This window comes from Streptomyces sp. NPDC020898 (assembly GCF_044333925.1).
GTDB lineage: Bacteria > Actinomycetota > Actinomycetes > Streptomycetales > Streptomycetaceae > Streptomyces.
In genome coordinates, this window is record NZ_JBIRRV010000015.1 from 1 (window position 1) to 57508 (window position 57508).

47 protein-coding genes, 1 tRNA gene and 1 rRNA gene (1 of these 49 cut by a window edge) are annotated in these 57508 nt (G+C 69.8%); 33 read left to right on the plus strand and 16 right to left on the minus strand.

What is annotated here, in order from left to right:
* From rrf to ACH4TV_RS35735, 3 genes are all read left to right on the plus strand, one after another.
* Nucleotides 1-87, plus strand: a 5S ribosomal RNA gene (rrf, locus tag ACH4TV_RS35725); the annotation flags it as partial.
* Nucleotides 88-201: 114 nt separating this feature from the next.
* On the plus strand, nt 202-864 hold the full coding sequence (locus tag ACH4TV_RS35730) for a DegT/DnrJ/EryC1/StrS family aminotransferase (protein ID WP_398405627.1): 663 nt from the start codon (nt 202-204) through the stop codon (nt 862-864).
* Nucleotides 865-958: 94 nt separating this feature from the next.
* Nucleotides 959-1034 (plus strand) — tRNA-Thr (locus ACH4TV_RS35735).
* 55 nt (nt 1035-1089) lie between these two features.
* Here the strand turns inward: ACH4TV_RS35735 and ACH4TV_RS35740 are convergent.
* Nucleotides 1090-3837: a SpoIIE family protein phosphatase gene (locus tag ACH4TV_RS35740; protein WP_398405628.1), complete on the minus strand. Its 2748-nt coding sequence runs from the start codon at nt 3835-3837 to the stop codon at nt 1090-1092.
* 316 nt (nt 3838-4153) lie between these two features.
* Between ACH4TV_RS35740 and ACH4TV_RS35745 the strand changes: the two genes are divergently transcribed.
* The 9 genes from ACH4TV_RS35745 to ACH4TV_RS35785 all read left to right on the plus strand — a co-directional run bounded on the left by ACH4TV_RS35745 (nt 4154) and on the right by ACH4TV_RS35785 (nt 18721).
* A complete protein-coding gene (locus tag ACH4TV_RS35745; RefSeq protein ID WP_398405433.1) occupies nt 4154-9631 on the plus strand; it encodes a HAMP domain-containing protein in 5478 nt (1825 codons plus the stop codon).
* A gap of 307 nt (nt 9632-9938) precedes the next feature.
* Nucleotides 9939-10622, plus strand: a complete 684-nt coding sequence (locus tag ACH4TV_RS35750) for a two-component system response regulator (RefSeq protein WP_398405434.1) — start codon at nt 9939-9941, stop codon at nt 10620-10622.
* Nucleotides 10623-10791: 169 nt separating this feature from the next.
* Nucleotides 10792-13521: a DNA translocase FtsK gene (locus ACH4TV_RS35755; protein WP_398405435.1), complete on the plus strand. Its 2730-nt coding sequence runs from the start codon at nt 10792-10794 to the stop codon at nt 13519-13521.
* 270 nt (nt 13522-13791) lie between these two features.
* Nucleotides 13792-14634 carry a RodZ domain-containing protein gene (locus tag ACH4TV_RS35760; protein ID WP_398405436.1) on the plus strand — a complete coding sequence of 281 codons (843 nt, stop codon included), beginning with the start codon at nt 13792-13794 and terminating at the stop codon, nt 14632-14634.
* 98 nt (nt 14635-14732) lie between these two features.
* Complete coding sequence (gene rimO / locus ACH4TV_RS35765) at nt 14733-16292, plus strand: 30S ribosomal protein S12 methylthiotransferase RimO (protein WP_398405437.1); 1560 nt, start codon at nt 14733-14735, stop codon at nt 16290-16292.
* Nucleotides 16289-17122: a CDP-diacylglycerol--glycerol-3-phosphate 3-phosphatidyltransferase gene (gene pgsA, locus ACH4TV_RS35770; protein WP_398405438.1), complete on the plus strand. Its 834-nt coding sequence runs from the start codon at nt 16289-16291 to the stop codon at nt 17120-17122. The genes rimO and pgsA overlap by 4 nt, the downstream gene beginning before the upstream one ends.
* Nucleotides 17119-17664, plus strand: coding sequence for a CinA family protein (locus ACH4TV_RS35775; protein ID WP_398405439.1), 546 nt, complete (start codon nt 17119-17121; stop codon nt 17662-17664). Before pgsA ends, ACH4TV_RS35775 begins: the two co-directional genes overlap by 4 nt.
* A gap of 109 nt (nt 17665-17773) precedes the next feature.
* Nucleotides 17774-18148 carry a helix-turn-helix domain-containing protein gene (locus ACH4TV_RS35780; protein ID WP_006379734.1) on the plus strand — a complete coding sequence of 125 codons (375 nt, stop codon included), beginning with the start codon at nt 17774-17776 and terminating at the stop codon, nt 18146-18148.
* Nucleotides 18149-18439: 291 nt separating this feature from the next.
* On the plus strand, nt 18440-18721 hold the full coding sequence (locus tag ACH4TV_RS35785; RefSeq protein ID WP_398405440.1) for a hypothetical protein: 282 nt from the start codon (nt 18440-18442) through the stop codon (nt 18719-18721).
* Here ACH4TV_RS35785 and ACH4TV_RS35790 read toward each other — a convergent pair.
* The 3 genes from ACH4TV_RS35790 to ACH4TV_RS35800 all read right to left on the minus strand — a co-directional run bounded on the left by ACH4TV_RS35790 (nt 18672) and on the right by ACH4TV_RS35800 (nt 25288).
* Nucleotides 18672-19436, minus strand: coding sequence for an SDR family NAD(P)-dependent oxidoreductase (locus tag ACH4TV_RS35790; protein WP_398405441.1), 765 nt, complete (start codon nt 19434-19436; stop codon nt 18672-18674). The two genes, ACH4TV_RS35785 and ACH4TV_RS35790, sit on opposite strands and share 50 nt — an antisense overlap.
* Nucleotides 19437-19468: 32 nt before the next feature.
* On the minus strand, nt 19469-20311 hold the full coding sequence (locus ACH4TV_RS35795; RefSeq protein WP_398405442.1) for a DNA-formamidopyrimidine glycosylase family protein: 843 nt from the start codon (nt 20309-20311) through the stop codon (nt 19469-19471).
* 78 nt (nt 20312-20389) lie between these two features.
* A complete protein-coding gene (locus ACH4TV_RS35800; protein ID WP_398405443.1) occupies nt 20390-25288 on the minus strand; it encodes an ATP-dependent helicase in 4899 nt (1632 codons plus the stop codon).
* Between the two features lie 327 nt (nt 25289-25615).
* Here ACH4TV_RS35800 and ACH4TV_RS35805 point away from each other — a divergent pair, with 327 nt between their 5' ends.
* The 3 genes from ACH4TV_RS35805 to ACH4TV_RS35815 are packed head-to-tail and all read left to right on the plus strand — an operon-like array spanning nt 25616 to nt 27521.
* Nucleotides 25616-26605 (plus strand): AraC family transcriptional regulator, encoded by a 990-nt coding sequence (locus tag ACH4TV_RS35805; RefSeq protein WP_398405444.1) that lies wholly within the window; start codon nt 25616-25618, stop codon nt 26603-26605.
* Nucleotides 26506-27216 carry an AzlC family ABC transporter permease gene (locus tag ACH4TV_RS35810; RefSeq protein WP_398405629.1) on the plus strand — a complete coding sequence of 237 codons (711 nt, stop codon included), beginning with the start codon at nt 26506-26508 and terminating at the stop codon, nt 27214-27216. The genes ACH4TV_RS35805 and ACH4TV_RS35810 overlap by 100 nt, the downstream gene beginning before the upstream one ends.
* On the plus strand, nt 27213-27521 hold the full coding sequence (locus ACH4TV_RS35815; RefSeq protein WP_398405445.1) for an AzlD domain-containing protein: 309 nt from the start codon (nt 27213-27215) through the stop codon (nt 27519-27521). The genes ACH4TV_RS35810 and ACH4TV_RS35815 overlap by 4 nt, the downstream gene beginning before the upstream one ends.
* A gap of 23 nt (nt 27522-27544) precedes the next feature.
* On the opposite strand, the gene ACH4TV_RS35820 is transcribed toward ACH4TV_RS35815, so the two are convergent.
* A complete protein-coding gene (locus ACH4TV_RS35820; RefSeq protein WP_398405446.1) occupies nt 27545-28501 on the minus strand; it encodes a hypothetical protein in 957 nt (318 codons plus the stop codon).
* A gap of 80 nt (nt 28502-28581) precedes the next feature.
* Between ACH4TV_RS35820 and ACH4TV_RS35825 the strand changes: the two genes are divergently transcribed.
* The 5 genes from ACH4TV_RS35825 (at nt 28582) to ACH4TV_RS35845 (ending at nt 33349) form a co-directional block, all read left to right on the plus strand.
* Complete coding sequence (locus tag ACH4TV_RS35825; RefSeq protein WP_398405447.1) at nt 28582-28776, plus strand: DUF3046 domain-containing protein; 195 nt, start codon at nt 28582-28584, stop codon at nt 28774-28776.
* 82 nt (nt 28777-28858) lie between these two features.
* Complete coding sequence (locus ACH4TV_RS35830) at nt 28859-30160, plus strand: AI-2E family transporter (RefSeq protein ID WP_398405449.1); 1302 nt, start codon at nt 28859-28861, stop codon at nt 30158-30160.
* A gap of 344 nt (nt 30161-30504) precedes the next feature.
* On the plus strand, nt 30505-31629 hold the full coding sequence (gene recA / locus ACH4TV_RS35835; RefSeq protein WP_398405450.1) for a recombinase RecA: 1125 nt from the start codon (nt 30505-30507) through the stop codon (nt 31627-31629).
* Between the two features lie 3 nt (nt 31630-31632).
* Nucleotides 31633-32523, plus strand: a complete 891-nt coding sequence (gene recX / locus ACH4TV_RS35840) for a recombination regulator RecX (protein ID WP_398405451.1) — start codon at nt 31633-31635, stop codon at nt 32521-32523.
* 223 nt (nt 32524-32746) lie between these two features.
* A complete protein-coding gene (locus ACH4TV_RS35845) occupies nt 32747-33349 on the plus strand; it encodes an ArsR/SmtB family transcription factor (RefSeq protein WP_398405452.1) in 603 nt (200 codons plus the stop codon).
* Between the two features lie 70 nt (nt 33350-33419).
* Here the strand turns inward: ACH4TV_RS35845 and ACH4TV_RS35850 are convergent, their stop codons facing one another.
* The 7 genes from ACH4TV_RS35850 to ACH4TV_RS35880 all read right to left on the minus strand — a co-directional run bounded on the left by ACH4TV_RS35850 (nt 33420) and on the right by ACH4TV_RS35880 (nt 39619).
* The gene (locus ACH4TV_RS35850) at nt 33420-33965 is read right to left on the minus strand and encodes a cysteine dioxygenase (protein ID WP_398405453.1); all 546 of its coding nucleotides are present in this window, start codon (nt 33963-33965) and stop codon (nt 33420-33422) included.
* 81 nt (nt 33966-34046) lie between these two features.
* Nucleotides 34047-34094, minus strand: a complete 48-nt coding sequence (locus tag ACH4TV_RS35855) for a hypothetical protein (protein WP_309506048.1) — start codon at nt 34092-34094, stop codon at nt 34047-34049.
* A gap of 147 nt (nt 34095-34241) precedes the next feature.
* Complete coding sequence (locus ACH4TV_RS35860) at nt 34242-35969, minus strand: FAD-dependent monooxygenase (RefSeq protein WP_398405454.1); 1728 nt, start codon at nt 35967-35969, stop codon at nt 34242-34244.
* 276 nt (nt 35970-36245) lie between these two features.
* The gene (locus ACH4TV_RS35865; RefSeq protein ID WP_398405455.1) at nt 36246-37136 is read right to left on the minus strand and encodes an amino acid ABC transporter permease; all 891 of its coding nucleotides are present in this window, start codon (nt 37134-37136) and stop codon (nt 36246-36248) included.
* Nucleotides 37133-37807 carry an amino acid ABC transporter permease gene (locus ACH4TV_RS35870; protein ID WP_398405630.1) on the minus strand — a complete coding sequence of 225 codons (675 nt, stop codon included), beginning with the start codon at nt 37805-37807 and terminating at the stop codon, nt 37133-37135. Before ACH4TV_RS35870 ends, ACH4TV_RS35865 begins: the two co-directional genes overlap by 4 nt.
* A 96-nt stretch (nt 37808-37903) precedes the next feature.
* On the minus strand, nt 37904-38752 hold the full coding sequence (locus ACH4TV_RS35875; protein ID WP_398405456.1) for a glutamate ABC transporter substrate-binding protein: 849 nt from the start codon (nt 38750-38752) through the stop codon (nt 37904-37906).
* A 90-nt stretch (nt 38753-38842) separates the two neighbouring features.
* Nucleotides 38843-39619, minus strand: coding sequence for an amino acid ABC transporter ATP-binding protein (locus ACH4TV_RS35880; protein WP_398405457.1), 777 nt, complete (start codon nt 39617-39619; stop codon nt 38843-38845).
* Nucleotides 39620-39896: 277 nt separating this feature from the next.
* Here ACH4TV_RS35880 and ACH4TV_RS35885 point away from each other — a divergent pair, with 277 nt between their 5' ends.
* Together ACH4TV_RS35885 and ACH4TV_RS35890 are read left to right on the plus strand one after the other, a co-directional pair.
* Entirely contained in the window at nt 39897-40583 is a 687-nt protein-coding gene (locus ACH4TV_RS35885) for a response regulator transcription factor (RefSeq protein WP_398405458.1), read from the plus strand.
* Between the two features lie 9 nt (nt 40584-40592).
* The gene (locus tag ACH4TV_RS35890) at nt 40593-42005 is read left to right on the plus strand and encodes an ATP-binding protein (protein ID WP_398405459.1); all 1413 of its coding nucleotides are present in this window, start codon (nt 40593-40595) and stop codon (nt 42003-42005) included.
* Between the two features lie 10 nt (nt 42006-42015).
* Here the strand turns inward: ACH4TV_RS35890 and ACH4TV_RS35895 are convergent, their stop codons facing one another.
* Nucleotides 42016-43014 carry a TAXI family TRAP transporter solute-binding subunit gene (locus ACH4TV_RS35895; protein ID WP_398405460.1) on the minus strand — a complete coding sequence of 333 codons (999 nt, stop codon included), beginning with the start codon at nt 43012-43014 and terminating at the stop codon, nt 42016-42018.
* Nucleotides 43015-43142: 128 nt separating this feature from the next.
* On the opposite strand from ACH4TV_RS35895, the gene ACH4TV_RS35900 reads away from it, so the two are divergent.
* From ACH4TV_RS35900 to ACH4TV_RS35915, 4 genes are read left to right on the plus strand one after another with little or no spacing between them, the layout of a single operon-like run.
* Nucleotides 43143-43574, plus strand: coding sequence for a MazG nucleotide pyrophosphohydrolase domain-containing protein (locus ACH4TV_RS35900; protein ID WP_398405461.1), 432 nt, complete (start codon nt 43143-43145; stop codon nt 43572-43574).
* Between the two features lie 40 nt (nt 43575-43614).
* Nucleotides 43615-45132, plus strand: a complete 1518-nt coding sequence (gene miaB / locus ACH4TV_RS35905) for a tRNA (N6-isopentenyl adenosine(37)-C2)-methylthiotransferase MiaB (RefSeq protein ID WP_398405462.1) — start codon at nt 43615-43617, stop codon at nt 45130-45132.
* Between the two features lie 40 nt (nt 45133-45172).
* Nucleotides 45173-45442 carry a hypothetical protein gene (locus ACH4TV_RS35910; RefSeq protein ID WP_398405463.1) on the plus strand — a complete coding sequence of 90 codons (270 nt, stop codon included), beginning with the start codon at nt 45173-45175 and terminating at the stop codon, nt 45440-45442.
* 34 nt (nt 45443-45476) lie between these two features.
* Complete coding sequence (locus ACH4TV_RS35915) at nt 45477-46196, plus strand: class III extradiol dioxygenase subunit B-like domain-containing protein (RefSeq protein WP_398405464.1); 720 nt, start codon at nt 45477-45479, stop codon at nt 46194-46196.
* Between the two features lie 75 nt (nt 46197-46271).
* Here ACH4TV_RS35915 and ACH4TV_RS35920 read toward each other — a convergent pair whose 3' ends face one another.
* A complete protein-coding gene (locus ACH4TV_RS35920; protein WP_398405465.1) occupies nt 46272-46541 on the minus strand; it encodes an antitoxin in 270 nt (89 codons plus the stop codon).
* A 23-nt stretch (nt 46542-46564) separates the two neighbouring features.
* The gene (locus ACH4TV_RS35925; protein ID WP_398405466.1) at nt 46565-46840 is read right to left on the minus strand and encodes a hypothetical protein; all 276 of its coding nucleotides are present in this window, start codon (nt 46838-46840) and stop codon (nt 46565-46567) included.
* Between the two features lie 181 nt (nt 46841-47021).
* Here ACH4TV_RS35925 and miaA point away from each other — a divergent pair, with 181 nt between their 5' ends.
* From miaA to hflX, 6 genes are all read left to right on the plus strand, one after another.
* On the plus strand, nt 47022-47960 hold the full coding sequence (gene miaA / locus ACH4TV_RS35930; protein WP_398405467.1) for a tRNA (adenosine(37)-N6)-dimethylallyltransferase MiaA: 939 nt from the start codon (nt 47022-47024) through the stop codon (nt 47958-47960).
* Nucleotides 47961-48068: 108 nt separating this feature from the next.
* A complete protein-coding gene (locus ACH4TV_RS35935) occupies nt 48069-48560 on the plus strand; it encodes a hypothetical protein (protein ID WP_398405631.1) in 492 nt (163 codons plus the stop codon).
* Nucleotides 48561-48610: 50 nt separating this feature from the next.
* Nucleotides 48611-49480 carry a diaminopimelate epimerase gene (dapF, locus tag ACH4TV_RS35940; RefSeq protein WP_398405468.1) on the plus strand — a complete coding sequence of 290 codons (870 nt, stop codon included), beginning with the start codon at nt 48611-48613 and terminating at the stop codon, nt 49478-49480.
* 298 nt (nt 49481-49778) lie between these two features.
* Nucleotides 49779-51989, plus strand: coding sequence for a RelA/SpoT family protein (locus ACH4TV_RS35945; RefSeq protein ID WP_398405469.1), 2211 nt, complete (start codon nt 49779-49781; stop codon nt 51987-51989).
* A gap of 69 nt (nt 51990-52058) precedes the next feature.
* Nucleotides 52059-53513, plus strand: coding sequence for a M1 family metallopeptidase (locus tag ACH4TV_RS35950; protein ID WP_398405470.1), 1455 nt, complete (start codon nt 52059-52061; stop codon nt 53511-53513).
* A gap of 179 nt (nt 53514-53692) precedes the next feature.
* On the plus strand, nt 53693-55189 hold the full coding sequence (hflX, locus tag ACH4TV_RS35955) for a GTPase HflX (RefSeq protein WP_398405471.1): 1497 nt from the start codon (nt 53693-53695) through the stop codon (nt 55187-55189).
* A 108-nt stretch (nt 55190-55297) separates the two neighbouring features.
* Here hflX and ACH4TV_RS35960 read toward each other — a convergent pair whose 3' ends face one another.
* Entirely contained in the window at nt 55298-56533 is a 1236-nt protein-coding gene (locus ACH4TV_RS35960; RefSeq protein WP_398405472.1) for a trypsin-like serine peptidase, read from the minus strand.
* Between the two features lie 479 nt (nt 56534-57012).
* Between ACH4TV_RS35960 and ACH4TV_RS35965 the strand changes: the two genes are divergently transcribed.
* Nucleotides 57013-57508: the 5' portion of a diaminobutyrate--2-oxoglutarate transaminase family protein gene (locus ACH4TV_RS35965; RefSeq protein WP_398405473.1), read on the plus strand. Its footprint extends 1016 nt past the window's final position; the window shows 496 of its 1512 coding nt (coding positions 1-496); the start codon lies at nt 57013-57015; its stop codon lies off the right edge, out of view.

Genomic DNA, 57508 nt, shown 5'->3' on the forward strand with positions numbered 1-57508 from the left:
GGTTACATTCCGAACCCGGAAGCTAAGCCTCACAGCGCCGATGGTACTGCAGGGGGGACCCTGTGGGAGAGTAGGACACCGCCGAACAAATATTGAAAGGGTTGGATCCTGAACTTCGGTTCGGGGTCCAACCCTTTTTTGTTTTGTGTCACTTGACGTTCACGTCGCGCGACCAACATCCAGGGCATGGGAACTGCTGCAATGCTCAGGGCCGCCGGCGTCGGAGTCGGTGACGAGGTCGTCGTGCCTGCCTTCGGGAACGTGGAAGTCGCCGAGGCCGTGGTCCTGACCGGTGGGCTGCCGGTGTTCGCCGATATAGATCCGGTGACGTACTGCCTTGACGCGTCCGCTGTAGAGGCGGCCACAACTCCGCGGACAGCGGCCGTCGTTGTCGTCCACCGTTTTGGGCGGCCGGCCGACATGGGGCGGTTGCTCGGGGTCGGGCAGAGGCACGGGCTTCTGGTGTTGCAGCACGGGGAGTCCGAGGCGCCGTACGACGAGATCGCTCAGCGGCGGCAGCGCGCGGCGTTTCTCGACCTCAAGTTGAGGGGTGTGCGGACGCCCGACGACGGGGACGGGCACACCTATCAGCAGTACGTCGTGCGGGTGCCCGGCAACGGGCGGCCCGATCGGGATGCCTTCGCTCGGGCCTTGCGGGCCAGGGGAGTTGACTGCCGGGTGCCGGTCAAGGCGCCGGTGCATCGCATGCCCGCGTTCCGGCGTTGCGTCTCGCTGCCCGAGACCGAGCTGGCTGCTTTTGAGACGCTGGCGCTGCCGGTGGACGCCTCATTGACCAAGCGGGACATGCAGCGGATCGTGTCCGCGTGCAACGCGCTCGGCGGGCTGTTGCAGCCGGCGTTCTGATCGTTCGGGCGTTGAGCGGGCGTAGTTGGGAGCATGGGTCTGTTCGGGGTATGATCTATTTCGTTGCCGCGAGGGAGACCTCGAAAGGTAGCTGGCCCCCCTAGCTCAGTCGGTAGAGCGTCTCCATGGTAAGGAGAAGGTCAACGGTTCGATTCCGTTGGGGGGCTCCACACAGAAGGCCCCGCCCAGTTGGGCGGGGCCTTCTGCATGCCTGTCGTCAGCCCGTCAGTCCTTCAGCAGGCCCGGTACGCGCATCGCCAGGATCGCCATGTCGTCGGACGGGGCGTCGGAGGCGAACCGTTCGACCGCGCGCATGATGCGGGCGGCCACCGCGCCGGCCGTCAGGCCCGTGCACGTCTTCAGGACGTCCGTGAGGCCGTCGTCGCCCAGCATGCGGGTTCCCTCGCGGCGTTCCGTGACGCCGTCCGTGACGCAGAGGAGGACGTCGCCGGGGTCGAGAGTGATCGTCTGCTCGTACAGCTCCAGGTCCTCCAGGACGCCCAGGAGGGGCTGGGGTTCGGCTGCCGGTTCCACCGTGCCGTCCTGGCGGAGGCGGAGCGGGAGGGGGTGGCCGGCGCAGACCACCTTCAGTACGGCGCTGCCGTCCTCCTGCGGCCACAACTCCCCGTACAGGAGGGTGAGGAAGCGGCTGCGGGCGCCCTCGTCGAGGATCGCCGAGTTGAGGCGCTCCAGGACCGCCGGGCCGCCGAAGCCCTCCCTGGCCAGCAGGCGGAGGGCGTGGCGGGCCAGGCCCGTCACGGCCGCCGCCTCCGGGCCCGTACCGCAGACGTCGCCGATGGCGAAGCCGTAGGCGCCGTCCCGGATGGGGAAGAGGTCGTAGAAGTCGCCGCCGACCTCGTTGCCCTCGCCGGCCGCGCGGTAGATGACCTCGACCTCCACGCCTTCGATATCGGGCAACTCCGGGGGCAGGAGGCTGCGTTGGAGGGACTGGCTGATTGCTGTGCGTTCGGAGTAGAGGCGGGCGTTGTCCAGGGCCAGGGCGGCTCGGCGGCTCAGGTCCTCGGCCAGTTCCAGGATTTCCTGGCGGAAGTGTTCGTCCGTCGGCTTGCCGAGGGTCAGCATGCCGATCACGCGGTTGCGGGCGACCAGGGGGAGGACGACCGTCTCGCCGCCGACCGCCGCCGCCGTGGCGAGAGTGGTACCGATGCCCGAGCTGACCGTGGCGGGCTCACCGAGGCCCAGGCTGCGCATGGAGGTACGCAGAGCAGCCTGGTGGGCCGCATCCGCGGGGGCCGACCAGACGCGAGCGCCGGGTGCGGGTACCGGGTCCGGCGGGGCGATCTTCGACAGGAGGGCCTTGAGGCCGTCGATGCGGTCCTCGTCCTCGTGCAGGACGTACGAGAGGTAGGGATCCGAGGCCTGGTCGGCGATCGTGTAGACCGCGCACCAGGTGGCCAGGGTCGGGACCGTCATCTGGGCCATCAGGGCCAGGGTTTGATCGCGGTCGAGCGTTCCCGCGAGGAGATCGGAAGCCTCCACCAGGAAGCTCAGTGAGCCTCGGCGCAGGCGTTCCAGTTCGCCGAGGCGGGCCGACTCCACCGCCAAGGCGATGCGGTCGGCGGCGAATTGGAGACGTAGGGCCTCTTCGTTCGTGTAGCGGCCCGGGGACTCGGCCGCGACGCCCAGGGCGCCGGTGAGGCGGCCCTCCACCTTCAGGGGGACGGTGACGACCGAGCGCATGCCCGTGCCGCTCAGGAGGGGGACGGCGCCGGGGACGGCCGAGAGGTCGTCGTGGACGGCCGGCATACGGGCCGAGCCGTAGCGGCCGGGGCCCGCCTCGACGGGGACGCGGGCGAAGCGCTGGCGGGCGGAGGGGAGGCCCGTGGAGGCCCGTACTTCCAACTCCGTCTCGTCGTCCGTGGCCAGGAGCAGGAAGGCGGCGTCGGCGTCGAGCATGTCGCGCGCGCGCTCCACCGTGCGCTGGAGCAGGCCGTCGAGGTCGTCCGGGGCCGGGGAGCCGATGAACACCTCGAAGGGGTCCGTGTTCTGGCCCTCCGAGGACGATGTCGTGTCGGTCGAGCTGCCGCGCAACGGGGTCTGAAGGACCGCCCGTTCGTGGTCGCGGACAAGGAGGCAGACCGTCGAGGGCTCGCCGCCCGTGTCGCGGACGCGGAGGTGAGAGGCGTACACCGGGCTGACGCGGCCGTTGGCGCCCCTTATGCCGTAGCTGCCTTCCCAGCGCGAGAGTTGGAGTGCCTCGACGATGCCGGTGCTCGTGCCGGGGGTGTGCGGCCAGGCGGCGAGGTCGGTGAGGGGTTTGCCGATGACCGACTCGGGCGCGTAGCCGAAGAGTTCCTCGGCGTCCTCGTTCCAGGCCGAGATGGATCCGGAGCGGTCGATCTGGATGACCGCGACCCGGACGCGGCCGTCGGCCAGCGGGAGAAGGGCGGCGGGGAGGGCCGGGCCCGCGGAGCGGGTGCCCACCGCGCGGTGGGGGAGGTCCAGTTGGAACCAGACCTGTTTCTTGGTGGGCGTGTACTCGACGCCCCAGCGGCCGGCCAGCGCCGCGCACAGCTGGAGGCCGCGGCCTCCCTCCCGGTCGGGGCTGCCCATGCTGGCGAGCGAGCCCTGAAGGGGGATCTCGCGTTCCGGGTAGAGGTCGGCCACCTCGATACGTACGCCGTCGTCACTGCGTAGGCACAGGACGTCCGCGGAGGTGCCGGCGTGGATGACGGCGTTGGTCACCAGTTCGCTCGTGAGGACCACGGCGTCGTCGACGATGTCCGCGAAGCCCCAGCCCTGGAGGGTGTCGCGGACGAAGGACCGGGCGGTCGCGACCGATCGTCCGACGGGGTCGAAGGTGGCGGCCGCGCGCGCGGTGATCACAGAACTCCTCGTCCGGTTGTCGGCGTGCAACGTGCCGGGGCCGACCCGCTCCTGCCGGGGCAGAGGCTGGTTCCCCGTCGGCCGGGGATCCTGGGGTGCTTCCCCGGGATGCAGTCCGGTGGTCATGGTGCGGTGCCCCTCCGATGCCTGCCCGCTCGTGGTCGTGCCACCGCCCAGGCCGGACGGACCGGTGTGGCTGGACAGCCGCATGCAAGGTTACTTACCTTCGCGGTCCATGCGGATGCAGGTCTGCAGTGTTTACGTCCCCAGAGTGTGCGGACGGTGTGCGAAGCTGCCGAACTGTTATGGCCTGGTTCAGACAGGGTGAAACACTGGGCAGGCTCCAGGAGAAGGTCTACGCACGGCTGGCAGTATCCGGGTACGCCCGAGTGATAGCAGAGCACGCAGAGCACGAACGGTCGACCCCTGCGGGAGGGACACAGTGGAGTCTGGCGCAGCGACGCGGGGCACTAAGACGCGCGCGAAAGGCGGACAGTCCCTGAGTAACCGGCGTAAACCACGCAACGGAACGATCGAGGTGGACGCGGCTTCCCTTGACCGGCTGCTGTCGGCTCTGGAGTCGATGCGTGACGGAAACTTCCGGAAACGGCTCACGGTGTCCGGCGGCGACGGCGTCATGTCGGAGGTCGCGGCGGTTTTCAACGAGGTGGCCGACCGTAATCTCCACTTGACGGGTGAATTGTCGCGCGTGCGGCGCATGGTGGGGCGCGAGGGGAAGCTGACCGAGCGGCTTGAGGCGGGTGCCAGTGAGGGCTCGTGGGCTGCGGCGATCGACGCGTCGAACGCGCTCGTCGACGATCTCGTACGTCCTGTCTCCGAGGTCGGCCGGGTGCTCAGCGCGGTCGCGGAGGGCGATCTGTCGCCCCGGATGGAGCTGCGGACGCAGGCCGCCGACGGCAACGGACATCCGCTGCGCGGGGAGTTCCTCAAGGTCGGGCGCACGGTCAACAACCTGGTCGACCAGCTGTCGACGTTCACCGACGAGGTCACGCGTGTGGCCAGCGAGGTCGGTACGGAGGGCAAGCTGGGCGGTCAGGCCCAGGTGCGTGGGATGTCCGGTTCGTGGCGGGATCTCACGGACTCGGTCAACACCATGGCGTACCGGCTGACGGCGCAGGTGCGGGACATCGCGCTGGTGACGACGGCGGTCGCGAAGGGTGACTTGTCCCGGAAGGTCACGGTTCACGTGGCCGGCGAGATGCTGGAGCTGAAGAACACCGTCAACACGATGGTCGATCAGCTGTCGTCCTTCTCCTCCGAGGTGACGCGAGTCGCGCGTGAGGTGGGGACAGAGGGTGAACTCGGCGGGCAGGCGCAGGTGCCTGGTGTGGCGGGTGTGTGGAAGGACCTCACCGATTCGGTGAATCTTATGGCCGGCAACCTGACGGCCCAGGTGCGCGGGATCGCGCAGGTGACGACGGCGGTCGCCAACGGTGATCTGTCACAGAAGGTGACGGTTTCGGCGCGCGGCGAGGTCGCGCAGCTCGCCGAGACGATCAACCAGATGACCGAGACGCTCCGGACGTTCGCGGACGAGGTCACCCGGGTCGCCAACGAGGTCGGTGGCGAGGGGCGGCTCGGCGGGCAGGCGAACGTGCCGGGTGCGGCGGGTACGTGGAAGGACCTGACGGACTCCGTCAACACGGTCTTCCGGAATCTCACCACCCAGGTGCGGGACATCGCCGCCGTGACGACCGCTGTGGCCAGCGGTGATCTGTCGCAGAAAGTCAGCGTCGAGGTCGCCGGCGAGATGCTGGAGCTGAAGAACACCGTCAACGGGATGGTCGACCAGCTGTCCGCGTTCGGTGCCGAGGTCACGCGTGTGGCGCGGGAGATCGGTGTCGAGGGTGAGCTGGGCGGCCAGGCGGAGGTGCCGGGTGCGGCGGGTACGTGGAAGGACCTGACGGACTCCGTCAACACGGCGTTCCGGAATCTCACCGGACAGGTGAGGAACATCGCCCAGGTCACGACCGCGGTGGCCAACGGTGACCTGTCCCAGAAGGTCACTGTCGACGTCTCCGGCGAGATGCTCCAGCTGAAGAACACCGTGAACACGATGGTGGATCAGCTGTCTAGTTTCGCCGATCAGGTGACGCGGATGGCCCGTGACGTGGGTACGGAGGGCCGCCTCGGCGGTCAGGCGCGGGTGGACGGCGTTTCCGGTACGTGGAAGGAACTCACCGACTCCGTCAACTTCATGGGTGGCAACCTCACCTCGCAGGTGCGGCAGATCGCCCAGGTGACGACGGCGGTGGCCCGGGGTGACCTGTCCCAGAAGATCGATGTCGACGCTCGCGGCGAGATCCTTGAGCTGAAGAACACGATCAACACCATGGTTGATCAACTCTCGGCCTTCGCCGACCAGGTGACCCGGGTCGCCCGTGACGTGGGTACGGAGGGCAGGCTCGGCGGCCAGGCGCAGGTGCCCGGCGTCGCCGGTGTGTGGCGCGACCTCACCGATTCCGTGAACGGCATGGCCTCCAACCTGACCGGCCAGGTGCGCAACATCGCGCAGGTCGCGACGGCGGTGGCCCGCGGTGACCTCTCCCAGAAGATCACCGTGGATGCGCGCGGTGAGATCCTCGAGCTGAAGAACACGCTGAACACGATGGTTGATCAACTGTCGTCGTTCGCCGAAGAGGTCACGCGCGTGGCCCGCGAGGTGGGTACGGAGGGCATCCTCGGCGGGCAGGCCGAGGTGCAGGGTGTCTCCGGCACCTGGAAGGACCTCACCCAGTCCGTGAACTTCATGGCGAACAACCTGACGATCCAGGTGCGCAACATCGCCGAGGTCACGACGGCTGTCGCCAAGGGCGATCTGTCGAAGAAGATCACTGTTGACGCGAAGGGCGAGATCCTTGAACTCGTCACGACGGTCAACACCATGGTTGATCAACTGTCGTCGTTCGCCGAGCAGGTGACCCGGGTGGCCCGCGAGGTGGGCACCGAGGGCATCCTGGGCGGCCAGGCGCACGCGTCGGGCGTCACGGGTATCTGGAAGGACCTCACCGACAACGTCAACCTGATGGCCAACAACCTGACCGTGCAGGTGCGGAACATCTCCCAGGTCGCCGCCGCCGTCGCCAACGGTGACCTGACCCGGACGGTGACGATCGAGGCGCGCGGCGAGGTCGCGCAGCTCGCCGACACCTTCAACACCATGGTCAAGACGCTGAGTTCGTTCGCGGACCAGGTCACCAAGGTGGCCCGTGAAGTGGGTACGGACGGCATCCTGGGCGGTCAGGCGCGGGTGCAGGGTGTGGCCGGTACGTGGAAGGACCTCACCGAGTCGGTGAACGGGATGGCCTCCAACCTGACCGGTCAGGTGCGCAACATCGCGATGGTCACGACGGCCATCGCCAAGGGTGACTTGACGAAGAAGATCGACATTGACGCTCGCGGTGAGATCCTCGAGCTCAAGACGACGATCAACACGATGGTCGATCAGCTGTCGTCCTTCGCCGAGGAGGTCACCCGAGTCGCCCGCGAGGTGGGTACCGAAGGCCAGCTGGGCGGTCAGGCACGCGTGCGCGATGTCGACGGCACCTGGCGCGACCTCACCGAGTCGGTGAACGAGATGGCCGGGAACCTGACCCGGCAGGTCCGCGCCATCGCGCGCGTGGCGACCGCGGTGACCCGCGGTGACCTCAACCTGAAGATCGACGTGGACGCCTCCGGCGAGATCCAGGAACTTCAGGACTACATCAACAAGATGATCGCCAACCTGCGCGACACCACGATCGCCAACAAGGAACAGGACTGGCTCAAGGGCAACCTCGCCCGTATCTCCGCCCTGATGCAGGGCCGTCGGGACCTGGACGACGTGGCCTCGCTGATCATGAGCGAGCTGACGCCGGTGGTCACCGCCCAACACGGCGCGTTCTTCCTGGCGATGCAGACGGTCGACGGCAAGGACCCGGCGAGCGCCCCGGAGAACGCGTACGAACTACGCATGCTCGGGTCGTACGGCTACTCCATGGGCTCCATGCCGACCTCGTTCCGGCCCGGTGAGGCGCTGGTCGGGACGGCCGCCCAGGAGAAGCGCACGATCCTGGTGGAGAACGCGCCGAGCGGCTATCTCAAGATCTCCTCGGGGCTCGGTGAGGCGCCGCCCGCGCAGGTGATCGTGCTGCCGCTGCAGTTCGAGGGCAAGGTGCTCGGGGTCATCGAACTGGCGTCGTTCACGCAGTTCACGCAGATCCAGAAGGACTTCCTCAACCAGATCGCCGAGATGATCGCGACCAGCGTCAACACCATCTCCGTCAACACCAAGACGGAGGTGCTGCTGAAGCAGTCGCAGGAGTTGACCGAGCAGTTGAGGGAGCGCTCGGCCGAGCTGGAGAACCGGCAGAAGGCCCTCCAGTCGTCCAACGCGGAGCTGGAGGAGAAGGCGGAGCTGCTGGCCCAGCAGAACCGCGACATCGAGGTCAAGAACACGGAGATCGAGGAGGCGAGGCAGGTCCTGGAGGAGCGCGCCGAGCAACTCGCCGTGTCGATGCGCTACAAGAGCGAGTTCCTCGCCAACATGTCGCACGAGCTGCGTACGCCGCTCAACTCGCTGCTGATCCTGGCCAAGCTGCTCGCAGACAACGCGGACACCAACCTCACCCCGAAGCAGGTCGAGTTCGCGGAGACGATCCACGGGGCGGGCTCCGACCTGCTCCAGCTGATCAACGACATCCTCGACCTGTCGAAGGTCGAGGCGGGCAAGATGGACGTCTCCCCGACGCGCATCGCTCTCGTACAGCTCGTCGACTACGTGGAGGCCACCTTCCGTCCGCTGACCGCGGAGAAGCGTCTCGACTTCTCCGTACGGGTCTCGCCGGACCTGCCCGCGACGCTGCACACCGACGAGCAGCGGCTGCTCCAGGTGCTGCGCAACCTGCTGTCCAACGCGGTGAAGTTCACCGACTCGGGAGCGGTCGAGCTGGTCATCCGGCCGGCGGGCGCGGAGGTCCCGGTGGCCATCCGGGAGCAGTTGCTGGAGGCGGGCTCCCTGCGGGACGCGGACGCCGACATGATCGCGTTCTCGGTGACCGACACCGGTATCGGTATCGCGGCCAGCAAGATGCGGGTGATCTTCGAGGCGTTCAAGCAGGCGGACGGCACGACCAGCCGCAAGTACGGCGGTACGGGTCTGGGGCTGTCCATCTCGCGGGAGATCGCGCGGCTGCTGGGCGGCGAGATCCACGCGCAGAGCGAGCCGGGCCGAGGCTCGACGTTCACGCTGTATTTGCCGCTGCACCCGAGTGAACTGCCCCCGCAGGGCTACGCGCAGCTCGCGCCGTCCCTGGAGGTCGGTGAACTGCTCGCCTCAGAGGCCGAGTTGGCCGGTGTGGACGTCGAGACGCCGGCCGAGGTGAAGTCGTACCACGAGACGCAGAACGGGCCCGCAGCGCTCTTCAGGCGGCGCCGCAGGGCCGTGTCGGTGGCCGAACTGAACGCCTCCTCCCGGGCGAACGGCCATTGGGCGGCGACCGGGGAGCCGGAGCCGGCACAGCAGCCGCGCCGGGGTATCCGGTTCGACGGCGAGAAGGTGCTGATCGTCGACGACGACATCCGCAACGTGTTCGCGCTGACGAGCGTCCTGGAGCAGCACGGGCTGTCGGTGCTGTACGCCGAGAACGGCCGGGAGGGCATCGAAGTCCTGGAACAGCACGACGATGTGACAGTCGTACTGATGGACATCATGATGCCCGAGATGGATGGGTACGCGACGACCACGGCGATCCGCAGGATGCCGCAGTTCGCCGGACTCCCGATCATCGCGTTGACCGCCAAGGCGATGAAGGGCGACCGGGAGAAAGCGATCGAGTCGGGCGCCTCGGACTACGTGACCAAGCCCGTCGACCCTGATCACCTGCTGTCGGTGATGGAGCAGTGGATGCGAGAAGAGTGATGGTTGAGCTGGGTGTTTCCGTCGAGAGGACGGGAACCTTCGGTGTGCGCACGGAGTTGCTGACTCAGGGTGGCCGAAGCCGTGTAGAAGTACGGGATTCGGGGAACCTTCTGGTCTCCCGCTGCGTTTCTGCTACGTGCACAGTGACATCGCGGTGACAGGGTGTGGCGACAGGCAGGGTGCGGCTACCATGACCGGCACGAGGACGGGCGGCGCAAGGGAGTCGTCCCCTGGGGCGGCGCTCGGTGGCGCTGCCCCAAGTCCTGAGGACAGGGGAGGCCCCAAGCCGGGGCGAGGAGGGCGGGCCATGGTGCAGAAGGCCAAGATCCTCCTGGTCGATGACCGGCCGGAGAATCTGCTGGCGCTGGAGGCGATCCTCTCTGCGTTGGACCAGACACTGGTGCGGGCATCGTCCGGGGAGGAAGCGCTCAAGGCACTTCTGACGGACGACTTCGCGGTCATTCTGCTGGACGTCCAGATGCCGGGTATGGACGGCTTCGAAACGGCCGCGCACATCAAGCGGCGGGAGCGGACCCGGGACATCCCGATCATCTTCCTCACCGCGATCAACCACGGTCCGCACCACACCTTCCGGGGATACGCGGCGGGTGCGGTGGACTACATCTCCAAGCCGTTCGACCCGTGGGTGCTGCGCGCGAAGGTCTCGGTGTTCGTCGAGCTGTACATGAAGAACTGCCAACTCCGCGAGCAGGCGGCCCTGTTGCGGCTCCAGTTGGAGGGCGGTGGCGGCAAGGCGGCGGTCGGTGCGCACAAGGAGCCGGCGGGCCTGCTCGCCGAACTCTCCGCTCGGCTCGCGGCCGTCGAGGAGCAGGCCGAGGCGCTGTCCAAACAGCTGGACGACGAGTCGGCGGACGCCGCGGCGGTGGCCACGGCGGCGCACCTCGAACGCAAACTCACCGGCCTGCGCCGGGCTCTGGACGCGCTCGAACCGGGCACCGGGAGCGCACCTCCGCTGCCGTCGCAGAACTGAGCCGTACTGACGCGTGCACGGGTGTCGCTTCGGTCGCACAACCCACCCGCGCATCGACCGTAGTTGCGCGTGAGCGCGCGTCAGTTCCGTGCTCACGCAAGGGCGACACGAACGGGTGAAGCAGTAGGCACACGTGTCCGCTGTCGTCTCCACCGGTAACCTCACACCCATGGCCTCACGTCCTTCCGCAGCCAAGAAGCCGCCCGCGAAGAAGGCAGCCGTGCCCGCGAAGGCTCCGGCGAGGAAGGCCGCGGCGAAAAAAGCCCCCGCGAAGAAGGCGCCCGCCAAGAAGGCCGCGGCGAAGAAGGCCCCGCCGGCTCCGGCGCCCAGCCCCACGGGGGGCATCTACCGTCTCGTACGGGCCCTGTGGCTCGGCATCGCGCACGCCGTCGGTGCCGTGTTCCGCGGCATAGGGCAGGGCGCGAAGAACCTCGACCCGGCACACCGGAAGGACGGCGTGGCACTGCTGCTGCTCGCCCTCGCGCTGATCGTCGCCGCGGGCACCTGGTCCAACCTGCGCGGCCCCGTCGGCGACCTCGTCGAGATGCTGGTCACCGGTGCGTTCGGCCGCCTTGACCTGCTCGTGCCGATACTGCTGGCGGTCATCGCCGTACGGTTCATCCGGCACCCCGAGAAGCCCGACGCCAACGGCCGGATCGTGATCGGGCTGTCCGCGCTCGTCATCGGTGTGCTCGGACAGGTCCACATCGCGTGCGGCGCCCCCGCGCGCAGCGACGGAATGCAGGCCATAAGGGACGCCGGCGGGCTCATCGGCTGGGGAGCGGCGACGCCGCTGACGTACACGATGGGCGAGGTTCTCGCCGTACCGCTGCTGGTGCTGCTCACCGTCTTCGGGCTGCTCGTGGTGACCGCGACGCCCGTCAACGCGATTCCGCAGCGGCTGCGGCAGCTCGGGATCCGGCTCGGCATCCTCCGTGACCCGGAGGAGGAGGACGGCTTCGCCGAGGACGACGAGCGGTACGACGACCAGTGGCGCGAGTCGCTGCCAGCGCGCTCCCGTAAGCGCGGGTCCGCCCCCGAGGCGTACGACCCGGACAGCGCGGAGCACGAGGCGCTCTCCAAGCGCCGGAGCCGCCCCAGGCGCTCCGCGGTACGGCAGCCCGACCCCGGGCGGCCCATGGACGCCGTGGACGTCGCAGCGGCCGCCGCTGCCGCGCTCGACGGGGCCGTTCTGCACGGGATGCCGCCCTCGCCGATCGTCGCCGACCTCACCCAGGGGGTGAGTACGGGCGGCGACCGCGAGGAGACGACGCCGACGCGCACTCCGGTCCCGGGGGCACGCCCCAAGCAGGAGAAGCTCAAGGCGGACCCGGTCAAGGCCGGGGTCCCGGACCTCACGAAGGCGCCCCCGGAGCAGATGCGCGACCTGCCGCCGCGCGCCGAACAGCTCCAGCTCTCCGGGGACATCACGTACGCGCTCCCGTCCCTCGACCTCCTGGAGCGCGGCGGCCCAGGCAAGACCCGCAGCGCGGCGAACGACGCGGTGGTCGCCTCCCTCTCGAACGTCTTCATGGAGTTCAAGGTCGACGCCGCGGTCACCGGCTTCACCCGCGGTCCCACGGTCACGCGGTACGAGGTCGAACTGGGCCCCGCGGTGAAGGTCGAGCGGATCACCGCCCTCACCAAGAACATCGCGTACGCCGTCGCCAGCCCCGACGTGCGGATCATCAGCCCGATCCCCGGCAAGTCGGCGGTCGGCATCGAGATCCCCAACACCGACCGCGAGATGGTCAATCTGGGGGACGTGCTCCGGCTGGCCGACGCGGCCGAGGACGATCACCCGATGCTGGTCGCGCTCGGCAAGGACGTCGAGGGCGGCTATGTGATGGCCAACCTCGCGAAGATGCCGCACCTGCTCGTCGCAGGTGCGACCGGCTCCGGTAAATCGTCCTGCATCAACTGCCTGATCACGTCGGTGATGGTCCGGGCGACACCTGAGGACGTCCGCATGGTCCTCGTCGACCCCAAGCGCGTCGAGCTGACCGCGTACGAGGGCATCCCGCACCTGATCACGCCGATCATCACCAACCCGAAGCGGGCCGCGGAGGCGCTCCAGTGGGTCGTACGGGAGATGGATCTGCGGTACGACGATCTGGCCGCGTTCGGATTCCGGCACATCGACGACTTCAACGAGGCCATCAGGAACGGCAAGGTCAAGCTGCCCGAGGGCAGTGAGCGCGAGCTCCAGCCGTATCCGTACCTGCTGGTGATCGTCGACGAGCTGGCCGACCTGATGATGGTGGCCCCCAGGGACGTCGAGGATGCCATCGTGCGCATCACGCAGCTCGCGCGCGCGGCCGGCATCCACCTGGTCCTCGCCACGCAGCGGCCGTCCGTTGATGTGGTGACCGGGTTGATCAAGGCGAACGTGCCGTCAAGGCTCGCCTTCGCCACCTCCTCTCTGGCCGACTCTCGGGTCATCCTGGACCAGCCCGGCGCCGAGAAGCTGATCGGCAAGGGCGACGGGCTGTTCCTGCCGATGGGCGCCAACAAGCCCACCCGTATGCAGGGCGCCTTCGTGACCGAGGACGAGGTCGCCGTGATCGTCCAGCACTGCAAGGACCAGATGGCGCCGGTCTTCAGGGACGACGTCACCGTGGGCACCAAGCAGAAGAGGGAGATCGACGAAGAGATCGGTGACGATCTCGAACTGCTGTGCGCGGCGGCCGAACTCGTCGTCAGCAGTCAGTTCGGGTCGACGTCGATGCTCCAGCGGAAGCTGAGGGTGGGGTTCGCCAAGGCGGGGCGGCTGATGGACCTCATGGAGACGCGGGGGATCGTCGGGCCGAGCGAGGGGTCCAAGGCGCGTGACGTTCTTGTGAAGGCGGACGGACTGGACGAGATGCTCGCGGTGATTCGTGGGCAGACTGAGGCGTAGGGAGCCGCCCGGTGCACGGGTGCCCATGTGTGTGGCACCCGGGTGGTCGAAAGTGACTCACTCGTAAGGGATCATTGAGCAACCGTTTCCCTTCGGCGTACGTCAAGTTGAGGGAGGCGACAGATCCTTGCCTCATCATGACCTCACCATCGGCGTGTCCTGGCCATTCCGATGGCGTACAAAGTCCCTCCGCCCGGTTGCCCCACCCTTTCTGAACCCCCCTAAACTGAACCTCCAGCACAGGTGGCTACACGCTCGAAAGGCGCCCCCGTGTCCATCGGCAACTCTCCACAAGACGAGCGTCCGTTCGAAGAAGACCGCGACGATCGCGAGGAAGCAGCCCGCCCTTCGATCGGTCGCGCCCTCCAGCAGGCGCGTATCGCGGCCGGGCTGACCGTCGACGACGTCAGTTCCGCCACCCGGGTCCGGAACGCCATCGTGCACGCGATCGAAGACGACGACTTCGCCGCCTGCGGCGGAGACGTCTACGCGCGCGGGCACATCCGGACCCTCGCCCGTGCCGTCCACCTCGATCCCGAGCCGCTTCTCGCGCAGTTCGCCGCCGCCAACGGCGGGCGTCCGGCGCCGACCCCGGCCGCGCCCATGTTCGAGGCGGAACGCATCCGTCCCGAGCGGCGCGGGCCGAACTGGACCGCGGCAATGGTCGCCGCCATCGTCGCCGTGATCGGCTTCGTCGGCTTCACCCTCGTAAAGGGCGGCGACGAGGGCACGCAGGCGTCCGAGGGCACCGCGCCCACGGCCAGCCAGCCGCCCTCGCCCACACCCAAGAAGGACAAGCCCACCGACCCGAAGCCCGACCCGTCGGACAGCGCGATCGCGGCGGCGCCGCGTGACAAGGTGACGGTCCAGGTGAGCGCCACGGACGGGCGCAGCTGGATCTCCGCCAAGGACCACAACGGCCGCCTGCTCTTCGACGGTCTGCTCAAGCAGGGCCAGTCCCAGACCTTCCAGGACAACGAGGAGGTCAACCTCGTCCTGGGCGACGCGGGCGCGATCCAGCTGTACGTGAACGGCAAGAAGATCGAGGACGAGTTCCAGCCCGGATCCGTCGAACGGCTCACGTACACGAAGGGCGACCCCGAGGTCGGCTGAGCGGTACCGCGCTTTTGGGATTCACAGGGACGGGGTTGGCCGATCACGGCCAACCCCGTCGACGTGGGGTGTCAGTGGGACGAAGTAGTCTTGAGCCCATGCCTGAACGCCGTACCGTCGCACTCGTCACCCTTGGCTGCGCCCGTAACGAGGTGGACTCGGAGGAGCTCGCAGGCCGCTTGGAGGCGGACGGCTGGCAACTCGTGAAGGACGCCGAGGACGCGGACGTCGCTGTCGTCAACACCTGTGGCTTCGTCGAGGCCGCCAAGAAGGACTCCGTCGACGCCCTCCTGGAGGCCAACGACCTCAAGGGGCACGGCAGAACCCAGGCCGTCGTGGCGGTGGGCTGCATGGCCGAGCGGTACGGCAAGGAACTCGCCGAGGCGCTGCCCGAGGCCGACGGCGTGCTCGGCTTCGACGACTACGCCGACATCTCCGACCGCCTGCGGACCATCCTCAACGGCGGCATCCACGCCTCGCACACCCCGCGCGACCGGCGCAAGCTGCTGCCGATCAGCCCGGCGGAACGGCAGAGCGCGGGCGGTGGGGTCGCTCTTCCGGGCCACGGGGCTGCCACCGAACCCGACGCCGCCCCGGTGGAACCTGCCGAGGCCCCCGCCGATCTCCCCGAGGGCGTCGCCCCGGTCTCCGGCCCCCGTGCGCCGCTGCGCCGGCGGCTCGACGGTGCGCCCGTCGCCTCGGTGAAGCTCGCCTCCGGCTGCGACCGGCGCTGCACCTTCTGCGCCATCCCGTCCTTCCGTGGCTCCTTCATCTCGCGCCGCCCGAGCGACGTGCTCAACGAGACCAGGTGGCTCGCCGAGCAGGGCGTCAAGGAGGTCATGCTGGTCTCCGAGAACAACACCTCGTACGGCAAGGACCTGGGCGACATCCGTCTGCTGGAGTCGCTGCTGCCCGAGCTCGCGGACGTCGACGGCATCGAGCGCGTGCGCGTGAGCTACCTCCAGCCCGCCGAGATGCGCCCGGGGCTCATCGACGTACTGACCTCGACCCCGAAGGTCGCCCCCTACTTCGACCTCTCCTTCCAGCACTCCGCGCCCGACGTGCTGCGTGCGATGCGGCGCTTCGGGGACACCGACCGGTTCCTGGAACTGCTCGACACCATCCGGAGCAAGGCCCCGCAGGCCGGCGTGCGGTCCAACTTCATCGTGGGCTTCCCCGGTGAGACCGAGGCCGACCTGGCGGAGCTGGAGCGGTTCCTGAACAACGCGCGCCTGGACGCCATCGGTGTCTTCGGGTACTCCGACGAGGACGGCACGGAAGCGGCGACGTACGAGAACAAGCTGGACGAGGACGTTGTCGCGGCCCGGCTCGCCCGCGTCTCCCGGCTGGCCGAGGAGCTGGTCTCGCAGCGCGCGGAGGAGCGTGTCGGCGAGACCGTGCACGTGCTGGTCGAGTCGGTCGGCGGCGAGGACGGCGCGTACGGCCGCGGCGCCCACCAGGCGCCGGAGACCGACGGGCAGGTGCTGTTCACCAACTTCGAGGACTTCGCGGGCCTCACGGGCGGCGAAGGTCTGAGCGTCGGTCGTATGGTCGAGGCGAAGGTGGTCGGCACGGAAGGTGTCGACCTCGTGGCCGAGCTGCTCCCCGGCTCGCTCGGCTCCCTTGCGTGTACGGAGTCAGAGGAGGCGGCCAGATGACCGGAGTCCCGGCATCCGCGGCGGGCGGCTCCTCCGGCGCGCGGAACACCAAGAGCGTGCCGGGTGCGGTGGGTGTGCCGGGCGTGATGGGTGCCACCGCGGCCTCCTCGGTTTCGCCTGGCCCCTCTGGGGCTTCCGTCGGCTCCGGGGCTTCAGTGTCTCCTGTCAGCGCCGGGATTTCCGGTGATGAGGGGGGTGCGAAGGCGGTTCGCGGCGGGAAGCTGGGGGCTGCGGCCGTCAATCAGGCCAGCCTCTGGAACATCGCGAACATTCTTACGATGATCCGGTTGTTGCTGGTGCCGGGCTTCGTGGCTCTGATGCTGGCCGAGGGCGGGTACGACCCGGCGTGGCGCTCGTTCGCCTGGGCGGCCTTCGCCGTCGCCATGATCACCGACATCTTCGACGGCCATCTGGCACGTACGTACGACCTCGTCACCGACTTCGGGAAGATCGCCGACCCCATCGCCGACAAGGCGATCATGGGAGCGGCGCTGATCTGTCTCTCCTCGCTCGGTGACCTGCCGTGGTGGGTGACCGGTGTGATCCTCGGGCGTGAACTCGGGATCACGCTGCTGCGCTTCGTCGTGATCCGCTATGGCGTGATCCCCGCGAGCCGCGGCGGCAAGGTGAAGACGCTGACGCAGGGCGTGGCAGTCGGGATGTACGTCCTGGCGCTGACGGGCCCGCTGGCGACGCTGAGGTTCTGGGTGATGGCCGCGGCGGTCGTTCTGACCGTGGTGACCGGGCTCGACTATGTAAGACAGGCCATTGTGCTGCGCAGGCAGGGAATCGCCGAGCGCGCGGCCGCGTCGGTGGAGGCGGAACGGTGAGTTCCGCAGCCGCCGACGTGGTGAGACTACTGACAGTGAGGGGCGAGACGCTTGCTGTCGCGGAGTCCCTCACCGGCGGTCTGGTTGCGGCGGAGATCACATCGATGCCCGGAGCCTCCAGGATGTTCCGTGGTGCGGTGACGGCGTACGCGACCGAACTGAAGCATCAGGTGCTCGGTGTCGACGCCACCCTGCTGGCTACCCGGGGAGCGGTGGATCCGCAGGTCGCGGCCCAGATGGCGGCCGGAGTCCGCAGGGTTCTCGGCGCAGACTGGGGCATCGCGACGACCGGTGTCGCCGGCCCCGAACCGCAGGACGGGCAGCCCGTCGGGACGGTTTTCGTGGCCGTCCAGGGACCTTGCGAAACGGATTCCGGTGCCGAAGGTGGCGGAAAAGTGGCGGCGCTGCGGTTGAACGGCCCCCGGGCGGAAATTCGTATGGAGAGTGTACGGAGCGTGCTCGCACTCCTCCTGGAGGGGATTGCGGGCGAACAGACCGGGAACGAGCGGGCACAGGATACGGAACAGAACGGGGGGACCTGATGTTTGCAGCCCTGAGTGAACACGACATCGCTCCCCGCACGGCCGCAGCGCAAGGCGGTACGGTGGGGCGTGAAGGATGCGGTTACACGGTCCGAGGAGGGAGCCACCGATGATTCTGCTCCGTCGCCTGCTGGGTGACGTGCTGCGTCGGCAGCGCCAGCGCCAGGGCCGTACTCTGCGCGAAGTCTCCTCGTCCGCCCGAGTCTCACTCGGCTATCTCTCCGAGGTGGAGCGGGGGCAGAAAGAGGCTTCCTCCGAGCTGCTCTCCGCGATCTGCGACGCGTTGGACGTACGGATGTCCGAACTCATGCGAGAAGTGAGCGACGATCTCGCCCTCGCCGAGCTGGCCCAGTCTGCTGCGGCCAACGAGCCTGTACCCACACCAGTGCGTCCCATGCTTGGTTCCGTATCGGTGGCCGGTGTGCCACCGGAACGGGTGACCATCAAGGCGCCCGCCGAAGCGGTGGACGTCGTCGCCGCCTGAGGTTCACGACTGTGAGCGTGTGAGAGCCCCGGCCGGGGCTTCTCCGGGGAGATCCGGAGAAGAGCGGTCGGGGCTTTCGCGCTGTGCGCCCGCTTATTGGTCCGGCTACGGGGTCGGGGTCGGTCAGGGGTCCGTTTGCCGGTGTGTCTCGTGGCGGTCATGGTGGGGAGGAGGCGGGCGCGTGTGGGTTTCCTGGGTGGCTGTCCCTGGGTGAACGGTGCGCCCCTGTGCCTGTGATGCGCCCTGTTTACGGGTGAGCGTGGCGTTCTAGCGTGGGGCTGGAGGTGGGCCATGGTGGTGCGGATAGTTCGCTGGGGGGTGCTGCTGGGGCTCGGGGCAGTGTGGTGGTGGGCCGTTCTGCGGCTTGCGCTGGCGCCCGGTGCGGGGGTGCTGGAGGGGGCGGTCGCGGCGGGGGGGTGGGGACTGAGCCTGTTGCCGGTGCACTGTGTACCGAAGGCCCGTGCGCTGCGGGTCGCGGGGGCCGCGGGCGCGGTGCGGGGGCGGGCCGGTGGGGCCGGCGGTCCTACCAGGGCATGGCCACGCCGCCGTTCGGGCGGAGGATCTGGCCCGTAGTGAACGCCGACGCGTCGGACGCCAGGTGCAGCACCGCGTGAGCCACCTCCTCCGGTTCGCCGACCCGGCCCAGCGGAGCCATCCGGGACATCAGCGCCTCGGTGCGCGTCTGCGCCTCGCCGTCGTGGCGGTCGGTCATCGGCGTACGGATCCAGCCCGGGGCGACGGCGTTGACGCGGATGCCGTGGCGCCCGATCTCGGCGGCCAGCGTCTTCGTCAGCTGGACGACCGCCGCCTTCGCCACGCCGTAGCAGAGCAGCCCGGGGCTGCCGGTGTCGACGGCGCCCGAGGCCATGGTGACGATGCTGCCCCTGGTGTTCCGGGAGATCATCAGACGGGCCGCCTCCTGACAGGCGTAGAGCACGCCCTTGAAGTTGACGCTCAGCACCCGGTCGAGATCCTCGTCCCGGGTCTCCAGTACCGGGCTGCTGTGCATGATCCCGGCGACGGCCGCCATGACGTCCAGTCGCTCGCAGGCAGCGATGGCCTGCCGGACCTGGGCCCGGTCGGTGACGTCGAGGTGGTGGGTACGGGCCGCGCCGCCCATCCCCTTGATCAGCGTCGCCGTCTCGTGCAGCCCCTGCGCGTCCCGGTCCGCGCAGTGCACGACGGCGCCCGCTTCGGCGAGCAGTACGGCGGATGCGCGTCCGATGCCACTGGCGGCCCCGGTGACGAATGCGGTGCGTCCGGTGAGGTCGTACGCCTGTACGGGCATGCTGGGACGGTACGAGGGTTTCTGACGGGTCGTCAATTGGTGTACGGGGATGACTTCCGCCGGGCTCTGGTGGCGACCGGTGCCGGGGCGGGGCCCCGTTGGCAGGTCGGGCACCAGTAGGTGGGGCGTTCGCGGGAGCCGTCGCCCTGGTCGGCGATGCGGATCGGGGTCTGGCAGCGCAGACAGGGGCGGGGTGCACGGCCGTACGCGAACAGGTCCTGGCCGCGTCGGCCCGTCGTACTGCGGACCGGGCGGTCGCGGTTGGCTTCGAGGAGTTTCTTCGCGAGCGCGGGCAGCTGCGCGGTGCGGTCGGCGGGCAGGTCACCGAGGGGGAGCCATGGGGTGGCGCCCAGGAGGAAGCACAGCTCGCTCTTGTACACGTTGCCGATGCCGGCGAGATTGCGCTGGTCGAGCAGGGCTTCGCCGAGGGGGCGGGCGGGGTCCGCGAGGAGGTTGGCGAGGGCTTGGCCGGGGTCCCAGTCCGGGCCCAGGAGGTCGGGGCCGAGATGGCCGACAGCCCGGTGTTCGTCGGCGGTGCGGAGGAGTTCGAGCACGGGGAGGCGGTATCCGACGGCGGTGCGGTCCGGGGTGCCGAGGATCGCCCGGATCTGGTGCGACGGGCCGCCGCTCCAGCGCCGGCCGTTCTCGTACACCCTCCAGGAGCCGTCCATCCGCAGATGCGAGTGGAGGGTCAGGCCGCCCTCGATCCGGGTGAGGAGGTGCTTGCCGCGCGGTGTGACCTCCAGGACGGTGCGGCCGGTGAGGTCGGCCGTGGCGTACTTGGGCACGCGGAGGTCGGAACGCGTCAGCACCTTCCCCGCGAGCGCGTCGTGCAGCCGCCTCGCGGCCTGCCAGACCGTGTCACCTTCGGGCATGGGTCCAGGGTGACATGCCGGTGGGCGGCGGGGAGTGGGGAAGCGGGTGTCGCGGGCCGGGGTGACGGCTGTACGGGGTCACGCTCGTAGGCGCAGTCCGCGAGGGGTCGCGATGAATCCTGCTTCTTCCAGGAGGGTGCCGAAGGGGGAGGTCAGGGCCGAGGCGCCGTTGACCCTCTCCACGGTGACCGTACCGAGGGAACCTGCGCGGGCTGCCGCGGCGAGGGACTCGGCCGCCGTGCGCAGACGGGGGTCTTCGCTGGCCTTGCCGTCGGGTTCGGAGGGCCAGGCCAGCAGTGTCTTGCCGCCGCGTTCCATGTAGAGCGTCAGCTCTCCGTCGACCAGGACCACGAGCGAACCGGCCTTGCGGCCTGGTTTGTGACCGGCGCCGGTCGGTGGCTCGGGCCAGGGGAGCGCGGCGCCGTACGCGTTCGCCGGATCGGCGGCGGCGAGGACGATGGCACGGGTGGCGCCGGAGGAGGAAGCGGAGGAGGCGCGGGACAGGGCGCTCCCGGCGAAACCGTGGGTGGAGGTAGAGGTGGAGCTGCGGGTGTTCGGGGCGGTGGAGGCGTGGGGGGAATCGGCGACGAGGTCGAAGTCGACGTCGAAGTCCTCGACGTAGCCGTGGTCCGAGGGGGAGACGACGGCGGGTGCGGGGGACGTGTGGGTATCGCCCGGCGGGCGGAAGTCCTCGAAGGTGCCGGTGCCGAAAGCCGGAGTGGGGCGGGAGTCGCCGCGTTCGCGGGCGTTCGCTGTCGCCCGTAGGCGGTCCACCGCGCCGTCCATGGCGAACTGGGCGGCGCCCAGTCCTTCCACCACGTAGCCGCGACGGGCCTGACCGCTGTCCTCGAAGACGGAGAGGATGCGGTACACCGCCGAGAAGCCGCCCTCGACACCCTCCGCGGCGACGGCTCCCCGGGTCACCACCCCGTGCCGGTCGAGGAGGGTGCGGGCCAGGGCATGGGCGCGGACGGTGGGGTCGGGTTCGTGCTCGGGCAGGCAGGACCAGCGGCCGGCCACTGTCGGCGGGCCGCTGCGCGAGGCGGGGCGTGCGGCGGCCGTCAGTGAGCCGTACCGGCCGCGCGGCACGGTGCGTTTCGCCCGGTGCGCTGTCGAGCCTGCTGTTCGGCCCGAGCCGAGGAGGGAGCGCATCGGGGCGAGTGTGTCGTTCGTGAGGCGGCCCGTCCAGGCCAGGTCCCAGATGGCGTCGGCCAGTTGGGGATCCGTGGCCTCCGGGTGGGTGGTGGCGCGGATCTGGTCGGCGATCTGGCGGAAGAAGAGTCCGTAGCCCCCGGCGAGGGTGTCGAGGACGGACTGGTGGAGCGCGGTGAGTTCCTGGAGGTGGGGCGGGGGCAGGAGCAGCGGGGCCGCGTCCGCGAGGTACAGGGACACCCAGCCGTCCTTGCCGGGGAGGGCGCCCGCCCCGGCCCAGACGACCTCTCCGGCGGCGGTGAGCTCGTCGAGCATCGCGGGGGCGTAGTTCGCCACCCGGGACGGCAGGACCAGCTTCTCCAGGGCGGACGCCGGCACGGAGGCGCCCTGCAACTGCTCGACCGCGCGCACGAGTCCGTCGATGCCACGCAGCCCGTGGCCCTTGCCGACGTGCTGCCACTGCGGCAGGAACTGCGCGAGCGCCGCGGGCGGCACCGGCTCCAACTCGTGCCGCAGCGCGGCCAGGGAGCGGCGTCGGAGGCGGCGCAGGACCGCCGCGTCGCACCACTCCTGGCCGATGCCCGCCGGGTGGAACTCTCCTTGTACGACGCGGCTGTTCGCCGCCAGACGGTGCAGTGCGCCCTCGGTGACCGCCACGCCCAGGCCGAAACGGGCTGCCGCGGTGGCCGAGGTGAAGGGGCCGTGGGTGCGGGCGTGGCGGGCGAGGAGGTCGCCGAGCGGGTCCTTGACCGGCTCGGTGAAGGCCTCCGGGACACCGACCGGCAGTGCGGTACCGAGCGCGTCCCGCAGACGACCCGCGTCCTCGATCGCCGCCCAGTGGTCCGTGCCGCCGATGCGGACCCGGATCGCGCGGCGGGCGGCGGCCAGCTCCTGGGCCCACTGGGGATCGGCGCCGCGTTCGGCCAGTTCGGCGTCGGTGAGCGGGCCGAGCAGGCGCAGCAGGTCCGCGACGCTTTCAGCGTCCTTCGCGCGTCGGTCCTCGGTGAGCCACTGGAGTTCCCGCTCCAGCTCGGTCAGTACCTCGGCGTCCAGAAGTTCGCGCAGTTCCGCCTGGCCCAGTAGCTCGGCCAGCAGCCGTGAGTCCAGCGACAGGGCGGCGGCGCGCCGCTCGGCCAGCGGTGAGTCGCCCTCGTACAGGAACTGTGCGACGTAACCGAAGAGGAGAGAGCGGGCGAACGGGGAGGGCTCGGGGGTGGTGACCTCGACCAGGCGCACCTTGCGGGACTCGATGTCGCCCATCAGTTCCGCGAGCCCGGGAACGTCGAAGACGTCCTGGAGGCACTCGCGGACCGCTTCGAGGACGATGGGGAACGAACCGAACTCGCTCGCCACCTGGAGCAGTTGGGCGGCCCGCTGACGCTGCTGCCACAGGGGGGTGCGCTTGCCGGGGCTGCGGCGCGGGAGCAGCAGGGCGCGCGCGGCGCACTCGCGGAACCGGGCCGCGAACAGGGCCGAGCCGCCCACCTGGTCGGTGACGATCTGGTTGACCTCGCCCTTGTCGAAGGCCACGTCAGCTGCGCCCACTGGGGCCTGCTCGGCGTCGTATTCGGTACCGGACTTCAGGGGCTCCTGGTCGAGCAGGTCCAGGCTCATCAGGTCGGCGTCCGGGAGACGCAGCACGATGCCGTCGTCGGCGTGCATGACCTGGGCGTCCATGCCGTACCGATCGGAGAGGCGGGCACCGAGGGCGAGTGCCCACGGGGCGTGGACCTGGGCGCCGAAGGGGGAGTGCACGACGACCCGCCAGTCGCCGAGTTCGTCGCGGAACCGCTCCACGACGATGGTCCGGTCGTCCGGGATGTGGCCGCAGGCCTCGCGCTGTTCGGCCAGGTAGGAAAGGACGTTGCCCGCGGCCCAGGTGTCGAGTCCGGCGGCGAGGAGGCGGAGGCGGGCGTCCTCCTCGGACAGCGAGCCGACCTCGCGCAGGAACGCGCCCACAGCGCGGCCCAGTTCGAGCGGGCGGCCCAGCTGGTCGCCCTTCCAGAAGGGGAGGCGGCCGGGGACCCCGGGAGCGGGGGACACCAGGACGCGGTCGCGGGTGATGTCCTCGATGCGCCAGGAGCTCGTACCGAGGGTGAAGACGTCGCCCACGCGGGATTCGTACACCATCTCCTCGTCCAGCTCACCGACCCGGCCGCCGCCCTTCTTGGGATCGGCGCCGGCGAGGAAGACCCCGAAGAGTCCGCGGTCGGGAATCGTGCCCCCGGAGGTGACGGCGAGGCGCTGCGCGCCGGGGCGGCCGGTCACGGTGCCGGCGACGCGGTCCCACACCACGCGCGGGCGCAACTCCGCGAACGCGTCGGACGGATAGCGGCCGGCGAGCATGTCCAGGACCGCGGTGAACGCCGACTCCGGGAGGGAGGCGAAGGGCGCCGCGCGGCGGACCGTGGTGAGCAGGTCGTCGACCTGCCAGGTGTCCAGTGCCACCATCGCGACGAGCTGCTGGGCGAGAACGTCCAGAGGGTTGGCGGGGACCCTCAGGGCCTCGATGGAGCCGGTGCGCATGCGCTCGGTGACCACGGCCGCCTGGACGAGGTCTCCCCGGTACTTGGGGAAGACGACGCCGGTGGAGACCGCGCCCACCTGGTGTCCGGCGCGGCCGACGCGCTGGAGCCCCGAGGCCACCGACGGGGGTGACTCGACCTGGACGACGAGGTCCACGGCGCCCATGTCGATGCCCAGTTCGAGACTGGAGGTGGCGACCACGGCAGGCAGGCGGCCTGCCTTGAGGTCCTCCTCGACCAGAGCGCGCTGTTCCTTGGAGACCGAACCGTGGTGAGCCCGGGCGATGACCGGAGGCGCGCCCTGGGCCGCCCCCGAGCCGCCCATCAGCTCGGCGGGCGCGTGGTGTTCGGCGAGGGGCTCGCCGGTGGCGCGCTCGTACGCGATCTCGTTGAGCCGGTTGCACAGGCGCTCCGCGAGGCGGCGGGAGTTGGCGAACACGATCGTCGAGCGGTGCGACTGGACGAGATCGGCGATCCGCTCCTCCACATGCGGCCAGATGGACGGCCGCTCGGCCCCCTCGTTCGCGTCGGCGACCGGGGAGCCGCCCAGTTCGCCCAGGTCCTCCACCGGGACGACGACCGAGAGGTCGAACACCTTGTCCGACTTGGGCTGGACGATCTCCGCCTTGCGGCGGGGGGAGAGATAGCGCGCGACCTCGTCGACCGGGCGGACGGTCGCGGAGAGGCCGATACGGCGGGCGGGCCTCGGCAGCAGCTCGTCCAGCCGCTCCAGGGAGAGTGCGAGATGCGCGCCGCGCTTGGTGCCGGCGACCGCGTGCACCTCGTCCAGGATCACCGTCTCCACGCCCGTCAGCGCGTCGCGCGTGGCTGACGTGAGCATCAGGAACAGCGACTCCGGGGTGGTGATCAGGATGTCCGGCGGGCGGGTGGCCAGCGCACGGCGCTCGGCGGGCGGGGTGTCGCCGGAGCGGATGCCGACCTTGACCTCGGGTTCGGGCAGGCCCAGGCGGACGGATTCCTGGCGGATGCCCGTGAGCGGGCTGCGCAGATTCCGCTCCACGTCGACCGCGAGGGCCTTGAGCGGTGATACGTACAGCACGCGGCAGCGTTTGTGGGGGTCGGCCGGCGGGGGTGTCGAGGCGAGCTGGTCGAGTGCGGCGAGGAACGCGGCCAGGGTTTTGCCGGAGCCGGTCGGGGCGACCACCAGCACGTCCGAACCCTTGCCGATGGCCTGCCACGCGCCGGCCTGGGCCGCAGTGGGCGCGGAGAAGGCCCCCGTGAACCAGTTGCGGGTCGCGGGGGAGAAGCCGTCGAGGGCTCGGTGTGTGGAGCTGACCATGCGTCCATCCTGCACCTCGGCACTGACAATTGCGCTGACCTGCGCGTTTGCCTCCGGCGGTGGGGCGAAGGCGGTGTGGTGCGGTGTGGTTGTGTTTCGGCTTCCCCGCCGGTGATTGCGCATTCGGTCGAGTGGTGGGTCGGGGCCGCGCCGGGGGGTGTCCGTCCTCGGTCGGGCGCGGAATCGGGTTCTTACCGACTTGCCGGTGTTGACGCGCCAGCCGCTGCGGGCGGACACCCCCCGACACGTCCCCTTTCCGCCGTACGCGACTGCGGGTGCGTGGGGGCGCGCCTCGGCAGGCTGGTCGCCTTCGCGGAGAATGGGGGTATGGGAGGTTCGGAAGAGCGGGCTCGGCATTGGCGGTATGCGGAGTTGCCCGGGGTTGATCTTCTGCGCGCCCGGTACATCCACAAGGCCTTTGTCCGGCACACCCATGAGAACTTCGTCATTGCCGCCATCACGGAAGGGGTCGAGGTCTTTCATCATCGAGGGGCCGATCAGTACGCGGGGCCGGGGGCGCTCGCGCTGGTCAATCCCGATACGCCGCACACCGGGCGGGCGGGGGTTCCCGACGGGTGGCGGTACGGGGCTGTCTACCCGGCGCCCGAGGTGGTGGCCGAGATCGCCGCGGAGACCACGGTGATTCGGGGGAACCCGGGTTTTGTCGCGCCCGTGTTCGACGATTCGTACTCGGTTGCTCTGGTCCATGAGGTGCTGCGTGCGGCAGAGGAAGGCAACGCGTTGGCCGCCGACACGCTGCTGAGGGTGGCGGTGACCCGGTTGCTCCGGCTCAACGGCGGGACCCTTCAGGAACGGGTGGTGCGTACGGCGGGCGGGCGGATCGCGGCACGCGCGCGTGCTGTGCTGGAGGAGACGATGGCTGAGCCGCCGACGCTGGAGAGGCTCGCCAAGGACCTGGGCACCAGCCCCTTCGCGCTGCTGCGGGCGTTCCGCGACACGTACGGTCTACCCCCGCACGCCTGGCTGACGGACGCGCGCGTGCGTCGGGCGCGGCGGCTGCTGGACGCGGGTACCGCGCCCGCTGCGGCGGCCGTCGCCGTCGGCTTCACCGACCAGCCGCATCTCAACCGGCACTTCACCCGGATCGTGGGCGTGCCCCCAGGGGCGTACCAGCGCGAGCGCAAGAACGTACAAGACCCGTCGGGGCACCTGCTCCTACCGTCGGACGGGTGGCAGAACAGACAGCTCTCGCAGACATATGTGCCGACGACGGAGGCAAACCGGACGCCGCCGTCGTACGAGACGCCCTCGGAGTCGGGGTCGCCGTCGGATTGTCCGGATTCGCCTTCGGGGTGACCTCGGTGGGCAGTGGACTCACGCTGCTGCAGACCTGTGCGCTCAGCCTCCTGGTGTTCACCGGGGCCTCCCAGTTCGCGCTCGTGGGCGCGCTCGCGGCCGGGGGCAATCCGCTCGCCGCGGCAGCGGGTGCCTTCTTCCTGGGGGTGCGCAACGCCTTCTACGGGCTGCGCCTGTCGCAGTTGCTGGCACTCCCGCGCGCGGTGCGGCCGTTCGCCGCCCAATGGGTCATCGACGAGACCACGGTGGTCGCCCTGGCACAGCCCACGAGGCGCAGTGCCCGGATCGGATTCGCCGTCACCGGGCTCACTCTGTACGTGCTGTGGAACCTCACGACGCTGCTCGGCGGGCTCGGGGCCGAGGCCATCGGGGACACCGACGCGTGGGGCCTGGACGCCGCCGGGCCGGCTGTCTTCCTGGCACTGCTCGCGCCGATGCTGAAGACCGGCGTGGAGCGCGCGGTCGCGGGTCTCGCCGTGATGCTGGGGCTCGGGCTGCTGCCCGTACTGCCGTCCGGTGTGCCGGTTCTGGTGGCCGCGCTCGCCGCGCCCGCCGTTCTGTACGTACAGGGCCGCCGTGGGGCGAAGGACGGGAAGGGGGTGGACCGTTGAACGTCTGGATCGCGATCGGCGTGACCGCCCTGGGCTGTTACGTCGTCAAGCTCGCCGGGCTGCTCGTGCCCGCAGGTGTCCTGGAACGTCCGCTCGTCAGGAAGCTGGCAGCGCTGCTGCCCGTCGCCCTCCTCGCCGCTCTCACGGCCCAGCAGGCCTTCGCCGACGGGCGGGTGCTCGTCCTGGACGCGAAGGCCGCAGGGCTCGCCGCAGCCGCCGTGGCGCTGGTGCTGCGTGCTCCCTTCCTGCTCGTCGTCGCGGCGGCCGTGGTGGTGACGGCGGGGGTCCGGGCGATGACCGGCTGAGTGCCGTGCCCGCGCTCCTGGAGTCAGCCGACGGGGCGGCCGTACGCCTTCAGGGTGCGCAGAGCCTCGACCGTCACCATGGGGCGTGCCTCCAGGGCGGTTCCCGGTGCCCAGGCGCGCCGGCGGACGGGCCAGCCACCGTCCTCCCGCTGCTCGCTCGCGAGGAAGTCCAGGGAGCGTGTCATCTCCTCCTCGGTGAACCACGCGCGCGCGAGTGAACCGGGCGTCCTCGCGTAGTCGTACGGGAAGTGATGCTCACCGGGGGCGTAACCGGCTGCTACCGGGTGGGCGTCGAGGCGCTCCGGGTCGAGTGCCACGAGCCGGTGCTCGCGCACCAGGCGCCCCAGCCGGTCGGCCGCCGCCTGCGCGCGCGAGCGGTCCGGAACCGAGTCCAGGAAGGCCACGGCGGCCTCGGCCTCGTAAGGATGGGACTTCTCCAGGGAGTCGACCGCCTGCCAGCAGAAGTCCGTGGCCCGGAACAGCCAGGCGTGCCACACCTCGTTGCGGTGCAGCAGGCCCACCACCGGGCCGGTGGCGAGGAGGGAGCCATGGGGTGCCGGGAGAGAGTCGGACACCATCGGCATGAACGGTGCCGCCGGATAGCCGTGCCGGCTGGGACGGATCACCGGAAGCGCGCCGTCCGGTGCGGAGACGGAGGTCAGATAGCGGCACACGCGCTCCACCCGCTGCCCGCCGCAGCGCCCGATGGCCTCCAGGACGCGCAGCGCGTGCCCGGTGTGCAGGGGCTGGCTGACCGGGCCGCGCAGATCGGGTTCCAGCGCGTGGCCGTATCCGCCGTCCTCGTTGCGATAGGCGTCCAGCGCGGTCTCGACCGCGTCGGCGCCTCCGTCGAGGAAGTGGTAGGCGAAGCGGCGCTGCTCCAGCACGCGCGCGGTGAGCCACACGAAGTGCTCGGCACGGAAGAGCGGGGAACGCGCCGGGGGCGTCGGGGGGAGTGGGGATGCTCCTGTTTCGGCCATGCGTCAGACGGTAGGGCGGAAAGCGGTCCCGGAAAGCGGTCCCGGCGCGGGCCCACTCTCAGGGGCGGGATACTGAAGTCATGCGGTTGACGGTCTTCTGGCAGCGGATGGCGGATCACTTCGGTACGGAGTACGCCGACACCTTCGCGCGCGATCACGTGATGACGGAACTCGGCGGACGAACCGTGCACGAGGCCCTGGACACGGGCTGGGAGGCCAAGGACGTGTGGCGCGTGGTGTGTACGGCCATGAACGTTCCATCGGAAAACCGGTGAAATCACGCTGAAGCGACGTCGGTCGGCCGCGAAGATCGAAGGGCGGCGACTGATTGCCGGTGGCGTGGGCGAGACTTGCTCCGTGGCATCCACAGACGAGACCGGGCAGCTCGGACAGCAGGCATCACCCTTCGGCACGACGCCGCCCACACCCCCGGCCGGGTACACCGCCGGGCAGGGCGCGCGCATGCCGCGCTGGCTGCCGCGCGCGATGATGCTGGCGCTCGCCCTCGTCGGCCTGTTCCAGCTGGGCAGTTGGGCCTTCCACCAGCTCACGGGCCTGTTGATCAACATCCTCATCGCGTTCTTCGCCGCGCTCGCGATCGAACCCGCGGTGAGCCGCATGGCGTCGCGCGGTATGCGCCGGGGTCTGGCCACCTTCCTGGTGTTCATCGGCCTGGTCATCGCGATCGCCGGATTCATCACCCTGCTCGGCTCCATGCTCGCGGGTCAGATCATCAAGATCGTTGAGGATTTCCCGGCCTATCTCGACTCCGTGATCAGCTGGATCAACGCGCACTTCAACACCGACCTGAAGCGGGTGGACGTCCAGGAGGGCCTGCTCCGCTCCGACTGGCTGCGCAGTTATGTCCAGAACAGCGCCACCGGTGTCCTGGACGTCTCCGCCCAGGTGCTGGGCGGCCTCTTCCAGCTGCTGATGGTCACACTGTTCGCGTTCTACTTCGCCGCTGACGGGCCGAGACTGCGCCGCACCCTGTGCTCCGTACTGCCGCCCGCCCGGCAGGCCGAGGTACTGCGCGCGTGGGAGATCGCCGTCGACAAGACCGGCGGCTACTTGTACTCGCGCGGCCTGATGGCGCTCATCTCCGGGGTCGCCCACTACATCCTGCTGGAATTCCTGGACGTGCCCTACGCGCCCGTGCTCGCCGTCTGGGTGGGTCTGGTCTCGCAGTTCCTCCCCACCATCGGCACCTATCTCGCGGGCGCCCTGCCGATGCTGATCGCCTTCACCGTCGATCCCTGGTACGCGCTGTGGGTGCTGGTCTTCGTCGTGGTCTACCAGCAGTTCGAGAACTACGTGCTGCAGCCCAAGCTGACCGCCAAGACCGTCGACATCCACCCTGCGGTCGCCTTCGGCTCGGTCGTCGCCGGCACCGCGCTCCTCGGTGCTGTCGGCGCGCTGATCGCCATCCCGGCGGTCGCCACGCTCCAGGCGTTCCTGGGGGCGTACGTGAAGCGGTACGACGTCACGGACGACCCCCGTGTCCACGGACACCGTGGACGAGGGCGGGGCGCGGGGGTCGTCACGCGCGTACGGAGCCTGTGGGGGCGTGGGTCGGCTGTCGACTCCAGGGGGACGCCGGAACCGGGGTCTGGGTCTGGGTCTGGGTCTGGGTCTGGGGAAGGCTCTACGCCCGCTTGAGTGGCTGCCGGTCCGGGGCGTGGGAGTCGGACGCCGCGTCAGGCGTCGCCCGCGGGCGGAGCGGCTGGGTGTGCGGCCGTGTGGGGGCGCCGAGCCCGGCCTCCGGGCCGTTGCCGGACCGCGAACGTAGTCTCGGAGGAGCCGCGTGGTGCGCTTGACACGAAAATCGAACATCCATTCTCATGGAGGCTCCGGCGAGGCTCTTGACGGGGATTTCGTCAGGGTTTTCATGGAGATGTACCCGAGTTATCCACAGGGTGGACGGACGTCGGAGCGCATTGTCAGTGGCAGGCGTTAGCGTCTTTGACGTGAAGCGATCGACTCAAGCAAATCGGGTGGAACCCATGGCAGGAACCGACCGCGACAAGGCGTTGGACGCCGCGCTCGCACAAATTGAACGGCAGTTCGGCAAGGGCGCGGTGATGCGCCTGGGCGAACGGCCGAATGAGCCCATCGAGGTCATCCCCACCGGGTCGACCGCACTCGACGTCGCCCTCGGTGTCGGCGGCCTGCCGCGCGGCCGAGTAGTGGAGGTGTACGGCCCGGAGTCCTCCGGCAAGACGACGCTTACCCTGCACGCGGTGGCGAACGCGCAGAAGGCCGGCGGCCAGGTCGCGTTCATCGACGCGGAGCACGCCCTCGACCCCGAGTACGCGAAGAAGCTCGGCGTCGACATCGACAACCTGATCCTGTCCCAGCCGGACAACGGCGAGCAGGCCCTGGAGATCGTGGACATGCTGGTCCGCTCCGGTGCCCTCGACCTCATCGTCATCGACTCCGTCGCCGCGCTCGTCCCGCGTGCGGAGATCGAGGGCGAGATGGGTGACTCGCACGTGGGTCTGCAGGCCCGCCTGATGAGCCAGGCGCTCCGCAAGATCACCGGTGCGCTGAGCCAGTCCCAGACCACCGCGATCTTCATCAACCAGCTCCGCGAGAAGATCGGCGTGATGTTCGGCTCCCCGGAGACCACGACCGGTGGCCGGGCGCTCAAGTTCTACGCCTCGGTGCGGCTCGACATCCGGCGCATCGAGACGCTGAAGGACGGCACCGACGCGGTCGGCAACCGCACCCGCGTCAAGGTCGTCAAGAACAAGGTCGCGCCGCCCTTCAAGCAGGCCGAGTTCGACATCCTCTACGGGCAGGGCATCAGCCGCGAGGGCGGCCTGATCGACATGGGCGTGGAGAACGGCTTCGTCCGCAAGGCCGGCGCCTGGTACACGTACGAGGGTGACCAGCTCGGCCAGGGCAAGGAGAACGCGCGCAACTTCCTCAAGGACAACCCCGATCTCGCCAACGAGATCGAGAAGAAGATCCTGGAGAAGCTGGGGGTCGGTGTGAAGCCGGAGAAGCCCACTGCGGAGCCGGGTGCGGACGCGGCGGTCACGGTCGTCTCGGACGAGGCCGCGAAGACGGTGCCCGCTCCGGCGGCCAAGGCCACCAAGCCCAAGGCCACGGCGGCCAAGAGCTAGCCCGTGACACGACGAACCGACTGGGCCGAGTACGCCTACCCCGGTGCCTCGGAAGGCCGGGGCGGTGGGAGTCACAGGGGCCCCACCGAGGGCGGTGACGGCGCCCTTGGGGATGACGGGTCGAACGGGGGTGGCCGCGGGACTCATGAGAGCGACGGGTTGTACGAGGGTGACGGAGGCCTCGGGGCCGGATCTCGTCGCGGTGACGGTTCGCCGGGAGGCAGACGGCGCCGCGGTGACGGTGCCCTGAGCGGCGAGAGCGGTCCGTATGGCGAGGGCGGCTCACGCGGTGGGCGTGGTCGCCGTCGGCAGCGTGGCTTTGGCGAGCCGGGCGGCGACCCACAGGACGGAGGTTCCGTTTCCTCGTCGAGGGCCGAGAAGGCGGAGTCGCCGGCGGACCCGGCTGAGCGGGCGCGGGCGATCTGCCTGCGCCTGCTCACCGGGACCCCGCGTACGCGAAAACAGCTCGCGGACGCCCTGCGCAAGCGGGAGATCCCGGACGACGTCGCGGAGAAGGTGCTGTCGCGGTTCGAGGAGGTCGGACTGATCAACGACAGCGCGTTCGCGGACGCCTGGGTCGAGTCCCGCCACCACGGCCGGGGACTGGCCCGGCGGGCGCTCGTGCAGGAGCTGCGCACCAAGGGCGTGGACTCGACGCTCATCGACGAGGCTGTCGGGCAGCTCGACTCCGAGCAGGAGGAGACGACCGCGCGTGAACTCGTCGCCCGCAAGCTGCGTGCGACACGCGGCCTCGACCGCGACAAGCGGCTGCGGCGCCTGGCGGGCATGCTCGCCCGCAAGGGCTACCCCCAGGGCATGGCCCTGCGGGTGGTCCGGCAGGCACTGGAGGAGGAGGGCGAGGACACCGAGTTCCTCGCGGACGACGGGTTCTGAACCCGGTTGTACCGGAGGTTTGGCCGTCCCGAGAGGCTGTTGTCCGCTCGGGAGGTCTGCGTCCCCGGCCCTGGACACGGTAGACGCGCGGGGGCGCCGACCGCGTTCAGGGCCCGGCGGACAGCAGAAGGACTTCGGGGCGGGGGTGGGGACAACCCCCCCCCGTTGAAAACGCCGGATCACCGCAGTGCACAGGTATGTGTGCACAGACGACTGTGTACGCATGGCACAGGAACCCGGCGCCCCGCAGGCACAAGCGCTCTCGGAGCCCATGGAGAGGGAACACCGACCGACCGCCGTAGAGCCGTCGGAAGCGGCCCCCTTTCCCAGCGAGCTATCCGACCTCGCCACGCTGAAGGCGCTTGCCCAGCCCCGGCGCCAGAGCGTGCTGCAGCACCTCACCGTGCACGGTCCCGCCACCTCCGCCACGCTTGCCCGGGCACTAGGCCTGAACACCGGTTCCACCAGCTACCACCTGCGCGAACTCGCCCGGTACGGCTTCGTGGAAGAGGTTCGGGAGACCGCCGGGCACGGTCGTGAACGCTGGTGGCGGGCTGTCCCCGGTGACCGTCGCTTTCCGCCGCGCAGCCGTCAGAGTCCCGAAATGCGGCACGTGATGGACGAGTTGAACCACCACGCCTACGCCGCCGACCTGGAGCTCTTCGAGCAGGTGCAGCGTGCCGCGGGCGAGCTCTCCACCGACCTCTGGGCGGACGCCTTCCCGTACTCGCGCGGCACCATCCGGCTGACGCTGCCCGAACTCCGGTCGTTCTTCGAAACGGGTCTGCGCGGCCTGTACGTCTCGTGGCCCTCCACGCGCGCGTAAAGGGGACTCGACTACGTGGTCCAGCAACTCGTCCGTGCCGGCAGGCTGTTCGATCACATCGATCGAGGGCTCACTGCCAGTCCTGAGGGCGCTCGACGTGCTCCAGGCGCAGAACCTGTCCCGTACGGCTGTAGCGGCGGATCTGCGGCAGGGGCGGGTAGTAGGCGTGGACGGAGATCGCGTGCCGGTCGCGGGACTCGTTGAGCACCTCGTGCACATGGTGGCGGCCGAAGCCCCGGCCCTGGCCGGAAGGCAGTCGCCGTTCCCGGTCGACGCCCTCGGTGAGTTCGAGGGTCTTCCAGCCGTCGGTGGGCAGCCGGGCGGCGAGCGAGTTCTCCTTGAGCTCACCGGCCGCGGTGAGGAAGGCGCCGACCGAGTCGGCATGGTCGTGCCAGCCGGTCCCGGTGCCGGGCGGCCTGCCGATCAGCCAGGCCTCGCTGCCGCCGGGACCCTCAAGACGCACCCAGGTGCGGCCCTCGGGGTCGAGCGGCAGGGAGGCGATCAGTTCGGTGTCGGCGGCAGTACGTCGTACGAAGTCGAGCAGATCCGCCTGCGTGGGGGTCTTGGGAGTCCCGGAGACCTGAGGGGACGCGGATACGGAGGGTGACACGGACACGGGTACCGTCCTGGTGAGCGTTTCGCGGGGAGCGCGCGATGGCCCATGTGAGCGACGCGCGCAGGAAGCAGGGATGCGAATTCAGCAGGACGGACGACACACGCAGCCCGCATAGCGGACGAGGTCCATATGAACCCTCCGCCACAGGCGCACATCGGTGTCGGCATCGGTCACGCTCCGGAGTACAGCATGACGGTGTGGAGCGGTCAACTCGCTGTCACCATGTGGACGCGCGGTGCCGAGAGCGGTGGACAGCAAGGGCGGACGGGGGAGGCGTCAGCGGGTTCCCGCGGCGGCCTCGGCGTTCGCCGTCGTGTTCGAATCACCGGCCTTGTCGCTCTCGCCCGCCGTGCCCGCTCTGTCGTTCTCCCTCTCCTGCGCGGGCCCGCCCAGGGTCGCCTCGGCCGCCGAGTACAGGTCGGCCGGGCGTACCCCGCTCAGCGCCGTGACCAGGTGCCCGTCCGGGCGGACCAGAAGTACGGTGTGGGCGGCGGCGCCCGGATAGCTCTCGGCGACCAGCAGCTCGGCCGGATTCGGCAGCGCGGCCACCGCGGCCGCCAGCCGGGGCATGATCCCGGCGCTCACCCAGTGCTTGCGTTCCCACACACCCGTACCCGGCGCGATGAGGACCACCAGCAGCGCACCGCGGCCGAGCCGCTCCCGCAGGCGCACGAAGGAGCCGTCCTCCGCGGTGACCTGTACGTCTGTCACCTGCGAGCCGGGTGGGGTGTCCACCGCGACCTCCGCCTCGATGTGCTGGGGCGCGAGCGGCGAATGGGCGTACGCCCCCGGCGCGCCCAGGATGCCGCGCCCCAAGTGACCGTCCGTGAGGAGACCGTCGTGTCCGCGGGCCGACCCGGGGACGTACGACCGCAGCCCTCCGCCGCCGCGCAGCAGCGGCAGCGCCTGGTCGGCGGCGCGCAGCCGGGCGGAGACGGCCGCGCGCCGCTCGGTCTGGTAGCTGTCCAGCAGCGCCTCGTGCGGCCCGTGGTGCCAGGCCAGGGACAGCTTCCAGGCGAGGTTGTCGGCGTCCCGCAGCCCCTCGTCCAGACCCTGTGTACCGAGTGCGCCGAGCAGGTGCGCGGCGTCCCCGGCGAGGAAGACCCGGCCGGCCCGCCAGCGCCGGGCGAGCCGGTGGTGGACGATGTGGACGCCCGTGTCGAGCAGTTCGTACGGCGGTGTGGGGCCGCCGCTCCAGCCCGCGAGGGTCTCCCGGACGCGGGTCACGAGGAGCTCGGGAGTGACCAGGTCCTTGCCGGGCGGCAGCAGCCAGTCCAGGCGCCACACGCCGTCGGGGAGGGGGCGGGCGGTGATCTCCCCGGCCGAGGGCCCGGATGTCCGCCACGGCGGCATCCGGTGCAACAACGCCTCACCGGGCCACGGAAGTTCCGTACGCAGCGCCGCTACGGCGTGTCGTTCCACCGCCGTACGGCCGGGGAAGCGGATGTCCTGGAGTTTGCGCACGGTGGAGCGCGGACCGTCGCAGCCGACGAGGTAGCTGCCCCGCCACCAGGTGCCGCCGGGGCCGCGGGTGTGTGCCGTGATGCCTGAGGGCTCCTGCTCGACGGAGTCGAGGCGGCTGTTGAGCGCGACCTTGACGAGCCGCTCGCGCGCGATGGCCGCCCGCAGGGCGCCGGTCAGTACGTGCTGGGCGACGTGCAAGGGGATGTCGGATTCCGCGACGGGCTCCGGTCCGAGCCCCAAGGGGGATCCCTCGGCCGGCCCGTCGTCTTCTCCGGCGCCGAAAGAGATCTGACGCATCACCTGCTTGCGTCGCATCGACCGCCATCCGGCCCAGTGGAAACCGGCCTCGGAGATCGGCACGCCGGTCAGCCGCTCCAGCAGCGCGGCGGTGTCCTCGCGCAGCACGACCGTGCGCGCGGGGCGCTGGTCGTCCTTGCCCGGCCCCTCGTCGAGGACGACCGAAGGGACCTCCTGGCGGGCCAGCGCAAGCGCGAGCGTGAGCCCGACCGGCCCCGCCCCGACGATGATCACCGGGTCCATGGCGCGGCGCCCCCTGCCCAGAGCGACGTCTTCATCGACGCAAGTGAACAGGAAGTTGGAGCAGGGTGCACGATCACAGAACGTATGCAACAGACTCCGCGCCACCCGGTCAAGCTGGACGCACCACAGGTGTCTGCCGTGACCCACTCGACGTTTCCGCTGGTACGGAATGTGCAGGGGCGTCGGGGCATGCGACGGAGGCAGCGGCGAACGCGCCACTGCCTCCGTGTTTGTCATGCCACTGTCTCCGGGCAGGCCATACGAGTTGACCGCCCGTCAGATGGAGCCGCCCGCACCGGTCCCCGCCGCACCCGCGATCGCGGCGTCCTCCGGCTTGAGTACGACTCCGGTGGACTTCTTGCCTTGGCGCAGCCTCTTCTCCAGCCAGCTCGCGAAGCTGGTGAGGATGAAGTTGAGCACGATGTAGATGATCGCCACCACGATGAAGCTGGGGATGACGTTGCCGTAGACGGCCGCGAGTGTGGTGCGCGTGTTGAGCAGCTCGGTGAACCCGATCATCACGCCGCCCAGCGCGGTGTCCTTCACGATGACCACGAGCTGGCTGACGATGGCCGGCAGCATCGCGGTGACGGCCTGCGGCAGCAACACGTTGGTCATCGTCTGGCCCTTGCGCATCCCGACCGCCATCGCGGCCTCGGACTGCCCCTTCGGCAGGGACAGAATGCCGGCCCGGACGATCTCGGCGAGGACGGACGCGTTGTAGAGCACGAGGCCGGTGACGACCGCGTACAGGGGCCGCTGTTCAGTGCCGACGCCCGTGTAGCGGGCGTAGAACTCGTTGGCGAACAGCATCAGCAGCAGCACCGGGATGGACCGGAAGAACTCGACCACCGCACCGGCCGGAATCCTCACCCAACGGTGGTCGGAGAGGCGGGCGATGCCGAAGAAGGCGCCCAGAGGAAGGGCGATCAGCATGGCGAGAGCCGCCGCCTTCAGCGTGTCGGCCAGTCCCGGCAGCAGATACGTCGTCCAGGCCTGCGACTCGGTGAACGGCTTCCACAAGGCCCATTCCAGCTGGTTCTTGTCGTCCATGGTCTGCCAGATCCACCACAGGAGCAGGATCAGGAGGATGGAGAAAGCCACCGAGAAGAGGACGTTGCGCCGCTTGGCGCGGGGCCCCGGGGCGTCGTAGAGGACGGAGTTCATCGCTTCACCGCCAGTCGCTTGCTCAACCAGCCCAGGATGAGGCCGGTCGGGAGGGTCAGTACCACGAACCCGAATGCGAAGACGGCGCCGATGAGCAGCGTCTGGGCCTCGTTCTCGATCATTTCCTTCATCAGGAAGGCGGCCTCGGCCACGCCGATCGCGGCGGCCACGGTGGTGTTCTTGGTCAACGCGATCAATACGTTGGCCAGCGGGCCGATGACCGAGCGGAAGGCCTGCGGCAGGATGATCAGCGACAGGGTCTGGCTGAAGCTCAGCCCGATGGCGCGTGCAGCCTCGGCCTGGCCGAGCGGCACGGTGTTGATGCCCGAACGGATCGCCTCGCAGACGAACGCCGCGGTGTAGGCGACGAGGCCGAGCACCGCCAACCGGAAGCCCTGGACCCCGAAGTCGGAGGCACCCATCGTCATGCCGAAGATGTCGGCGAGACCGAGCGAGGTGAAGAGGATGATGACGGTCAGGGGGATGTTCCGGACGATGTTGACGTAGGCGGTGCCGAACCCGCGCATGAGCGGGACCGGGCTGACCCGCATCGCGGCCAGGAGGGTGCCCCAGACCAGGGAGCCGACGCCGGAGAGGGCGGTGAGCTTCACCGTCATCCAGAAGGCGCCCCAAATGCTCGGGTCGTCATAGTCTGAAAGAAAGTCGAACACGATCTCCCGCGCTTCCGGGTGGGTGGCGTACGTGGACAGCGCGGCGTGCCGTCGCCTTGATCGCAATCGGCGACGGCACGCCGGTGAACCCTCGCGTTACTTGACGATGTTGCCGATCTTCGGCGCGGGCTCGTTCTTGTAGCCGGCCGGACCGAGGTTGTCGTCGACCGCCTTCTGCCAGGACTTGTCGCTGACCATCTTCTCCAGGGCGGCGTTGATCTTGTTCACCGTCTCGGTGTCGCCCTTCTTCACACCGATGCCGTAGTTCTCGTTGCTGAGCTTGAGGCCGGTGAGCTTGAACTTGCCCTTGTACTGCTCCTGCGCGGCGAAGCCGGCGAGGATCGAGTCGTCCGTGGTCAGCGCGTCCACGGAGCCGGCCTGCAGGCCGGAGATGCACTCCGAGTACCCGCTCAGCTCCTTCAGGTTGGCCTTCGGGGCGAAGTCGTCGTGGACGTTCTGCGCCGAGGTGGAGCCAACCACCGAGCACAGGTTCTTGTCGTTGAGGTCCGTGGCCTCGGTGATGTCCGAGTCCGACTTGACCAGCAGGTCCTGGTGGGCCAGCAGGTACGGGCCGGCGAAGTCGACCTTCTTGGCGCGCTCGTCGTTGATCGAGTAGGTGGCCGCGATGAACTTCACGTCGCCGCGGGCGAGCGCGTTCTCACGGTCGGCGCTCTTGGTCTCGACGAACTCGATCTGGTCGGGCTCGTAGCCGAGCTCCTTGGCCACATATGTGGCCACGTCCACGTCGAAGCCGGAGAAGGACCCGTCGGGCTCCTTCAGGCCGAGCCCGGGCTGGTCGTACTTGATGCCGACCTTGATCTTGTCGCCGCCACCGGAACCCGAGCCGGTGTCGCCGCTGTCGCCGTCGTCGCCTCCACACGCGGTCGCCGTCAGGGCGAGGACGAGTGCGGTGGCCGCCGCGGCGGAGACCTTGCGGAGCTTCATGGTGAACATCCTTTGCGTGGTGAGGAGAACGCCGTCGTTGCGGGTGACACAGGCCGTAACTGGTTCGGGCGCGTCGTCGGTGCGGATTCGTCAGTGGTGCAGGATCTTGGACAGGAAGTCCTTCGCGCGGTCGCTGCGCGGGTTGCTGAAGAACTGGTCCGGCACAGCCTCTTCGACGATGCGGCCGTCCGCCATGAACACCACTCGGTTCGCGGCCGAACGGGCGAACCCCATCTCGTGGGTGACGACGATCATGGTCATTCCGTCACGCGCGAGCTGCTGCATGACCTCCAGGACCTCGTTGATCATCTCCGGGTCGAGAGCCGACGTCGGCTCGTCGAAGAGCATGACCTTGGGGTCCATCGCCAGCGCGCGGGCGATGGCGACGCGCTGCTGCTGGCCGCCGGACAGCTGCGCGGGGTACTTGTCCGCCTGTGTGGCCACGCCGACCCGGTCGAGCAGGGCGCGGGCCTTCTCCTCGGCCACCTTCTTGTCGGCCTTGCGGACCTTGATCTGGCCGAGCATCACGTTCTCGAGCACGGTCTTGTGCGCGAAAAGGTTGAAGGACTGGAACACCATGCCGACATCGGCCCGCAGCCGGGCCAGCGCCTTGCCCTCCTGGGGCAGCGGCTTGCCGTCGATCGAGATGTCTCCCGAGTCGATGGTCTCCAGGCGGTTGATGGCGCGGCACAGGGTGGACTTACCGGACCCGGAGGGTCCGATGACCACGACCACCTCGCCGCGGGTGATGGTCAGGTCGATGTCCTGGAGAACATGCAACGCGCCAAAGTGCTTGTTGACGCTCTTCAGGACGACCAGATCGCCGGTCGCGGGCACGCTGTCCTTGGCCACCGATACTTCGGTCATCGCTTACTGGCTCCGTCCACCTCGGTTTCGGAGGACAGTAGTGACCCCGCGAGACCAGCGTCATTACATCTGAGGGGAAATTGAGCATAACGATCTGATGTCAGGTCAACACACCCTGTAGCGCCCCCCGAAAGAGGCGTACCGGCTGGATAACGGAACCGGTCCGCAGCCGGAACCATGCACGCGCGTGCGTATGTCCCCATGGTGTACTCCGCTGGTGCACGCCATGTGGTGTACAAGTCGAATCCGAACGACCGATGAACCGAAGGGGGCCGCGATGAGACTGCTCCTCGTCGAGGACGACAACCATGTCGCCGCCGCGCTGTCCGCGGTCCTGGCGCGGCACGGTTTCGACGTCACGCACGCCCGCAGCGGCGAGGAGGCCCTCCAGGCCCTCGTCCCGGAAGGCAACGGCTTCGCCGTGGTACTGCTCGACCTGGGCCTGCCCGACCAGGACGGGTACGAGGTCTGCGGGAAGATCCGCAAGCGCACCAGTACCCCCGTGATCATGGTCACCGCGCGCTCCGACGTCCGCTCCCGCATCCACGGCCTCAACCTCGGCGCCGACGACTACGTGGTGAAGCCGTACGACACCGGGGAACTGCTGGCCCGCATCCACGCCGTCAGCCGGCGCAAAGTCCACGAGGACGCCGCCGAGGCCGGTGAGAACGCGCTGCTCCTGGGGTCCCTGCGGCTCGAACTGTCCACCCGGCAGGTCATCGTGGACGGTTCGGTCGTCCAGCTGACCCGCAAGGAGTTCGACTTGCTGGCGCTGCTCGCGCAGCGCCCCGGAGTGGTGTTCCGCCGTGAACAGATCATCAGCGAGGTCTGGCGCACCAGCTGGGAGGGGACCGGTCGCACCCTGGAGGTGCACGTCGCGTCCCTGCGCGCCAAGTTGCGCATGCCGGCGCTGATCGAGACCGTGCGCGGCGTGGGCTACCGGCTCGTCGCCCCGGCCCAGTAGCGGGGACGGGTGCGCACACGTCTTCTCCCGCTGCTCATCGTCCTGATGGCGGCCGTCCTGCTCGCGCTCGGCATCCCGCTCGCCATCAGTGTGGCCGCGGCCCAGCAGCAGACCGTGGTGGTCGACCGGATCGACGACACCGCGCGCTTCGCGGCGCTCGCCCAGTTCGTCACCGACCGGCCCACCGGGTCCCGCGTCAAGGACCTGGCCACCGACGAGCGCGGCGAGACCCTCCAGCGGGAACTCGAGAGCTACTACGACGTCTACGGCATTCGTGCCGGTGTCTTCTACCGCAACGATGCCCCCATGGCCCATGCTCCGGCCACCTGGTACCTGCCGGAAACGGGCGAGGTGCGTGACGCGTTCGCCGAGGCGCTCCTTTCACGCCGCAGCCATGATCCGAAGCAGGTCTGGCCCTGGCAGCGGCACCGGCTCGTCGTGGCGTCGCCGGTCATCCGGGACGGCGACGTCGTGGCCGTCGTGGTCACCGACTCGCCCACCGGGCAGATGCGTTCGCGGACACTGCACGGCTGGGTCATCATCGGCGCGGGTGAGTTCGCCGCGATGCTGCTCGCCGTCGGTGCGGCCCTGCGCCTGACCGGCTGGGTGCTCAGGCCCGTACGCGTCCTCGACGCCACCACCCACCACATCGCGACCGGCAGCCTGAAGTCCCGGGTCGCGGTGGCCGGCGGGCCGCCGGAACTCAGACGACTGGCCCGGTCGTTCAACGAAATGGCGGACAACGTCGAAGAAGTACTGGAGCAGCAGCGCGCCTTCGTCGCGGACGCCTCGCACCAGCTGCGCAACCCGCTCTCGGCGTTGCTGCTGCGCATCGAACTGCTCGCACTCGAACTGCCGGAGGGAAACGAGGAGATCGCCTCGGTCCAGACCGAGGGCAGGCGGCTGGCCGAGGTCCTGGACGACCTCCTCGACCTGGCGCTGGCCGAGCACGCCGAGGCGGACCTCGCACTCACCGACATCGGCGCGCTGACGGCCGAGCGCGTCGCGGCCTGGTCCCCGCTCGCCGAGGCCAAGGGCGTACGTCTGATCGGCGACTGCCCGGCCACGACCGCGTGGGCCGATCCGGTCACCCTGTCCAGCGCCCTGGACGCGGTGATCGACAACGCCGTCAAGTTCACGCCCGAGGACGCGCGCGTGGAGGTGTCGGTCGCGTCGAACGGCGAGACCTCGACGGTCGTGGTCACCGACGGCGGCCCGGGCCTCACCGACGAGGAACTCGCCCGTATCGGCGACCGTTTCTGGCGCAGCGGCCGCCACCAGAACGTCAAGGGCTCGGGCCTCGGCCTGTCCATCTCCCGGACTCTGCTGGCAGCGGGCGGCGGCACGATCTCGTACGACCATCACGAACCGCACGGCCTGAAGGTGACAGTACGGGTGCCGAGGTCGGGCCCGGCGTCCTGAGCGATCCGCTCTACGGCTTGACCGAGCGGTAGTAGCGCCGGGCGCCCTCGTGCAGGGCCAGCGGGTCGGTGTAGATGGCGGTCCGCAGGTCCACGAGCTGCGCCGAGTGGACGTCGGCGCCGATGCGGTCCCGGCTTTTGATCACCGACCGGGTCAGCCACTCGGTGAGCCTCGGGTCCTCGCCCTCGCGTGTGATGAGCAGGTTGGACACCGCGATCGTCGCCACGGTCGAGCCGTCCTGGACGGCCGGGTAGGCCGACTCGGGCATGTTGGTGGCCCGGTAGTAGCGGGAGGCTCCGCCCTGTTCGTGCAGCTTGGCGACCAGGTCCGCGTCGAGCGGGACGAAGCGGAAGGAGAAGGTCTTCGCCAGCTGCACCAGACCGTTCGTGGGCAGCCCGCCCGACCAGAAGAAGGCGTCGATCTGGTCGTGCTGAAGCCGCCCGGGCCCGGTGTCGATGCCTTCGGCGAAGGGCTTGATGTCCTTGGCCGGGTCGAGACCGGCGGCGGTCAGCACCCTTGTCGCTATCAGGCGTACACCGGAGTTCTCCAGCCCGATGGCCACCCGCTTGCCCCGCAGGTCCTGAACGGTCGAGATCTTGGAGTCGCGCGGTACGACAAGCTGCACGTAGTCGTCGTAGAGGCGCGCGACCCCGCGCAGCGTGTCGGCCCCCGGCCGGTTCCTCAATATGTACGTCTCCACCGCGTCGGCCGCCGCGATGGTGAAGTCGGCGTCGCCCGTGGCCACCCGTTCGACGTTCTCCTGCGATCCCTGGCTGGGTATCATCCGTACGTCCAGGTCCGGCATGTCCTTCGCGAAGGCCGTGCTGAGCCCCGAGCCGTACTGCTGGTAGACGCCGGAAGGCGAACCGGTGCTGAAGGTGATCGTGCCGGACGGAGGGTCCTCGTCCAGCGGCAGCAGCCACCACAGCAGCAGCCCGAAGACCACGAAAGCGGCGGCCGACCCCATGAGGGCCTGTCGCCTGCGGATCCGGGGGAGCACCGTGAACATGCGCGAGATCCTGCCAGTACAGCCCCCGTGCTGGCCAGGAAAAGGGGGAGGTGGGGGAGGCGGCCTCTACCGTACGACGATCGGACCGGTCCCCCGGAGAGCCGCCACGACATCGTTAGAGTCGGCGCATGCGCCCCGGTACCTCTTCTTCCTCCACTCCCGTCTCACCCGCCGGTCTCGTCCGCGAATTCCACCTCGCCTTCGGACTGGACGCCCGCGCCACGCCCGCCGAGGTCTCCCCGAAGCTCGCGGCGCACCGGGGTGAGCTGCTCGCGGAGGAGGCCGCGGAGGTCGCCGAGGTCGCTGTCACGGGCCCGCTGGACCGGCTGGCGCACGAACTCGCCGACGTCGTGTACGTCGCGTACGGCACGGCTCTGGTCCACGGGATCGATCTCGACGCGGTGATCGCCGAGATCCACCGCGCCAACATGACGAAGCTGGGCCCCGACGGCCTGGTCACCCGTAGGGCCGACGGCAAGGTGCTCAAGGGCGACCACTACCGGGCCCCCGACGTCGGAGCCGTTCTGCGCGGCCAGGGCTGGAACGCGGGCGAGCAGTAACCCGTACGGCCCCACGTCGCGCACCGCCTACCCTTGTCGCATGAGCAGCAGTGACCGGAGCCAGGCAGTGGACGTCAAGACATACGAAGTGCGCACCTACGGGTGTCAGATGAACGTCCACGATTCCGAGCGATTGTCCGGGCTGCTCGAAAACGCCGGTTATGTGCGCGCGCCCAAGGATGCGGACGGTGACGCGGACGTCGTCGTCTTCAACACCTGCGCGGTGCGGGAGAACGCCGACAACAAGCTGTACGGCAACCTCGGCCGGCTCGCCCCGATGAAGACGAAGCGCCCCGGGATGCAGATCGCCGTGGGCGGCTGCCTCGCGCAGAAGGACCGCGACACCATCGTGAAGCGGGCCCCCTGGGTGGACGTCGTCTTCGGTACGCACAACATCGGCAAGCTGCCCGTCCTGCTCGAACGCGCCCGCGTGCAGGAAGAGGCCCAGGTCGAGATCGCCGAGTCGCTGGAGGCGTTCCCGTCGACCCTGCCGACCCGGCGCGAGAGTGCGTACGCGGCCTGGGTGTCGATCTCCGTCGGCTGCAACAACACGTGCACCTTCTGCATCGTCCCGGCCCTGCGCGGCAAGGAGAAGGACCGCCGCACCGGCGACATCCTCGCCGAGATCGAGGCGCTGGTCGCCGAGGGCGTCTCCGAGATCACGCTGCTCGGCCAGAACGTCAACGCGTACGGCTCCGACATCGGCGACCGCGAGGCCTTCAGCAAGCTGCTGCGGGCCTGCGGGAAGATCGACGGCCTGGAGCGTGTCCGGTTCACCTCCCCGCACCCGCGCGACTTCACCGACGACGTCATCGCCGCCATGGCCGAGACGCCGAACGTGATGCCGCAGCTCCACATGCCCATGCAGTCCGGCTCGGACACGATCCTGAAGGCGATGCGCCGCTCGTACCGCCAGGAGCGCTACCTGGGGATCATCGAGAAGGTGCGGGCCGCCATTCCGCACGCGGCGATCACCTCCGACATCATCGTGGGCTTCCCCGGGGAGACCGAGGAGGACTTCGAACAGACGCTGCACGCGGTGCGCGAGGCACGGTTCGCGCAGGCGTTCACCTTCCAGTACTCCAAGCGGCCCGGCACCCCGGCCGCCACCATGGAGAACCAGATCCCCAAGGAGGTCGTCCAGGAGCGTTACCTGCGTCTCGCCGCCCTCCAGGAGGAGATCTCCTGGGACGAGAACAAGAAGCAGATCGGCCGCACCCTGGAGCTGATGGTCGCCGAGGGCGAGGGCCGCAAGGACGGCGCCACCCACCGCCTCTCCGGCCGCGCCCCCGACAACCGCCTGGTCCACTTCACCAAGCCGGACACCGAGGTGCGCCCGGGCGACGTGGTCACGGTCGAGATCACCTACGCCGCCCCGCACCACCTCCTCGCCGAGGGCGCCGTCCTGAACGTGCGTCCCACGCGCGCGGGTGACGCCTGGGCGAAGCGCAACACCGCGGAGGCCGCGAAGCCGGCGGGCGTGCTGCTCGGCCTGCCGAAGATCGGGGTGCCGGCTCCGCTGCCGGTGGCCACGGGGAGCGGCTGCGGCAGCGACTGACGTCCTGCCACAATGCGGTTGGAGTGGAAGGGAGCATCACATGTTGCCGTACAGAGTCGCGTTCACCGAAGAGGCCGCCCATGTGCGCGACAGCCTGACCGCCGACCGGCGGGACGTGCTGGAGCGTGGCCTGGCCATACTGGTGACCGACCCGCGGCACAAGCTCTCCCACTCCGTCCGCGGTGACGAGACAACACGTGAGATCGCCCTCTCGCGCAACCTCTTCATCGAGTACGTGATCAGTGACGGCAAGCTGGTCGTGCTGCTCCTGACGGTCATCGACCTGACGGACGTGCTCATCGAGGACTGACGCGCCGTCGTCCTGCGGGGTTACCCTGCCGATCATGCTTGTCGCCGCCGCTGTCTGCCCCTGTCCGCCCCTCCTCGTGCCCGAGGTGGCCGCGGGCGCCGCCCCCGAGCTGGACGCCGCGCGCGCGGCGTGCACGGACGCGCTGGGCGTGCTCGCGGCCTCCCGCCCCGACCGGCTGCTGGTCGTCGGGCCCGCAGGGCCGAGCGGGCGCGGACCGCACCCGGCGGGCACACGGGGCTCGTTCCGCGGCTTCGGGGTGGATCTCGACGTACGCCTGGGTGCCGGCGACGCCGGCCCGGCAGCGGAGGACGGGGAGCTTCCGCCGGCGCTCGCCGTGGCCGCGTGGCTGCTGGAACGGACCGGCTGGTCCGACACGCCCGTGGAAGGCCTCGGCGTGGGGGAACCGCTGGCCGCCGAGCGGTGCATCGATGTCGGAAGGGACATCGGCGGGCGAGCGGAAAGGGTGGCACTGCTGGTGATGGGCGACGCCAGCGCGTGCCGCACGCTCAAGGCGCCGGGGTACCTGGACGAGCGGGCCCTGGGCTTCGACGAGGAGGTCACACGTGCGCTGCGGACGGCGGACGTGGCGGCGCTCAAGGCGCTGGACGCGGAACTGGCGTACGAGTTGAAGGTCTCGGGCCGGGCCCCCTGGCAGGTCCTCGCGGGCGCGGCCGAGAACACCGACCTCGCGGGGACACTGCTGTACGAGGACGCGCCGTACGGCGTCGGGTACGTGGTCGCGGCCTGGTCGTGATCACGGCGGACGCCCGGGAGCGTGTGCTCCACGGCCGTCCGCCGATGTGTCGTGGTGTTGTGTTGTACGTGCCGGTCAGGAAGCCGGTGGAGGCGCGTCCGGCGGTGGCGTGAACGTGTCGTCCCGGGTGCCGTCGTCCTTGTGTGCGATGCGGTCGACGGCGCCCTTCGCCTTGTCGGTGCCCGTATGGATCTTGTCGCTGTACTTGCCCTTGGTCTTCTCGTCGACCACTTTCGCGGCCTTGTCGAGACCCCGTTCGATCTTGTCCCCGTGCTGCTGCGCGAGGCCCGAGACCTTGTCCTTGGCCGGGGTGAGCTTTGCCTTCAGATTGTCCAGCAGACCCATGGTTCACCTTCCCTCGCGGGCAGTTACTTGCGGGCGCCCTCACCGGCCTCGCTGTCGGCGGCCTCCTCGGCGGACTGCTGCTTGGGGATCTCGACGCCCTCGGTGGCGGGTACGGCCGCGGCTTCCGGCTTCTCCGCCGTGGTCTCGCTCTCGGCACCGCTGCCGGCCTCTGGCGACCCCTTCGCCGCTTCCGACTCCTCCGCCGGGGACTCGTCCGTCACCGTGACGGCCTGCTCCTCGCCGGTTGACGCCTCTTTCGTGGTCTTCGACCTTCCGAGAAGCCGTGCAAATACGCCCATATCCACTCCATACGTTACTCGTGCGGGCGAAATCCCGCGTCGCCCGGTGCGTCCGTTTGCGTCGCCCCCGTCACCGCCTCCCGAATCCGGCGGCGCGAACCTCGCAACTGGCAACGACCCCGGACGCGCGCCGTCACGTAACTCGTTCGAGGAGGGGTCCCGGGTTTGCGAGACTGGGGCAGTGAGCAGCGCACCCCCCACCCCCCGAGTCATCGCCGTCGTCGGCCCCACAGCAGCCGGAAAGTCCGATCTGGGCGTCTTCCTGGCCCAGCGTCTCGGCGGGGAGGTCGTCAACGCCGACTCGATGCAGCTCTATCGAGGGATGGACATCGGAACCGCCAAGCTGACGCCCGAGGAACGCGGCGGCATCCCGCACCATCTCCTGGACATCTGGGACGTGACGGTGGCGGCCAGCGTCGCCGAGTACCAGCGCCTCGCGCGCGAGCGGATCGACGCACTGCTCGCGGACGGACGCTGGCCGGTCCTGGTCGGCGGCTCCGGCCTGTACGTCCGCGGAGCCGTCGACAATCTGGAGTTCCCCGGCACCGACCCCGAGGTCAGGGCCCGCCTCGAGGAGGAGCTCACCCTGCGCGGCTCCGGTGCCCTGCACGCCCGTCTGGCCGCCGCCGACCCGGAGGCCGCGCTCGCGATCCTGCCCAGCAACGGCCGCCGTATCGTCCGGGCCCTGGAGGTCATCGAGATCACCGGTAAGCCCTTCACCGCCAACCTGCCCGGCCACGACTCCGTGTACGACACCGTCCAGATCGGCGTCGACGTGTCCCGCCCCGAGCTGGACGAGCGCATCGCCCGCCGGGTCGACCGGATGTGGGCGGCGGGGCTCGTGGACGAGGTGCGCGCGCTGGAGGCGCACGGCCTGCGCGAGGGGCTCACGGCGTCGCGCGCGCTGGGCTACCAGCAGGTGCTCGCGGCGCTCGCCGGGGAGTGCGCCGAGGACCACGCCCGGACCGAGACCGTCCGCGCCACCAAGCGCTTCGCGCGCCGTCAGGATTCGTGGTTCAGGCGCGATCCCCGGGTGCACTGGTTGAGTGGGGCTGCGGCGGATCTCACAGAACTTCCGCACCTCGCACTGGCGTTGGTCGAACGACCGGTCACAGCCTGATCACGTCATGGCATCGGGACGCTCCGGCCGTCATCCAGGCCTCCGGCGCCGTGCCATCATCGAGCTTCGATCGACCAAGTGGAGTCCGAGTTGGGAGGGCGCGTGGCGATGGAGGCCGGCCCTCGCGACACCGCACAAGGCGCGGGACATGTCACCAGTGAGAGTGGCGAAACGGAACAGGACGAAGCCCGTCTGAGCCCGGACGGACCTGACGACACTCAAGGCGGGGTGACCGCCGACGGACCCGAACCGGACGAGATGTTCCTCGGGCCCGAGGTCGAGGTCGAGCTCCGACCGCAGCGCCGCCTGCGTATCTGGCAGCTCGCCCCGATCGTGGTCCTGGCCGCGCTCGGTTCCCTGATGTTCGCCTTCCCGCTGGCCTTCGACTTCGGCGACAGCGGAGCCGTGATCGCCATGCTGGGGCTGCTCATCTGCTCCTGCGCCGCGGGCTGGGGCATGATGGCCGCGCGCCGGGTCGGCTACACGGCACCGGGGCTCGGTGACAGCTCCCGGCGGGACTGGCGGGTTGTCCTGGCGTACGTCGTGGTGGTCGCCGTCGTCATCGTGCTCGCCGTGTGGAGAGTGGCCCGGCTGCGTTAGGCCGGTGCCGTCCCGCCGTACGGGCCGGGTGTGCCCGTACGATCGAGAACATGAGCACGCGGATCGCCTTCCTCAAGGGGCACGGGACCGAGAACGACTTCGTGATCGTCCCCGACCCCGAGAACGTCATCGACCTTTCCCCGGCCGCCGTCGCCGCCCTGTGCGACCGGCGTGCGGGCATCGGGGGCGACGGGGTGCTGCACGTCGTGCGGTCCGCCGCGCATCCCGAGGCCAAGGGCATGGCGGCCGCGGCGGAGTGGTTCATGGACTACCGCAACGGCGACGGCTCGATCGCCGAGATGTGCGGCAACGGGGTGCGGGTCTTCGCGCGCTATCTCCAGCGCGCCGGACACGTGGCCGAAGGGGACATCACCGTCGCCACACGCGGGGGCGTCAAGAACGTGCACATCGCCAAGGAAGGTGACGTCACGGTAGGCATGGGCAAGGCCCTCCTCCCCGAAGGGGAGGTCACCGTGCGCGTGGGTGAGCGCAGTTGGCCCGCGCGGAACGTGAACATGGGCAACCCGCACGCGGTCGCCTTCGTCGACGATCTCGCACACGCGGGGAACCTCCTCGACCCGCCGCCCTTCAGCCCCGCCTCCGTCTATCCGGACGGGGTCAACGTCGAGTTCGTGATCGACCGGGGCCCGCGGCACGTCGCGCTGCGCGTGCACGAGCGCGGGTCCGGTGAGACCCGATCGTGCGGCACGGGCGCGTGTGCCGTCGCCGTGGCCACCGCCCGGCGCGACGGCGCCGACCCGGCCGTGACAGGGACCCCGGTGACGTACACCGTCGACGTGCCCGGTGGGCGCCTGGTGATCACCGAGCGGGCCGACGGCGAGATCGAGATGACGGGGCCCGCCGTGATCGTCGCCGAGGGCGAGATCGACGGGGAGTGGCTGGAAACCGCGGCGAGCTGACACGGTCGTCGGCCGGATATCGCAGCCCGCGTGAGCCGTGGGCTGTTAATTCGTAGCCCATCGGTCCCGGCGTCACTCGAATTCAGAGTTGGTCGCCGGTCGGGTGGCTCGAAAGTGTAAACCTCCGAACCATCGCTCGAATGGGTGATCCGTTTCACGCTCGACGAGAGGTGGTCAGTCGCGCGTGATGGGCTCGGTAGCATCAAGCACCGGCCCGGACGGGGGAACAACGCCATCCCCTGAGCCGCCGTCCGCCATGGGGCATCCCGTCCGCCGGTCCAGGTAGCCGGAGGTGCCCATGAGTGCGGAGGCCACGAATCCCGCGAGCCCAGGTGCTGTGACGTCCTCACCCAAGCTCTCGGTCCCACTGGAGCAAGGGGGGAGCCAGGCCCCCCGTTGGCGGTCCCGCCCCCGGATCGACCTGCGCCGGCTGGGCAGGGCCGCGTTCCTCGGCTCCGCGACCCGCGACCGGCTGCCCGACGCCATCGGCCATGTCGCCGAGGCGCATCGCGCCCACCATCCTGACGCCGACCTGGAACCGCTGCGCCGGGCCTATGTCCTGGCCGAGTCCTCGCACCGCGGCCAGATGCGCAAGAGCGGCGAGCCGTACATCACGCACCCGCTCGCGGTGACCCTGATCCTCGCCGAACTCGGCGCGGAGACCACGACCTTGACGGCGTCTCTGCTCCACGACACGGTCGAGGACACGGATGTGACGCTGGATCAGGTCGGCGAGGAGTTCGGCGCCGAGGTCCGCTACCTCGTCGACGGCGTGACCAAACTGGAGAAGGTCGACTACGGCGCCGCCGCCGAGCCCGAGACCTTCCGCAAGATGCTGGTCGCCACCGGGAACGACGTCCGCGTGATGTCGATCAAGCTCGCCGACCGGCTGCACAACATGCGCACCCTGGGCGTGATGCGCCCGGAGAAGCAGGAGCGCATCGCCAAGGTGACCCGGGACGTGCTCATCCCGCTCGCCGAACGGCTCGGCGTCCAGGCGCTCAAGACCGAGCTGGAAGACCTCGTCTTCGCGATCCTGCACCGCGAGGAGTACGAGCACACCCGGCAGCTGATCGTCGACAACGCCTCCCGCGCGGACGACCCGCTCGCCGAGATCGCCGACGAGGTACGCGCGGTACTGCGTGATTCAGGCATCCAGGCCGAAGTCCTCATCCGGCCACGGCACTTCGTGTCCCTGCACCGCGCGGCCCGCAAACGCGGCCGGCTGCGCGGCTCCGACTTCGGGCGGGTCCTGGTGCTCGTCAACGAGGACGCCGACTGCTACGGCGTCCTGGGCGAGCTGCACACATGCATGACGCCCGTCGTCTCCGAGTTCAAGGACTTCATCGCGGTCCCCAAGTTCAACCTGTACCAGTCGCTGCACACCGCGGTCGCCCGTGCGGACGGCCAGGTCGCCGAAGTCCTCATCCGTACCCACCAGATGCACAAGGCCGCCGAGGCCGGTGTCATCGCGCTCGGCAATCCCTACGCTCCTCCTTCGGAGGAGCAGACCGACAGCGACGGCGAACGGATCGACCCCACCCGGCCCGGCTGGCTCTCCCGCCTGCTCGACTGGCAGGAGGCCGCACCCGACCCCGACACCTTCTGGTCGACTCTGCGCGAGGACCTCGCCCAGGACCGTGAGATCACCGTGTTCCGGGCCGACGGGGGCTCGTTGGGGCTTCCCGAGGGCGCGAGCTGTGTGGACGCGGCGTACGCGCAGTACGGCGAGGACGCGCACGCCTGCATCGGCGCCCGGGTCAACGGCCGGCTGGCGACGCTGAGCACCGTTCTGCGGGACGGCGACACGGTCCAGCTCCTCATGGGGCAGGACCCGGCCTCCGAGCCCTCCAGGGAGTGGCTGGAGCACGCGCACACGCCCGTCGCCAGGATCGCCATCCAGCGCTGGCTGGCCGCGCATCCGACGCACAGTGATCCGGCGGCCGTGCAGGAGTCCTCCGGCGAGCCCTCGGAGGCCGAGGAGGCCACCGCCGGTGCCGCCCGCGCGGCCGTCGACGCACGCTCCGCCCAGGACGACTCCGCCGCCTCCCCGGCCGCCGCGACCGCCGTCGTCGACCAGCCCGGCGCGACCGTACGTCTCGCCGGTTGCTGTACGCCCGTACCGCCCGACGAGGTCACCGGCTTCGCCGTGCGCGGGGGAGTGGTGACCGTCCACCGGGTGGAGTGCGCCGGGGTGGCGCACATGAAGAGCACGGGGCGCGCCGAGGTCGGCGTGCACTGGGGGGACACCACCGAGGCCCGGGTCACCCTGGTCGCCGAATCGTTCGGACGCCCCCATCTGCTGGCCGACCTCACCGAAGCCATCGCCCTGGAGGGCGTCGCGATCGTCTCGGCGACCGTCGAACCCCCCAGTCAGCAGCGCGTACGCCACACGTACACGCTCCAACTCCCGGACGCTGCGCACCTTCCCGCCCTCATGCGGGCCATGCGCAATGTGCCGGGCGTGTACGACGTCAGCCGGGCGCAGCATCACGTGGCCGTTTCCTGACCAACCCGTTCGGGTGGGGTAGGCGCGAGTCGCCGCAGTGGAGCGGGCGGGCGCTGGTAGCGGTGGTGCATGCTGCTCAACCCCCGCACCCGGTTCAAGTCGGCGCTGCTCGCCTCCGCCGTCTCCGTCTGCCTCGTCGCCGCGAGTGCCCCCGCGGCCCCCTTGGGCGTCGGCGACCGCCTCTTCCCGCACCTGGGCAACCCCGGCTACGACGTGGCGTCGTACGACCTCGCCTTCAGCTATCCCGGTAGCAACAGCAAGCCGCTGTCCGCCGTCACGACCATCGACGCCTGGACGACGACGGCACTGGAGCACGTCAACCTCGACTTCTCCCACGGGAAGGTCGGCTCGGTCGAGGTCGACGGTGAGCCGGCGTCGTTCACCAGCGCCGGCGAAGACCTGGTGGTGACGCCCCGGGCGCCGCTGCCCGCCGGGAGCTGGATGCGGATCACCGTGCGGCACACCAGCGACCCCGTGTCCGCGGCCGGCCGGGACGGCGGCTGGGTGCGGACCAAGGACGGGCTCGCGATGGCGAACCAGGCCGACGCCGCGCACCTGGTGTTCCCGTGCAACGACCACCCCTCAGACAAGGCCGTGTTCACGATCAGGGTCACCGCCCCGAACGGCTACACGGCGGTGGCCAACGGTCTGCCCGCGGGTGTCGACCGGGTCGGCAGGGCCACGACCTGGACGTACCGCACCCAGCACCCCATGGCCACCGAACTGGCCCAGGTGTCGATCGGCCGCTCCACGGTGGTCCACCGCACCGGGCCGCACGGACTGCCCGTACGGGATGTCGTGCCCACCAAGGACCGCGCGCTGTTGGAGCGGTGGCTGAAGAAGACGCCCGGGCAGATCGAGTGGATGGAGAGCAAGGTCGGCCGCTATCCGTTCGAGACGTACGGGGTCCTCATGGCCGAGGCGTCGACCGGCTTCGAACTGGAGACACAGACACTCTCTCTCTTCGAGAGAGACCTGTTCACCGAGCCCGCGTACCCCGAGTGGTACGTCGACTCGATCATGGTGCACGAACTGGCCCACCAGTGGTTCGGCGACAGCGTCAGCCCGCGCACCTGGTCCGACCTGTGGCTCAACGAAGGACACGCCACCTGGTACGAGGCGCTGTACGCGGAGGAGAAGGCGGGCAGGCCTCTGGTGAACAGGATGAAGGCCGCGTACGGCGCCTCCGACCGCTGGCGGGCCGCCGGCGGGCCACCCGGTGCGCCCAAGGCACCCAAGGACGGGCAGAAGATCGGCATCTTCCGCCCGAACGTCTACGACGGTGCCGCTCTCGCCCTGTACGCCCTGCGCCAGGAGATCGGCCGCCCGGCGTTCGAGCGGGTGGAGGCGGCATGGGTGGGACTCCACAAGGACGGCGTCGCGGGCACCGCCGACTTCGAGCGCCTCGCGTCCGACATCGGCGGGCGGGATCTGAGCGCGTTCTTCCAGGCATGGCTGTACGCGGAGAAGACGCCGCCGATGCCCGGGCACCCGGACTGGAAGTCCGTCGCGCCCACGACATAGCGCCGCGAAATAACACCGTGACGAGACGGGGCGTGCCGTGCGACCATCTTCAGGTCGGCGGCGCTGCCCCCGGCCTCACGGGACGGGTTCCGGGAATCTCCCGGGGCGCTCGTGCGTTGTACTCAGTGACGGGCCTGTTCCGTCGCCGCACACCGAATCCGCATCGACGTAAGGACCCAATGACCTCCTCTTCTTCCCCTTCCCAGGACACTGAGCGCCTCGCGCACACCTACCCCGAAGGTCTTCGGGCCGATGCCCTGATGGAAGAGGACGTCGCCTGGAGCCACGACATCGACGGAGACCGGGACGGCGACCAGTTCGACCGCTCCGAGCGCGCCGCCCTGCGCCGCGTGGCGGGCCTCTCCACCGAGCTCGAGGACGTCACCGAGGTCGAGTACCGCCAGCTCCGTCTGGAGCGGGTCGTGCTCGTCGGCGTCTGGACCACGGGGACCATCCGGGACGCGGACAACTCGCTCGCCGAGCTCGCAGCCCTCGCGGAGACCGCGGGCGCGCTCGTCCTCGACGGCGTCGTCCAGCGCCGGGACAAGCCCGACGCGGCCACCTACATCGGCTCCGGCAAGGCCAACGAACTGCGGGACATCGTCCTCGAAACGGGCGCGGACACGGTCATCTGCGACGGTGAGCTGAGCCCCGGCCAGCTGATCCACCTCGAGGACGTCGTCAAGGTCAAGGTCATCGACCGTACGGCCCTGATCCTCGACATCTTCGCCCAGCACGCCAAGTCCCGAGAGGGCAAGGCGCAGGTCGCGCTCGCGCAGATGCAGTACATGCTGCCGAGGCTGCGAGGCTGGGGTCAGTCGCTGTCCCGTCAGATGGGCGGCGGCAAGGGCGGTGGCCTCGCCACCCGTGGTCCCGGTGAGACCAAGATCGAGACGGACCGGCGCCGGATTCGCGAGAAGATGGCGAAGATGCGCCGGGAGATCGGCGAGATGAAGACCGGCCGCGAGATCAAGCGTCAGGAGCGCCGCCGCAACAAGGTGCCCTCGGTCGCCATCGCCGGTTACACCAACGCCGGCAAGTCCTCGCTGCTCAACCGTCTCACGGGTGCGGGCGTGCTCGTCGAGAACTCCCTGTTCGCGACCCTCGACCCGACCGTGCGCCGGGCCGAGACCCCCAGCGGGCGCCTCTACACGCTGGCCGACACCGTCGGTTTCGTCCGGCACCTGCCCCACCACCTCGTCGAGGCGTTCCGCTCCACGATGGAGGAGGTCGGTGACTCCGACCTGATCCTGCACGTGGTCGACGGTTCGCACCCGGCGCCGGAGGAGCAGCTGGCCGCCGTGCGCGAGGTGATCAGGGACGTCGGCGCCACCGGCGTACCCGAGATCGTCGTGATCAACAAGGCGGACGCGGCCGACCCGCTGACGCTCCAGCGGCTGATGCGGATGGAGACGCGTTCGATCGCGATCTCGGCCCGCACCGGTCAGGGCATCGCCGAACTGCTCGCGCTGATCGACAACGAGCTGCCCCGGCCCTCGGTCGAGATCGAGGCGCTCGTGCCGTACACCCACGGCGGGCTGATCGCCCGTGCCCACACCGAGGGCGAGGTGATCTCCGAGGAGCACACCGCGGAGGGCACGCTGCTCAAGGCGCGGGTGCATGAGGAACTGGCGGCGGATCTGTCGCCGTATGTTCCGGCGGCAGCGGCGCTTTAGGCTCCGCCGGCGGGTGCGTTTTCGTCTGCGGGGCCGTTGTGGCTGGTCGCGCAGTTCCCCGCGCCCCTTGAGCAGGCCCCCATGCCTTCGGCATGGGGGCCTGTCGCGTCACTGGTCGGCGAACTTCGCGCTTACCTCGTCGTACACGCCCTGTGCCACCTTGCCCAGCCTCGGGCCCGCCAGCCAGCCCGAACTCACCGGGCCGATCGAGGTGTTGGAGACCAGGGCCGGATTGCCGTCCGAGCCCGTGGCGACCCAGCCGCCGCCGGAGGAACCGCCGGTCATGGTGCACCCGATCCGGTACATCGTCGGATCCGCCCTGACGATCGACAGCCGGCCCGGCCGGTCCTGGCACTGGTACATCGTCTCGCCGTCGAACGGCGCGGCCGCCGGATAGCCGGTCGCCGTGATGCTCTCCACCTGCGACACGGCAGGCGCGTCGAAGTCCACCGGGAGGGCCGAACCGACCGTCTCCTCCAGCGACTTGCCGCTACCGCCCTTCTCCGGCGTCACATGAATGACCGCGAAGTCGTACGGTGCTCCGTCGCCGCCCGTCGAACCCCCCTGCTCGATCCACTGGTCCGAGGTCTGCGCCCAGTCACCCCACCAGGCGCCGTACGGAGCGACCTGCGCGCGAGGAGCGTTCTCCAACTCGGCGCCGGACATACCCGCGTCGTTGTACGACGGCACGAAGGCGATGTTGCGGTACCAGCCGCCCTTCTTGCCAGCGTGCACACAGTGGCCCGCCGTCCAGACGAGGTTCGACTTCCCGGGATGTGCGGGGTCCTTCACCACGGTCGCCGAGCAGACCATCGTGCCCTCGGGGGCGTCGAAGAAGACCTTGCCCGCCTCGGGTGCGTTGGCGTGGTAGCCGGGCGGCACGGCCTCCGCGTCCACCGAGGCCGGCGTCGGGTCGGTGACACCCTGATCACCCGCGAGGTCGTTCTCGTCGACACTCTTCTCCGGGTCGTCGGCGTCCCGCATCCGGTCCGTGTCCCACAGGCCCTCGATGATCGGGTTGACGTAGTCCTCGGCCTCGCGCAGCCAGTCGTCCTTGTCCCAGTTCTTCCAGGCGCCGTTCTTCCACTGGTCGATGTCGATCCCGTGCTCTTTGAGCTTGTCCTTGAGACCGTCCGGGATCGTGATCTTTCCGGTGCCGTCGTCGGCCGCCGAGGCGGACTCCTGTCCGCTCGCGTCGGCGCTGCCGGAGTCCGAGCCGGAGCCGCAAGAGGTGGCGGTGAGCGCGAGCGCCATGGCGAGGCCGACGGCGGCCGGTACGGGGGAGATGCCGCGGCGCGCGCCCCTTTCACGGCGGGTGATGAAGGGCGGACGTATGGGTCGCATGGTGTGACTCCCCCTGGCGTGGTCGAACCGTGAGTGAACTGACGTGATGTGCCGCGGTCCCGTGGCGTCCCCGCGCGGTGCGCCGGGGTGCCTGTGAGCGAGAGCGCGGTGTCGTGGAGTGCTGTCGCCGGACGGCATCACACACTATGCGGTCGCCGTGGGGGACACCCGGTGGAACGGCAACGGTTTCGCTACGGGCCGTCTGATCTGGTCATTGTCCGGCCGACTGCCCATGTGACGTCCTCTCACGCCTGATTCCGCTGGGGCTGTTGGCCATCAGAGGCGTCAACTGCGAACCCGTGACTCCGGGGGCTTCGGCCCGCAACAGCTCGGCCACGGCAAGGATCTTGAAGACAACCCGTGACTCCGGTGGGTGGCCGGAGGTTGGTAACGGGAGGGGTGTCTTGGTGAGTTGACGGTCGGCGGGGCGGGCGGAGCAGTGGGGAGTCGGGGCATTGGGGCTGCGGGAGTCCGTGGAAGTGGACGCCGATGCGGGAGTGTGCGCGGGTGCACGCGGGGCGCACGAGGGAATTCTGCGGCGCCAGTCGGCGCGTGAATCGGCGGCACGCACCTATGCGCGCGCCCTGCCGATCGTCCCCGTACGGGCGCGAGGGCTGACGATCGAGGGCGCCGACGGCCGCCGCTACCTCGACTGCCTCTCGGGCGCGGGGACACTGGCCCTGGGGCACAACCACCCCGTTGTCCTTGAGGCGATCCGCGGGGTTCTCGACTCGGGTGCGCCGCTGCACGTCCTCGACCTGGCGACCCCCGTCAAGGACGCCTTCACCACCGAACTGTTCCGCACCCTGCCGCCCGGACTCGCGGACCACGCGCGCGTGCAGTTCTGCGGACCGGCCGGGACGGACGCGGTGGAGGCCGCGTTCAAGCTCGTGCGCGCCGCGACCGGCCGCACCGGCATGCTCGCCTTCACGGGCGCCTACCACGGCATGACCGCCGGTTCGCTCGACGCCTCCG

Excerpts from the sequence above, each read along its gene's own strand:
- ACH4TV_RS35730 (WP_398405627.1), top strand. The coding sequence starts at position 202 with ATGCTCAGGGCCGCCGGCGTCGGAGTCGGTGACGAGGTCGTCGTGCCT.
- ACH4TV_RS35740 (WP_398405628.1), bottom strand. The coding sequence starts at position 3,837 with ATGACCACCGGACTGCATCCCGGGGAAGCACCCCAGGATCCCCGGCCG.
- ACH4TV_RS35750 (WP_398405434.1), top strand. The coding sequence starts at position 9,939 with ATGGTGCAGAAGGCCAAGATCCTCCTGGTCGATGACCGGCCGGAGAAT.
- ACH4TV_RS35755 (WP_398405435.1), top strand. The coding sequence starts at position 10,792 with ATGGCCTCACGTCCTTCCGCAGCCAAGAAGCCGCCCGCGAAGAAGGCA.
- rimO (WP_398405437.1), top strand. The coding sequence starts at position 14,733 with ATGCCTGAACGCCGTACCGTCGCACTCGTCACCCTTGGCTGCGCCCGT.
- pgsA (WP_398405438.1), top strand. The coding sequence starts at position 16,289 with ATGACCGGAGTCCCGGCATCCGCGGCGGGCGGCTCCTCCGGCGCGCGG.
- ACH4TV_RS35780 (WP_006379734.1), top strand. The coding sequence starts at position 17,774 with ATGATTCTGCTCCGTCGCCTGCTGGGTGACGTGCTGCGTCGGCAGCGC.
- ACH4TV_RS35785 (WP_398405440.1), top strand. The coding sequence starts at position 18,440 with ATGGTGGTGCGGATAGTTCGCTGGGGGGTGCTGCTGGGGCTCGGGGCA.
- ACH4TV_RS35790 (WP_398405441.1), bottom strand. The coding sequence starts at position 19,436 with ATGCCCGTACAGGCGTACGACCTCACCGGACGCACCGCATTCGTCACC.
- ACH4TV_RS35795 (WP_398405442.1), bottom strand. The coding sequence starts at position 20,311 with ATGCCCGAAGGTGACACGGTCTGGCAGGCCGCGAGGCGGCTGCACGAC.
- ACH4TV_RS35800 (WP_398405443.1), bottom strand. The coding sequence starts at position 25,288 with ATGGTCAGCTCCACACACCGAGCCCTCGACGGCTTCTCCCCCGCGACC.
- ACH4TV_RS35805 (WP_398405444.1), top strand. The coding sequence starts at position 25,616 with ATGGGAGGTTCGGAAGAGCGGGCTCGGCATTGGCGGTATGCGGAGTTG.
- ACH4TV_RS35820 (WP_398405446.1), bottom strand. The coding sequence starts at position 28,501 with ATGGCCGAAACAGGAGCATCCCCACTCCCCCCGACGCCCCCGGCGCGT.
- ACH4TV_RS35825 (WP_398405447.1), top strand. The coding sequence starts at position 28,582 with ATGCGGTTGACGGTCTTCTGGCAGCGGATGGCGGATCACTTCGGTACG.
- recA (WP_398405450.1), top strand. The coding sequence starts at position 30,505 with ATGGCAGGAACCGACCGCGACAAGGCGTTGGACGCCGCGCTCGCACAA.
- ACH4TV_RS35845 (WP_398405452.1), top strand. The coding sequence starts at position 32,747 with ATGGCACAGGAACCCGGCGCCCCGCAGGCACAAGCGCTCTCGGAGCCC.
- ACH4TV_RS35860 (WP_398405454.1), bottom strand. The coding sequence starts at position 35,969 with ATGGACCCGGTGATCATCGTCGGGGCGGGGCCGGTCGGGCTCACGCTC.
- ACH4TV_RS35865 (WP_398405455.1), bottom strand. The coding sequence starts at position 37,136 with ATGAACTCCGTCCTCTACGACGCCCCGGGGCCCCGCGCCAAGCGGCGC.
- ACH4TV_RS35875 (WP_398405456.1), bottom strand. The coding sequence starts at position 38,752 with ATGAAGCTCCGCAAGGTCTCCGCCGCGGCGGCCACCGCACTCGTCCTC.
- ACH4TV_RS35880 (WP_398405457.1), bottom strand. The coding sequence starts at position 39,619 with ATGACCGAAGTATCGGTGGCCAAGGACAGCGTGCCCGCGACCGGCGAT.
- ACH4TV_RS35885 (WP_398405458.1), top strand. The coding sequence starts at position 39,897 with ATGAGACTGCTCCTCGTCGAGGACGACAACCATGTCGCCGCCGCGCTG.
- ACH4TV_RS35895 (WP_398405460.1), bottom strand. The coding sequence starts at position 43,014 with ATGTTCACGGTGCTCCCCCGGATCCGCAGGCGACAGGCCCTCATGGGG.
- ACH4TV_RS35900 (WP_398405461.1), top strand. The coding sequence starts at position 43,143 with ATGCGCCCCGGTACCTCTTCTTCCTCCACTCCCGTCTCACCCGCCGGT.
- miaB (WP_398405462.1), top strand. The coding sequence starts at position 43,615 with ATGAGCAGCAGTGACCGGAGCCAGGCAGTGGACGTCAAGACATACGAA.
- ACH4TV_RS35910 (WP_398405463.1), top strand. The coding sequence starts at position 45,173 with ATGTTGCCGTACAGAGTCGCGTTCACCGAAGAGGCCGCCCATGTGCGC.
- ACH4TV_RS35915 (WP_398405464.1), top strand. The coding sequence starts at position 45,477 with ATGCTTGTCGCCGCCGCTGTCTGCCCCTGTCCGCCCCTCCTCGTGCCC.
- ACH4TV_RS35920 (WP_398405465.1), bottom strand. The coding sequence starts at position 46,541 with ATGGGTCTGCTGGACAATCTGAAGGCAAAGCTCACCCCGGCCAAGGAC.
- ACH4TV_RS35925 (WP_398405466.1), bottom strand. The coding sequence starts at position 46,840 with ATGGGCGTATTTGCACGGCTTCTCGGAAGGTCGAAGACCACGAAAGAG.
- ACH4TV_RS35935 (WP_398405631.1), top strand. The coding sequence starts at position 48,069 with ATGGAGGCCGGCCCTCGCGACACCGCACAAGGCGCGGGACATGTCACC.
- dapF (WP_398405468.1), top strand. The coding sequence starts at position 48,611 with ATGAGCACGCGGATCGCCTTCCTCAAGGGGCACGGGACCGAGAACGAC.
- ACH4TV_RS35945 (WP_398405469.1), top strand. The coding sequence starts at position 49,779 with ATGAGTGCGGAGGCCACGAATCCCGCGAGCCCAGGTGCTGTGACGTCC.
- ACH4TV_RS35950 (WP_398405470.1), top strand. The coding sequence starts at position 52,059 with ATGCTGCTCAACCCCCGCACCCGGTTCAAGTCGGCGCTGCTCGCCTCC.
- hflX (WP_398405471.1), top strand. The coding sequence starts at position 53,693 with ATGACCTCCTCTTCTTCCCCTTCCCAGGACACTGAGCGCCTCGCGCAC.
- ACH4TV_RS35960 (WP_398405472.1), bottom strand. The coding sequence starts at position 56,533 with ATGCGACCCATACGTCCGCCCTTCATCACCCGCCGTGAAAGGGGCGCG.